Here is a 54,889-nt window from a genome sequence, read left to right as displayed (position 1 = left end):
GGCGACAAAGCCGAACCGCAACCGGTCCCCGGCAGCCGCTCGCGCAACTTCGTCGAAGTGCCGTTCGAAGACGAGAAAGCGGCCACGGCCAAAGCGACGGCTGCCCCGCTCGCTCGCAAAGCCGCACCTCCGCCTCCGCCCGAACCGAACAGCTTGCGCCGCAATCTTCGGCCGCAACCGGTCCGAAACGAGCCGGAAGGATCTTCGTTTGCCGCATTGCTGGCGAGGCTTCGCGCCGCGATCCAGCGGATGACCTGGCGCCGCTGAGCGGCTCGGTCGGAGGCGGCCGCGCTTCGCGATCGCCTCCGGATCAAGGCTCAGCCAGCGTCGGGTGTCAGCGCCACCGCGCGAATCACCGTTCACCGCCGCCCCGAACGCAAACGTCGGCGCAGGGCGCCACGAATGCGATCAGCGCGCCGTTTCGCGAACGTCCAAGCGCAGTGACCTTGTCGCCTTTGATCTGGATCGCACCGGTCTGGTTGAGGACCGTGACATCGCTCACGCCCACCATGATCGCATCGTATTACGCCGCGATTGGCATCATCCTGCTATGATCGAATTATGGGCAGCACCGTCGCGCGGCGCGGCTGACTAAGCCGTCGCGGTCGAGGCGGCTGCTCGAGCAGCCCTCATCGACTAATCGTGAGGCGCAGCTGCGCTGGCAGCCGCAAAGAGCCGAACCCTCGCTGCCAGCGTCTATCAGTCGAGCAAGGTGATCGAGATCCGGCGGTTTCTGGGATCCGCGGGATCTGCCGGGATCAGCAGCTCACGATCGGCAACGCCCTCGATGCGACGGAAGCGGCTCTCGCCGATGCCATGCGCCAAGAGCGCTTGGCGAGTCGCTTCGGCGCGCCCGGCCGACAGGGACCAATTGTTTGCCGACTGTCCGGGACGATACTTCAACGCGTCCGTATGGCCCCTGATCGTCAGCTTCGCACTATCCGGCCCGACGGCCTCGCTGATCGCGGTGAGCAATTGCGCCGCATCCGGCGTCAGCACGGTCGTGCCGAGACGGAACATCGAGAAGTTGGCATCGTCGACGAGGTCGATCCGCACCCCTTCGGTAGTGTCGACAAGGCGCACCTGGCTGGCGAGCTTGCGCAGCTGTTCGCTGGACTTGAGCTTCTCCACGATCGCCTGCTTGGCGCGAGCGGTGCGCTTGATCTTGGTGCCGCCCTCCTTGGGACCGCCGGTCGCATCGCGCGGGATCGTCATCGACTTGGTGCCGGTCTGACCCGCGGCGTGCGGGTAATTGTCGGCGTCGGTCAGCGAGGACCCGCCGAGCAGGCCCGCCGCCGAGCCCGCGCTCGCCTCGCGGTTCTTGACCAGCGTGGGGGTGAAATAGTCGGCCAGGCCCTTGCGCTGCTTCTCGGTGGTCGCACCGAGCAGCCAGAGCATCAGGAAGAAGGCCATCATCGCGGTCACGAAATCGGCGTAGGCGACCTTCCATGCACCGCCATGATGGCCGCCCTCGACGACCGTGATCTTCTTGACGATGATCGGGCGTGGCGGCGGCTCGTTCTTGCCGCGCTTGGCCGCCATCTCAGCGGCCCCGCATCGCGTCGAGCAGTTCGGACAGGCCAGGCCGGAAGGCGTGGCCGAGGCCCGAGCGGGCGCTTTCGACGACCAGCGGCTGCGGCCAGCCATGAAGGCTCGCGATCACGACCTGCTTCACCGCCTGGAAGATCTGTTCGTCCTGCTCGTTGACCTGCTTGAGGCGGCCGGCCATCGGCGCGACGATGCCGTAAGCGAGCAGCACGCCCAGGAAGGTGCCGACCAGCGCCGAACCGATCATGCCGCCCAGCACGCTCGGCGGCTTGTCGATCGAGCCCATGGTCTTCACGATGCCGAGCACGGCGGCAACGATGCCCAGCGCCGGCAGCGAATCGGCCAGGTTCTGCATCGCGTGCTGCGGCTCGTGCAGTTCGTGGAAATGGGTCTTCATCGCGTTGTCCATCACGTCCTCGACGGCGTGAACCTCGAGCGTGCCCGACGACACGACGATCAACGTCAGCGTGTCGCAGATCAGATGGACCAGTGCATCGTTGGCAAGCAGGCGCGGAAATTCGGCGAACAGCGAGGACGACTTGGGATCGTTGACATGGGCTTCCAGGGCCACCGGTCCCTCGGCCCGCAGCAGTTTCATCAACCGCGTGACGAGAATGATCGCGTCGATATGGTCCTGCTTGTTGTGCTTGGGCCCCTTGAAGACGCGCGCGAACCCGGCGCCCAGCGCCTTCAACTCGTGCATGGAATTGCCGGTCACGATGGCGCCGATCGCGGCACCGCCGATGATCAGCATCTCGTGTGGGAGAGCGTGCATCACCGGGCCGAGCGCGCCGCCCGCGATGACGAACCCGCCAAAAACCATGACGAGAAGGATGACGATGCCGACGGCCGCGAACATGACCCGAAACTACCCCCTTAAAAGACGCCCGTGGGCGCGTATCAGCGCAGCTGATTGAACAGACTGAGATTCGAAAGTTTGCTGAAGCTGGCCTGGCTCGCCTCGAGGACGACCATGGCCTGCTGCAGCCGCGTAACCGCCTCGCCGATCTCGACCGAGCCGACATCGACTTCTTCCTGCGAACGCATTTCCGACAAGTTCACGCGGCGATCGTCGACCACGTCAATCCAGGCGAGACGCGTGCCGATCACGGTTTGCCCGGTGGTGACCGCATCGAGGCCGTTGGCCAGCGTATCGAGCGCGGCCTTGGCGGCGCCGGAGGGATCCGCAGCAGCGCCTTTCAGCGCTTCGCCGAGAGTCTTCACCACCGTCATCAGATCGGTCGGATTGCCCGCGGCATCGTTGAAATTGAACACTTCGGGGCCGGTCAGCGATCGCGAAACGGACAGCCCCTCACCCAAAGGCAGATCGCCCGAGGTCGCAGTGCCGACATAGACCGCGTTGCCCGCGGCATCGCGCTGATAGGCCGCCCCGGTGCTTTCCCCGCCGAACAGGGCCTTGCCGGCCGAATCTCGGGCATTGGCCAGCGAGAAGAGGCTTTCGTTGATCGCCAGCAGTTCATCGCCGATCGCGTTGAGCTGTGCCTGCGAGAGCGTCGAGTTCGCAGCCTGCGTGGTCAGCTCCTGAGCGCGGATCAGCGCGGTCGAGATGTCGCTCAGCGTGCCGTCGGCCAGAGAGAGATCGCCGGTCGCCCGCTGCGCGTTGCGCGTATCGACTTTTGCAAGCGTGTCGGAGCGGGCCAGCGAGCGCAGCTGCGAGGCGGCGACCGGATCGTCCGATGAGCGCGCGAGACGCGCTCCGCTGCTGATCTGGGTCTGCACGCTCTCGGCTTGTCCGCGCAGGGTCTTCATGTCCTGGCGGGCGCGTTCGAAAAAGGCTCCGGTGCTCGTGGAAATGATCGGCATGCGTCAGTCTCACCTGATTCCCATGAGCGTATCGAACAGGTCCTGCGCGACCTGCATCACCCGCCCGTTGGCCTGAAATGCCTGCTGGAAGCGGACGAGATTGACCGCCTCCTGGTCCAGATCGACGCCGGATTGCGCCTCGAGTGCGACTCGCGCGGTGCTGGCGATGGAATCGAGCGCGTCCCGCGTGATCTTGCGACCCGACACCGCGCTCGAGACGTCGAACAGGAGACTGTCCATGGCCGTCGCCGGATTGGAAGTGTCGAGCGCCGTGCGCAAGGCGACGAGATTTCCCGGATCGCGGCTGTTCGCGCCCGCGCCTGCCGGCGCCGTCGCGATGCCGCGGCCGTTGGCAAGGGCGATGCCGATGTCCGCCGCGGTCGTCCCGGAAAAGATCGGCTGACCGGGATTGCCGTCGAGATCGACGCCATTGGCCTGCGTGGCGTTCACCACAGAGACGACCTCGGCGGCAATGGCATCGAGGTTGGTCTTGGTTTCGGCGAGCTTGGTCAGGACTTGCGCGTGGCCCGCGATCGAACCCGAGCTCAGCGCCACCGCGGAGCCGTCGACCGCGAAGGATACCGTGCCGTCCGCCGCCGTCGCCATCGACAGGCTGGCAGTGGCGCCGCCGACCACCAGCGCCGGACCGGTCGGATTGCCGATGGTGACGCTGGCCGTCTTGTCCGAATTGATAGTGGCGGAAATATCGACGTACTGGCTCATCTGCTCGAGCAGCGTATCGCGCTGGTCCAGCAGGCTGGACTGATCGTTCGAGGCATCGGAGGCGCGTGACAGACGCAAGTTCACGCGCGCCAGCTCGCCCGCGATGCGATTGACCTGATCGACGCCGTCCTGGGCTTCGAAGCGCAGGCCCTTGCCCGCGGTGTCGAGGCTGTTCGAGGCGATGTTCAGCGTGTTCGCCATCGTGCGCGCGCTTTCGAGCGTAGCCGCGCGAAGCGATCCGTCGGTCGGATCGGCGAGCAGCTGCTGCACCGAGCTCTCGAAAGCGACGATCGACTGATAGACCTGGGTCTGCTCGATCGCGGATTCGATGTTCTCGAGCCCCCGCACTTCGGCATTGGCCCGCGCGGAATCGGCACCGGTGCGGCGCACTTCGGACTGGCGGAATGCATCGGCGTTCCGCACCACGCCGCTTACGCGCACGCCCGATAGGTTCAGGTCGCCGAGCGCGCTGAAGCGGCTGCCCGAAGAGACCTCCTGCATCGACACCGATCGCCGGACATATCCCGCCGAAGAGGCATTGGAGATGTTCTGCGCCGTCACGTCGAGAGCGGTGCGCGCCGCGCGCGCGCCGCTCTTGGCAATGGCGAGGAGGTCAGAAGCCATGGTCTATTCCTTCGCCGCGTCGGCCGCGCTTTCGGGCGGCAGGAAGCGGGCGAGCTGCGCTTCGATCACGGTGGCGAGACCCAGCACGCCGGTTTCGGACGCGACGTCGGCGAAGTGTTCGTCCTGCATCTGGCGGAACGTGTCCATCGCCTGGCCGCCGAACATGTCGGAGCCGAAGTCGGTCTTGCGCGCGGCGGCCAGCATCTGACGCACGAAGATCGCCTCGAACTGCTTGGCTACGCCGGCCAGCTGCTCGCGATCGCTTGGCTTGGGCGCGGTGCCCAGCGAGGAAATGGCGGATGCGACGCTCGTCATATCACCACCATCTCGGCCTTGAGCGCGCCGGCCTGCTTGAGCGCCTCGAGGATCGCCACGAGGTCGCTCGGCGTGACGCCCAGCATGTTGAGCGCATCGACGATCTTGGCAAGCGAGGCACCCGGCTGGAACAGCGCGACCGAACCGCCCGCCTCGTTCACGTTGATGTCGCTGTTCTGCTCGACCGCGGTCCGGCCCCGGCTGAACGGCGCAGGCTGCACGACGGTGGGATCCTCGTCGATCCGCACGGTCAGTTTGCCGTGGCTGATCGCGGCGGGCGAGAGCCGCACCGCAGCGTTGATCACGACCGTGCCGGTGCGCGAATTGACGATCACGCGCGCGGGCGTTTCAGCGGGCGAGATGTCGATCATCTCGATCGCCGCCATCAGGCTGCCGCGCGTGTCCGGATCGCCGGGCAGGCGCAGCGCGAGTGTGACGCCGTCCTCGATCACGGCGGTGCCGGGAAGCTGGCGGTTGATCGCGTCGCGCACCCGCGATGCGGTGAGAAAGTCGGCGTTGAACAGGTTCCAGCGCAGAATGTCGGCATCGGCAAAGCCGGTGTTGACGGCCCGCTCGACCGTGGCGCCATCGGCGATGCGGCCGACGGTCGGGATGTTGATGGTGACGTTCGAGCCGTCCTTGGCGGAAACGCCCAGGCCGCCGACGGCGAGGTTGCCCTGGGCCATCGCGTAGATCTGCCCATCGGCACCGATCAGCGGCGACAGGATCAGCGCGCCGCCGCGCAGCGACTTGGCCTTGCCGATCGTCGAGACGGTAACGTCGATGCGCTGACCGGGCTTGGCGAAGGCGGGCAGATCGGCAGTGATCATCACCGCGGCCGCGTTCTTGAGCCCCGGCTGCACGCCCGGCGGCAGCTGCAGGCCCATGCGGCCCGAAACGCCGCGCATCGCCTGCGTCAGATATTCGAGGTTGTCGTCGCCCGTGCCGGGCAGGCCGACGACGATGCCGTAACCGGTCAGCTGGTTCGAGCGCACGCCCTGAAACTGGCCCAGGTCGCGCACGCGCTCGGCCTGGGCCGGCGTGGCGCCGAAACATGCGACGACGAGCGCAACTCCGACGCTCAGTCCGGTTGCGGATCGACGCATGGCGCGAAGGCCGTTCTCGATGATGGCAGGAAGGCGGATCATGGCAGCGGTCCCGTCAGAACGGCGAAATCAGATTGAAGAAGCGGCCGAGCCAGCCCTGCTTGCTCGCGCGCTGAAGCGCACCTTTGCCCGAATACTCGACATGCGCATCGGCGACGCGCGAGGAGGCAATGGTGTTCTCCTGATCGATGTCGATCAGCCGGACGATGCCGGAAAACCGGACCCATTCGTCACCCTGGCTGAGCAGCATCTGCTTTTCTCCTCTGACGAGCGCCGTCCCGTTGGGACGAAGCTCGGCAATTGTGACGGCGAGCGTGGACCGGAGCGTACTCGTTTGGCCTGCGTTCCCTTGTCCCTTGAACGACGAACTGCTCGAGGCATTAAGGTTACCGCCGCTCAGGAAGTCGAAGATACCGGTGGTCGGCGGCGAGAGACTGATGCTGCCGTCCTTGCTGCTGTTCGACCCGACCGTCTTGGCAGCGGTGGTGTTCTCGATCAGCAGGATCGTGACCGGATCGCCGACGCGGCGGGCACGATTGCCTTCGTAGAGCCCGGCATACCCGGTCGAAGCCTGGAAGATCGAACCGTTCGCGGGCGGCGCCACGGGCGGCGGCGCGGGCAGCGTCGGCTCGTAGCCGGAAAGCTTGTCCTTGCGGCGCGCCTCGGCATCGTCGACGAGGACGGCACTGATCGCGGCTGCGGCGGCAAGCGCGCCGATCGCGCGCGCGAACGGACGGGGAAGCGTGGCGAACGACATCATAGGGTCTGGTTCGCGTTACGCAGCATTTCGTCGACGGCGCTGATCATCTTGGAATTGATCTCGTAAGCGCGCTGGGTCTCGATCATGTCGACCAGTTCCTCGACGATGTTGACGTTCGAACCTTCGAGCATGCCCTGGCGGATCGAGCCGCGCCCACCCTCGCCGGCGATGCCGACCTGCGCGGCGCCCGAAGCGCCGGTCTCGAGGAGGAAGTTGTCGCCGATGGCCTGGAGGCCGCCGGGATTGGCAAAGCTGGTGATCGTGATCTGCCCAAGCTCGTTCGCTTCGGTCTGCCCGGCGACGACCGCGGAGACGATCCCGTCATCGGAAATCGAGATCGCGGTGGCCCCCTCGGGAATCGTGATCGGCGGCTGCACGACGTAACCCTGCGTCGTCACCAGCTGGCCTTCTGCGGAGCGGGTAAAGTTGCCAGCGCGGGTATAGCCCTGCTGGCCGCCCGGAAGCGCGACCTGGAAGAAGCCGTCACCATCGAGCGCGAGATCGAGCGAATTGTTCGTCGTCTGCAACGTGCCCTGGGTGTTGATCCGCGTGGTCGACTGGACGCCGACGCCGGTGCCGAGGTTGAGCCCGGTCGCATAAGCGCTTTCCGCCGAGGACTGCTGCCCGGCGACGCGCGCGTCCTGATAGGCGAGCGTGGCGAAATTGGCACGATCGCGCTTGAAGCCGGTGGTGCCGACGTTCGAGAGGTTGTTGGCGATGACGCGCATCCGCTGGTCCTGGGCTTCCAGGCCGGTGCGGGCGACGTGCAGGGCTGAACTAGGCATGGCTTATTCTATCCTCAGGACTGGAGGCGCATCAGGCGCGACGAGCCTTCGTCGAGCTCGCGGGCGGTTTCGACCAGCTTGGTTCGCATGTCGAAGAGGCGCTGGGCCTCGATCATCTCGACAAGTACCTCGCTGGGGTTGACGTTGGACTGTTCGAGAGCGCCCGGAAGGACCCGAGCATCTTCGTTAACCGGAAGCACACCGTCCCCCGGGACGCGGAACACGCCCGCGAGATCCTTCTCGATTTTCGAACCGGTCGTGCTGACCAGCTTGAGCCGATCGATCCGGGCGGCAGGCTCGGCCGGGTTGGCGGGGTCAGAGACCATGACCCCGCCATCTTCGGCGATTGTTACGATGGCTCCCTGCGGCACGGTAACCGGTCCGTTCTCGCCGAGGACCGGCAGACCTTCTCCGTTCTCGATCAGGCCCGATACCGAGACGACGAGATCGCCGCGACGCGTATAGGCCTCGCCGCCGTCGAGCGATTGCACCGCCAGCATCGCATCGCCTTGCATGGCGATGTCGAGACTGCGGCCGGTCTGCGTCAGCGAGCCTTCCTTCATGAGCGCGCCCTTCACGTCGGCCTGGCTCATCGCGCGCACCTCGAGCTGCGGGCCGTCGAGCGTCATCGGCGTGGTTTGCAGCACCTCGGCGCGAAAGCCGATCGTCTGGGCATTGGCCATGTTGCTCGCGATCATGCGCTCGCGGGTCATCGAGGCGTTCATCCCCGATAGGGCGGTGTAGATCAGGCGGTCCATGTCGGGTGGCCTATGTCAGCGATTACGAACGAAGCTGGATGATGGTCTGCGAGATCTGCGTGGCGGTATCGATGGCCTTGGCGTTGGCCTGGAAATAGCGCTGCGCGGTGATCAGGTTGACCAGTTCCTCGGCGATGTCGACGTTCGACAGTTCGAGCGCGCCGGAAATCAGCCCACCGTAGGCGCCTTCGTTGGGATAGCCGAACGTCGGCGCGCCCGAGAGGCCGCTCACTTCCCAGTTCGACGAGCCCACTTGCTTGAGGCCGGTCGGCGAGAGGAACGTCGCAAGGCCGACCTGACCGATCTTGTCGGTGGTGCCGTCGGCGTACGTCGCGCTCACGACGCCGTCTTCGCCGACGACCACACCAGCGAATTCAAAGCCGGCGGCGTTGGTCGCGGGGATCTGCGCGTCGACCGGCGTCGCCGTCGCCGGATCGTCGCCGATGGCGAAGATCTGCAGGCGGTTGTTCGAACCGTCGGTGACGAAGCCTTGATCGTCGAGCGTGAAACTGCCGTTGCGGGTGAACAAGGCATCGCCGGTGGCACCGTTCTTCATCTGGAAGAAACCGTCGCCGCTGATCGCGAGATCGAGCGCGGAGCCAGTCTGCTCGATCGGGCCGATCGCGAAGTTCTGGGTGATCGATTGGACCGTCGAACCGATGCCCTGGATGTTCCGCGGGTTGGTGAAGGCCGAACCGGCGACGATGTCGGCGAACTCGGTGCGCGAACGCTTGAAACCGGTGGTTTCGGCGTTGGCGATGTTCTGCGAGATCACGTTAAGGTCGGTCTGGGCGTTCTTGAGGCCGCTGATCGAAGTGTAGAAGGACATGGCTTACTGCTCCTGGGTGGAAGTGTCGGTTGCGGACGCCGGGCTCTGCGCGGCAATGAGAGTGTCGAGACGGGCGGAGATGCCGTCGAGCGCGGCGAGCATTTCCTTGTTGTCGCCCAGCTTCGTGGCGATCTGCTTGAGCGTCTCGCCGCTTTCGGCATTGGCCGCGAGCGAGGAGAACTGCGCCATCTGCGCGAGCATCTGGGTCTGATCCATCGGGTTGAACGGATCCTGCTGCTGCATCTGCACGGTCATCAGGCGCAGGAAGTCGGTGCTGCCGAGCGCAGCCATCCCGGTCTTGGCTGCAGGCTTGGCGCCCGCGGCTGAGGCGCCGGCGGCTGCCGAGGAAGATGTCGCGGAAGTGACGGTCATTTGAGCCTCATCGTATCGAGCATGAGCTGCTTGGCGGTGGAAAGCGCCTCGACCAGGTTCTGGTACTGACGCGAGGATTCGAGCATTTCGATCATCTCGGAGTTCTCATCGACCGGCGTCTGCCAGACGTCGCCATTGGCATCGGCCAGCGGGTGGTCGGGATTGTGCGAGCGGATCGCCTTGGCGTCTTCGCGCACGACTTGCTGAACCGAAACGGTCGCCATGCCCGAAGCCTGATCGAGGTCTTCGGCGAAGACCGCACGGATCGGGCGGTAGGTTTCGGCCTCGCTGCCCGACACCGTGCCCGCGTTGGCGAGGTTGGACGCGGCGGCGTTCATTCGCACGAGTTGCGCGGACATGCCGCGCTGCGCGATGTCGAAGATCGTGTAGGGACTGCCGGCCACCGTCACTCTCCCTTGATCGCGCGCGTCAGCGTGTCGACGCGGCCGCGAATGAAATCGAGCGTGGCCGCGTAACCGACCGCGTTCTCGGAGAAGGCGAGCTGTTCGTTCTGCAGTTCGACGGTGTTGCCGTCGAGCGAGGGCATCACCGGCACGCGGTACAGCACCGAGCGCGCGGCGGCATCCTCGACCCCGGCACCGCTTTCGCTGGCGCGCAGGGCTGCGCTGAAATCGATGTCCTTCGCCTTGTATCCGGGGGTCGCGGCGTTGGCGATGTTCGACGCGAGCACGCCCATGCGCTGCGACCGCAGCTCCAGCGCTTTGCCGTGTATTCCGAATAGGCCGTCACTCATGATCCACCTTTTCCACTTGGTTTGGACGCGCCGGACAGAGGCGCAGTGGGTTCTCGCGGAACCATGAAGCAATTCACGTGCCAAATACGTAAGCAGGGGGTTCGGGCAGCGCGCGGCATGGCCGGGCGGCAAGCCTTTGCCGAAAACCGGCAAATGTCGTCCCCCTGCTGAAACGGCCGCGCGCATGCCGTTCTCCGATTCAGAATGCGCATCATTTCTCGGAGAAACTCGCGGCCATGAATCCCGCGCAACTTATCGACCCGGCCTCGGCCGCCATCGTGGTGGGCGGCACCCTCCTCGCGACGTTCCTGCGTTGCGGGGTTGGCGACGTGCGCGCCGCGCTAAGCGCCCTTGCCGCCCTGACCCGCAACAAGTTCGATGCGCGCCATGCCAAGGCCGAACTCGCGATCCAGGTCCGCGAGATCCAGCAGGACGGCCTGGTACGCGCCGCGCCCCATCATTTCGGCGACAGCGAATTCGACGATCTGACCGATGCGATCATCGAGACGCGCCGGATCGACGCGCTCCATGCTGCTCACGCGCGCCATCGCGCGCTACGCAGCGAAGCGAGCCAGCGCGCCGTCCAGGCGCTTGCGCAAGCCGCCGAGCTGGCGCCGGTCTTCGGCTTGGCAGGAACCCTGATCTCGCTCAGCCAGCTGCGCGTCGATGGCGCGATCCCCGATCTGACCGGTGCGATCGGCATGGCCGTGCTGACGACTCTCTATGGCTTGCTGCTCGGCAATCTGTTCTTCGCGCCGCTCGCCCGGGTGGTCGAGCGTGCCGCGCAAGCCGAAGAGCGCGAGCGGCAGCAGTTGGTCGACTGGCTCGAAGCCGAACTGATGGATGAAATCCCGGGCGCGCGCAATCCGGTCCGGCGGACCGCAGCATGATCGCGCGTGCGGGAACCGGCTGGCAGGCCATGCTCGCCGATCTCTCGCTGATCCTGTTCATGGTGACCGCCGCCGTGCTGGCGAAGCGTCCCGCAGCGCCGCCTGCCCTGCCCCCTTCCCCGACCAGCGACGTCGTTCAGGCCTCCGAGCGGTCGCACCCCCTCGCCATCTGGATCGCCGGCCCCGGCGCACCGCGGCTGGGTGACTGGCTGGCGGCGCAGTCGGCCGATCCGCGCCAGCTAGTGACCGTCACCGCGCAATATGCGCCAGGAGGTCAGGCCCAGGCGATCGCCGAAGCGTCGCGTCTCGTCGCGGAGGCCGGGGAAGCGGGCATATCCGCGCGGATCGTGATCGAGCCGGGGAACGGACCACTCCAAGCGGCATTGGCCTACGATGCTCCGCCGCAAGTGGCACATAGTTTGCTTAAGGTAAGGGCGAACGCTGACCTTAAGGAACGACCATGAGCCTCGCAGCCGCACTGGCCCTTGCCGCGACCACGCCCTTCGCCGATCTCAATGCCATCGATCGCGCGGTCGCGGACTTCACCGGCTCGCCGATGGGCACGGTGGGCGGTGCGACCGTTCCCGTCGACAAGCGGCTGCGGTTGCAGCCTTGCGTCAATCCGCTGTCCCTCTCGTGGCGCACCACACGGCGCGAAAGCGTAGTGGTACAGTGCCCGGATGCGGGCGGCTGGCGCTTGTTCGTGCCGGTTCAGCAGGACTCCCTCGGCCGCGCGGCGGCCCCCGCCGTCAATCGCGGCGATGCCATTGCCGTCGCAATTCGTGGTGACGGCTTCACGGTTTCTCAACCCGGAGAGGCCATGGAGAGCGGCGCGGTGGGGGAATGGATTCGCGTACGCCTCGCCTCTGCTCCTCGCGCGAGTGCCGATGCCATGCGCGCGCAGATCGTCCGCCCCGGACTCGTGGCGTTGCCGCTGCCCTGACGGCATTTGCCGTGCGCGCGGCACAAATTTGCCGTCTCGCCACTTAAAAACCTGCCGCAACCGTCGTTCTTCCCTGTGTAGAAGGACCAAGGAGCGGCAAGATGCCACCAATCGAAGTGGGACGGACGGAGGCGATCAGGGCGATCAGCACTGCTCTGTCTCGCGCCGAAAACGGTCAGGGCCTGGCCCGTGCGGCTGAGGTCGCGTCTCCGAAAAGCGCCGTCGCGGCAGCGACGGTCGATGCCAGGGCTACGGTCGAAGCCGGGGCCGCGCTCGATCCCGGCCAGCCCCCCGTCGACGTCGATCGGGTCGCCAAGATCCGCAAAGCCGTCGAAACCGGAACTTATCCCGTCGTCCCCGCCAAGATTGCCGATGCGATGATCGCCGCCGGCATGATGCTCAGGAGCCCCAAATCATGAGCCGCAAGGATCTGCGCGACGCGCTGCGGCAGATGGTTGCCGTTCTCGAAGCCGAACGGCAGGCGCTTGCCGGCCTCGACCTCGACGCCATCGTTGCCGCGACAACCAACAAGGACATGCTCTGCAACGTGCTAGGCGTCGCGGCCAACGACGATCTCGACGAAGAGTGCCTGGGCCTGATCGATGCAGCCCGACGCCTCAACGAAATCAATCGCCAGGTCCGCAACCTCGTTGCAGCCAACGTCAGCGCGCGTTTGAACTCGCTGACCGGCGGGCAGCAGCTCTATTCGGCGGGCCCGCGCATTGCCTCGATCGGCGTCCGCGCCTGAGAAGCGGGCGGCGGAACGGCATCGCGCCGCACGCCGCCTTTTCCCCTTTGAACGCGCCACCGGCACAAACTGGCACGCCCCTTGCTGAGGTAGCTCCCGACTAAACACCAAACGGGAGCCCCCGCGTGAGCGAGGCACAGGCAACAGGAACGATACCCTCGGGGGCAGTGAACGGCGGCGGCTCACCCGTCCGCGCCGCGATCGCGCATGCCTCCCGCAAGACCGGTGTCGATTTCAATTACCTGCTGGCACAGGCCAAGATCGAATCCAGCCTCAACCCTTCGGCCAATGCCCCCACCTCGAGTGCGGCGGGGCTTTATCAGTTCACCCGCGGAACCTGGCTTGAAACGCTCGAGCGCCACGGCGCCGATCACGGCCTCGGCTGGGCCGGCAATGCCATCCAGGGTGGCCGGATCACCAATCCCGCACTGGCGTCGCAGATCATGGCGCTGCGCTATGATCCCAATGCCTCCTCGCTGATGGCTGCCGAACTGGCCGGCGACAATCGCAGCGCGCTGCAGATGGTGCTGGGCCGCGAACCCGATTCCGCCGAACTCTACCTGGGCCATTTCCTCGGCGCGCAAGGCGCGACCAGCTTCCTGACCGCGCTTGCGGCCAATCCCGATCAGAGCGCGGCGGGGCTGATGCCCGCTGCCGCCCGCGCCAATCGCTCCATCTTTTATGCCGGCAACACCCCGCGCAGCCTTGCCGGAGTGATGTCGGTGATCCGCGGCAAGGTCGACGGCGCCATGGAAGGCGGCGATGCCGCGCAGTGGGCCAGCATCGGCGGCGATTACAACATGCCGAATTTCGCAGCGATGCAGGCGCGCGCGCAAACTCAGCAGGCTCCGGAATGGGGCGGGGAGATCGCGCGAGAATATCATGCAAGCCTGCCGGCGACCCCGCAAGTCCGGACGGCATCGATGGCCGACACGCTCGCGTCGTCGTTCGGCGGCGCCGCCAGCGAAGGCACCCCCGCCAACGTGCGCAATGCCTATAGCAAGCTGGCGAGGTTCGGGCTGTGAACTTGCTCTCGCGCATTCAGAGCCCTTCGTCGCTGGCGCTTCCCGCCGGCATTCTGGTGCTCATCTGCCTGATGATCGTGCCGGTCCCCGCGATCGTGCTCGACGTCTCGTTCGTGATGAACATCGCGCTGTCGGTCGCGGTGCTGATGGCGGCGATGAACGCACAGAAGCCGCTCGACTTTTCGTCCTTCCCTTCGGTGCTGCTGTTCGCGACTTTGCTGCGCCTGGCACTCAACGTCGCCTCGACGCGCGTCGTGCTGGTGCACGGTCACGAAGGCGAGGCGGCCGCGGGCAAGGTGATCGAGGCCTTCGGCGCCTTCCTCATCGGCGGCAACTTCGCCGTCGGCATCTTCGTCTTCCTGATCCTGATGATCATCAACATGGTCGTCGTCACCAAGGGCGCGGGCCGCGTGTCCGAAGTTTCGGCGCGTTTCACCCTCGACGCCCTGCCCGGCAAACAGATGGCGATCGACGCCGATCTTGCCGCCGGCCTCCTCACGGCCGACGAAGCCAAGGCCAGGCGCCGCGAAGTCGCGACCGAGGCCGATTTCTACGGTTCGATGGATGGTGCCAGCAAGTTCGTGAAGGGCGACGCGATCGCCGCATTGCTGATCCTGGGCGTCAACATCATCGCCGGCTTCTGCCTGGGCATGATCAGCCACTCGATGAGCGCGGGCGACGCGGCCGAGGCCTACGTCACGCTCGCCATCGGCGATGCGCTGGTCGCGCAGGTGCCGTCGTTGCTGCTCTCGATCGCGGCGGCCGCGATCGTTACCCGCGTTTCCGACAGCCGCGACCTTGCCGGACAGATCGGCGGACAATTCGCTGCGCCGGGCACCTGGTTGCCGGTGGCCTTCGTGCTCGCCGCCATCGGCTGCATCCCGGCCATGCCGCAGACGATCTTCCTACCCGCTGCCGGTCTTGCCGGTTGGCTCTGGAATACCTTGCGCAAGCGCGCCGCCAAGCCGATCGAAGTGATCGAGGAAGCACCGCCCGCGCCCGATCCCTCGCGGATCGCGCTGGCCGATGTTTCGGACCATACCCTCGTCACTATCGAGCTGGGCTACGGCCTAGTGCCGTTGGTCGACGAACGCCGCGGCGCGCCGCTCGTCACGCGCATCACCGGCGTGCGCAAGCAGCTCAGCCAGACCTTCGGCTTCGTCGTCCCGCAGTTCCGGGTGCGCGACGCGCTCGACCTGCCGCCCGGCGAATACCGCATCCTGCTTGGCGGCGTGGTGCTCGGCAACGCCAGCGTGCGCGCCGACAAGATCCTCGCGATCGACGCGGGCGAGGCGCGCTCGAACCATTCGCTGCGTGGCGAAGCGACGCGCGATCCCAGCTTCGGCTGCCCGGCATTGTGGATCGAACCCAGCGCGCGCGACCATGCCATTGCCGACGGCTTCCTGACCGTCGATGCCAGCACCGTCGTCGCCACACACCTCAACCAGTTGCTCGGCGAACGCCCGCAGGACCTGCTTGGCCCGGACGAAGTCAAGGCGCTGCTCGAAGGGGTCAAGGAAAACTCCGCTGGCCTGGTCGAAACCGTTCACCCGCAGCCGCTGTCGCTGGCCGCACTCACCCGCCTGCTGCGCGCGCTGCTCGAGGACGGTATCCCGATCGCGCACCCACTGCCGATCCTCGCCAGCCTCAGCCGCGCGGTCCAGCAGACGGTCGAGCACGAGCGCCTGGTCGAGCTGCTGCGCGCCGATCTCGGCTCGCTGATCGTCGGACGCGTCTGTCCGCCGCACGAGCGCCTGCCCGTCCTCACGCTCGATGCCGGGCTGGAAAACGCGATCGTGCAGGGCATGCACGATCCGGTGACAGGGCAGCCGGTGATCGAGCCGGACCTCGCGCGAATGATCGGCGAACGTGTTTCCGAACTGACCGAGGCCCGCGGCCAAGGCGCGATCCCGCTCGCGCTGGTGGTCCAGCCCCGGGCGCGCCGCGCGCTCGCGGCCCTGCTGCGTCTCCGGGTGCCGACGTGCCTCGTGCTGTCGATCGCCGAACTGCCCGCCTCCCAGCCGATCGAGGTCATCGACGTGATCGGCTCGGTCGTCCCCCAGAACTCCGCCCCGGGCTTGCCTGCCCCCGACATGGATGAATCAGCCGAAAGCATGGCCGCATGAAACATGATTCCGCCCAGTTCGCCCGCGCCCGCGCCATCACCGGGGCCTATCAAGGCGCCGTAGGGGATCGCGTCCAGCGCTTCCTGCCGATGGTCCGTCGGCTTGCCTGGCACATCAACGGTGGCGGCCGCCCCGGTATCGAGATCGAGGATCTGATGCAGGCCGGGCTCGTGGCACTGACCGAGTGCGCCCAGAAGCACGCTGGCCCCGGCGAGGACGGGTTTGCCGCCTATGCCAAGATGCGCGTGCGCGGGGCGATGGTGGACTTACTGCGTCGCCACGTGCCGATGTCGCGCGGGGCGGTCGAGAAGCGCCGCCATCTGCGCGAAGAGGAAACCCGGCTGCGTGGGCTGCTGGGCCGCGACCCGGAACCCGGCGAACTGGCCGCGGCGCTCGGCATCAGCGCGCCCGACCTCGCTTCGCTGCGCGATGCGGCCGAACCGCTGCGCTTCGATTCGATCGACGAGGTCTATTCCGATCACGACGCCGCCTTCGCGGCGGAAACGCCCGACAGTCTCGCCCTGCTCGTGAACGAAGAGACGCGCGGCGCCGTGGTGGCCGCGATCGCCGACTTGCCGGAGCGGCTGCAGATGGTGGTCCAGCTCTATTTCGTCGAGGAGCTGAACTTGTCCGAGATCGCACAAGTGCTCTCGGTGAGCATCCCGCGTGTCCATCAATTGAAGGCGCAAGCCCTCGCCAAGCTGCGAGAAGCGCTGGATGGCGTCGCCGATATCCTGTGAAGGCAAGCGGCACCGGCTGCCGGTGCCGCTTGCGAAGGCCTAGCCGCCGAGCGTGCTGTCCGCGGCAATCACGCCGTAGATCACTTCGCCCGTCGACTTCGACAATCTGAACGGCAGGATGATGCCGCTGGTCCCGACGAACGAACCGTAGATCGTCCCGGTATAGCCGTTGGTCCCGGTGAACGTGCCGGTCTTCAGCGAGGCACCGCTGACCTCGAGAGTCGCGGTCGCGCTGGTGATTTCGGCCGACGTCGTCCGCCCCGAAATATCGATGAAGGGGCCCTTGGCCTCGGGATCGGTCAGCGCCTTGAAGGACATCGTGACAGTGGCCTTCTTGTCGCCGGCGTTGAGCGCAACGGTTCCGGTGCTGACGAGGAACAAGCGCCGCACCGAGCCGTCGCTGACGAGCCCGTCGGCCAGTGCGGGATAGGTCTTCGTGCCGGTCGTCGGGATCCCGCTCGGCGAGAGCCCTGCTCCGAAGAAGCACACCGAATTGTTGTTGACGTACGTTCCCAGCGTCACGTCCTCTGCGGGAAACCGCGCCGTCTTGACGAACTGGAGCTGCGCGGGCTCCGCGCTGATCCAGGTCAGGGCTTCGGGAAAGGCGTCGGTCAGTTCGGCGGCGTCGAACGTCGGGCCCTCCGCATTGTTGATCCTGGTCGAGAACTTGTTCTCGGCCGCATACGTGAAGATACCCGAGTTGATCTGCGATCCGGTGATATCGGTCACGCCCGAAACCTGGCCTTGCGCGTTGCGCACCGGAGTCCCGCCGCAGTTGAGCAAAGCGGGAAGGCTCGCAAGGATCTGCAATCCGGCCAGATTCGCCTCCGAAGCCGGCGTCGTCGGCGTCGGAGTGGGAGTCGGCGTGGGCGTCGGACTGGAAGTGGGAGTCGGCGTCGGGGTGGGCGTCGGATCCGAATCGTCGTCGCCGCCGCATGACGTCAGGCACAATGCGCTCACGGCGAGGCCGGCCAGAAGTCGCTTTCTCATGTGGTTCTCTATCCTGGTTAGCTACCCCGTGGCTGCCTCATGCGTCCGAAGCGCCGGGGAATCAATCGTCAATCGGCGCGCCCGGCCAGCATGCCTGGGGAGAGCACTTGCGGCAGCTGTTCCGGTTCGCCGCCGCTCGCGGGATACCAGACGTAGAGCGGAACGCCGGCCGCACCCTGTGCCGTCAGGTATCGGGTTATCTCCGGATCGCGCCGCGTCCAGTCGCCGCGCAGCACCACGACGCCGGCCTTTTCGAACGCCGCGCGGGTCTCCTCCCGCTCGATGGCCACGCGCTCGTTGACCTTGCACGTCAGACACCAATCGGCAGTCATCCACACGAACACCGGCTTGCCCGCGGCGCGCGCCGCTTTCAGCGCCGATTCGCTGAAGGGTCGCGCTGCAAGCACGGTATCTTCCGTCTGCACGGCTGGCTCGTGGCTCGTCAGTGGCGTCAGGAACGCGGCGGCCAGCAGCGCGGCCGCCAGCCCTGCGATCGCGAAGCTGCCCGCGGCCCGCCCCGAGCGCTGGCTGCGCCCGATCTGCCCCAGTAGCCAGAGCGCAACGACCACGGCGACAAGAGTGGCTGCGAGGAAGGCGAGACCGCCCGTACGCCACGCCAGCCAGGCGAGCGCCAGCGCAGTCAGGCCCATCGGCAGTGCCATCCAGCGGCGAAAGCGCACCATCCACGGGCCCGGTCGTGGCAAGCGACCGCGCAAGGCGGGAATCAGCGCCACCGCGAGGAACGGCAACGCGATGCCCAGGCCCAACGCGGCGAACATCGCCATCGCCTCGGTGACGGGGAGCAACAGCGCCGCACCCATCGCGCCAGCCATGAACGGCCCGGTGCACGGCGTCGCGACGAACGCAGCAAGCAACCCGGTGGCAAACGCGCCTTGCTTGCTGCCATCCCCCGCGAACGCCGGCACGGCGAACTCGAAAAGACCCAGGAAATTGGCCGTGAGCGCGGCCGCCAGCACCAGCAGCACCGCGACCACGCCCGGCTCCTGCAACTGGAAAGCCCAGCCCACTTCCTGACCGGCGGCGCGCAAGGCCAGCATCAACCCGCCGAGCGCAAGGCACGCGATCACCACGCCAGCGGTATAGGCGAAGCCTTCGGCGCGCGCCTTGGCCGGGCTTTCGCCCGAGCGCGCGAGGCTCAATGCCTTGAGGCTCAGGATCGGGAAAACGCAAGGCATGACGTTGAGGATGAGGCCGCCCGCCAGCGCGGCCAGCAGCAGCCAGGGCAGCGCGGGAAGATCGCGTTGCGGCTCCTCGCCCGAGAGCGGCGCGCCGCCTTCGGGCACTGGCCCCGGCTTGGCGACGATGGCGATGCCATTGCCGGTCTCGTCCAGTCGCAGGACGGCGCGCAAGCCGTCGCTCGGGATTGCACGGGGCGAATCCGCGCGCGCAATCGTGATCACCAGCATGTCGCCCACCCGCGCATAGCGCTGAGGCGCGGCATATTCGGTGAGCTTGTCCTGCTCGAGGAACAGATGCGGCTGCGAAAGCGCGAGATCGGCCGGTAGCGGCACTCCGATGCGGATCGTGTCGCCATCGACCACGTAGTGCGCCTGCGCGTCGAGCGGGGCAGGCAGTTGGGCGAGCCAGGGCCCAGGATCGGGATTGGCGGCGCGTCCGGCCGCGAGCGCATCTTCCTGGCCGGCAGCGATCGTCAGCGGCGCGCTGAACGCCCCGCGTTCGGGCACGCAGATCGTGTCGGTGCAGGCCAGCCACTCGGCCTCGAGCGCCAGCGTCGTCGCGCCAGGCACGGCATCGGCTGCGACCTTGAGCGGAACGACCACGCCGTAGCGCCCTTCGTAGACGTGGTTCATCAGGCCCGAGATCAGCAGCGTTTCGGGCACCGGGTAACGCGGTTCGCCAGGCGAGAGTCCGGCCGGCGCGGTCCATTCCAGCCGCATGCCCACGCCGGCATCCCCCGGATTGGACCAATAGCCGTGCCAGCCGGTCTGCGGAGACATCACCAGCACGACTTGCGTTTCCTCGCCGGGCACGACGACATCGGGCGCGACCAGTTGCACGGCGATGTTGGTGCTGCCCTCGGGCGCCTCCTGTGCCTGCGCGGCCGGCAGGAAGACCGCGACCGCGCTCAGCAGAAGCAGTGCGTGCAATATCACTGCAACAAGCGGATTATAGCGGCGTGTACCCATCGACCTTTCCGTTGCAGCATGTCCAAGCTTGCACCCGCGGCGCAATCTGGTCAGTGACGGCTCTGCCTTTTCACACTCGAGAATTCAAGGAATGCTCATGCGCTCCGTCCACTTGTCGTTTGTCGCCCCCCTCTCATTGGCACTGTCGCTGGGTCTTGCATTGCCGAGTGTTGCGCAGGAAGCGCCCGCCCCGGCCGTTCCCGCCGCTACGAGCACGGCGACGGATTCGCCTGCGGCGATAGCCCCGACTCAGCCGCCGCCGCTGATCGTCGCAATCTCGGTGGACCAGTTCTCGGCCGATCTGTTCGCGCAATACCGCGCGCATTTCAGCGGCGGCTTCTCGCGACTGCTGAGTGGCGCGGTATTCCCGAGCGGTTTCCAGTCGCACGCCGCGACCGAAACCTGCCCCGGCCATTCGACGATCCTCACCGGCGCCCATCCCGCGCGCACCGGCATCGTCGCCAACAACTGGTACGTTCCCGCGCTCGGCCGCGAGGAAAAGCGCGTCTATTGCGCGGAGGACGAAGCCGATCCAGACAGTTCATCGAGCAAGCCGGTGGTTTCGCCCAACCATCTCAAGGTGCCCACGCTCGGCGACTTGATGAAGCGCGCGAACCCCGCCGCGAAAAACGTCGCCGTCTCGGCGAAGGATCGCGCCGTGGTGATGATGAGCGGCCACACCGCCGATGCCGCCTACTGGTGGGAGGGGAACGGCTTCGCGAGCTATAAAGGACGCACGCTGACGCCGGCCGCGCAGGCGGAGAATGCGATCGTATCGAAGCTCGTCGCTGCGGGCGCGCCCGAATTGCCTGAACCGGGTTGGTGCAAAGCCTTCGACCGGGCGATACCAGTCAAGGACTTCACCATCGGCACGTATCGATTTCCGCTGACGGCGGGCGACATGAAGTCGTTCGGCCGCACGCCGCGCATGGATGCGGCGACCGGCGACCTCGCATTGCGCCTCGTCGACGAGCAGGGGCTCGGTCGCGACGCGGTGACCGACGTCCTTTCGGTGAGCTTTTCGGCGACCGACTACGTCGGCCACGCATACGGGCACGAAGGCGTGGAGATGTGCATCCAACTCGCCCAGCTCGACGCGACCCTCGGCAAGCTCTTTGCCGGTCTCGACGCGCGCGGGATCGATTATGTCGCGGTGCTCACCGCCGACCATGGCGGTATCGACGCGCCCGAGCGGCTGAAGCGGCAAGGCTTCCCCTCCGCCCAGCGAATCGATCCGGCGCTGACATCCGATGCGCTGTCGCAAGCGGTCTCGGCCAGCACCGGGGTCGTTCCCAAGTCAGGACCGCTGTTCTACGGCGCGGGCAGTTCGGGCGACGTCTGGATTGCCGACGGTCTGGCGAAGAAGGATCGCGCCAAGGCGCTCGATGCGCTGGTGACGCTGCTCAAGGCAAATCCCCAGATCGTCGCCGTCTACAGGAAAGACGAAGTGGCCGCGATGCCCATGCCCAAGGACGATCCGCAGGACTGGACCATCGCCGAGCGTACGCGCGCCTCGTTCGATGCCGAACGATCGGGGGATATCCTGATGATGACCGCGCGCGGCGTTGTCCCCGGCGATCCGCAACCCGGCTATACCGCCACGCACGGCAGCCCTTGGGACTACGACCGGCGCGTGCCGATCCTGTTCTGGCGCAAGGGCGTCGCCGGCTTCGAGCAGCCCGATCCGGTCGAGACGGTCGACATCGCGCCGACGCTTGCCGCGATCATCGGCCTCGACGTGCCCGATGGGACGTTCGACGGCCGGTGTCTCGACATCGACGGCACTGCGGCCGATACCTGCGGATCATGAACACGATTCCAACCACCGACACACCCGCGACGAACGACGCAAGGTCATCGAACGACAGGCGCGACCTCGTCATCCTGGGCGGGGGACTCGTCGGGATGACGCTGGCCTTGGCGGCGGCGCGCAAGGGCCTCACCAGCCATGTGGTCGAACGCGCCGATCCAGAAACCCTCACCGCCGCCGGCGCGGATGGTCGAGCCTCGGCGATCTCGACCGCAAGCTGGAACCTGTTCGGGCACATCGGCCTGGCCGAAAAGCTCGAACCGCTCGGCTGCCCGATCGAATCCATCGCGGTCTCGGACGGCATGAAGCCCGGGCGGATCGACTTCCAGCCGGGCCCCGAAGAAGGCACGCTGGGGCGCATGTTCGCCAATCGCGACCTTCGTCTCGCCTTGTTCGAAGCTGCCAAGGACGAAGCAGCGATCGCCTGGCACGTGCGCGCCGAAGTGGTGACGCGCGATCGCGGGCCGCACGGCGTCGCGGTGACGCTAGCGGACGGAACCGTGCTCGAAGGCAGCCTGCTGGTCGCCGCCGAGGGCCGGCAGTCGCCCACGCGCGACGAAGCCGGGTTCGGTCTCGCCAAGTGGGACTACAGCCACCGCGCGATCGTGTCCGCGCTGTGGCACGAAAAGCCGCACGAGGGCGTGGCCTGGGAAATCTTCTATCCCGACGGACCGTTCGCGCTGCTGCCGCTGCTCGATGAAAACGACGGCAACGGCAATCGTCATCGTAGCGCGCTGGTCTGGACCGTCGCGGAAAAGGACGCGGCGGGCATCACCAAGCTGCCCGATTCGATCTTCGTCGGCGAAGTCGCGAAAGCCATGCACAGCGTCTTCGGCAAGATCGAGCTGGCCGCGCCGCGCATGTCCTACCCGCTGCGTTTCCACCATTCGGGCAAGCTCGTGGATAACCGGCTGGTGCTGATCGGTGACGCCGCGCACGGCATGCATCCGATCGCCGGACAAGGCCTCAATCTGGGACTGCGCGATGTCGGCGCTCTGGTCGAAGTGCTTGCGGACGGCATGCGGCTCGGCCTCGAGCCGGGCGATGCGCAATTGCTCGACCGTTACGAGCGGTGGCGCAGCCTCGATACCTTCATGGTGATGTCGGTGACCGACGGCCTCAACCGCTTGTTCGGCATTCCCGGCAAGCTGCCCAGCGCCGCGCGGCGTCTGGGCATGAGCGCCGTCCAGCGCATCACTCCGGTCAAGACGTTCTTCATGAACGAGGCCCGCGGCATGTCGGGCCAGCTACCGGAACTGCTGCGCGACTGAAGCGCTAGCGCTCGCGCCAATCGCCGGGATCAGGCGCCGGGTTGCGGGGCGACCGTGCCGCCCGTCTGAGCCGCGGCATCGGGAATCGGTGCCGGCTGTGCGAGCGGGCTGTCCTGCTCCACGGAATGGCCTTCCGCATCCTGCAGCCGGCGCGGCTCCAGCATGGCGGTCGTCTCGATCAGGTCGAGCGCGCGCTGCGCCGCCTCGTAGCGTCGCGCATCGACGATCCACTTTTCGGCGGACGAGGCTCCGGGCAGCCGTTCGACTTCGTCGATCGCTTCGGGAATGCGGCGCGCCGTCAGCATCAGGCGCGCCCGCTCGATCCGGGCCTTGGGGCCCAGCACCGTCGAGCTGTCGCGGCGTAGCTTGAACAGGCCGCCGAAGTCGGAGCGCAGACGATCCCACAATGTGCCTTCGTCCTGCTGGTCGATCAGTTCGGGCGACAGCGCATCAAGCCGCGCGGACAGTTCGTCGATCGTCACCGGCTCGGCGGCGAAGTTGATGATCGTTTCGACCGCGCGTGGCTGGGCATTGGCGAAGCGGATGCGCAGCTGATCCGCCACGAACGTGAGCGGCTCGCCGCGGTCGATCATGCGGCGCGCTGCAAAGGCGATCAGCAGCCCTTCGGCCCGCGCGGCATTGCCCGAAGCGGCGTTGGCCTGGAAATCGAGCCGCGAGAGCCGGTCTTCCAGCATCGCGAGGCGCGCTTCCATGCCGCCGATGCTCGCCAGCCGCGCGACTTGCGCTTCCGGGCTCGACGCGCTGCCATCGGCCTGCGCATCGGGTGTGACTTGCGGCGACGGCTCCGACTGCTCGGTCGCGGGCGCGTTGGAGGGCAGCAGATTGTCGAGGTAGCCTTGCCATTCGAGCCAGCCGAACAGCGCCGCGCCGAACAGGAACGCCAGAAGAGTGAGCATCAACATGCCGCCTCGCGGACGGCGACGCTGCGGCGGATCGTACGCCGTGACCGAAGACCTGGTCTCGATCGGTGGGTATTCTGCGTTCATGGATTCCCGGGCGGCGTTGGGTTTCAGGCCGGGTTCTTGGCACATCTCGCCAGCCAAGGCCAGCAAAGCCGCATCGCTCGTCGTTTCGGCGACCGAGACCACAGCCCAGCCTTCGCCCGCCCGTTGCGCGACGCGCGGACCGATCGCGGCCAATCCGTGGAGGCTGCGATCGATCCCGGCTTCGTCGCACAGCTGGGCGAAATGCGCCGCGGCTTCGCCCGAATGGAGCGCCACGACGGCGGGCCGAGCCAGCAGCTCCGCCAGTTCGCGCGGCATCGGCTTGGGCTCGCTGGCATAGACCTCGCGCGCGATCAGCGTCACGCCCTCGGGCACGATCAAGTCCACATGCTCGCGCCCGGCGATGCGCAGCAAGCGGCGATGTTCGGGCGCCACCGCGTCGAGCACTTCCTGCAAGCCGCCGCTGCCCGAAGCGACGACGTCGAGCCCCGCATCGCGCGCAGCGTCTGCGGTCTTGTCACCCACGGCATAGGCCGGCATGCCGCGATAGGCGGCAAGGCCGGCTCCCGCGTGCCGCATGCCGTTGGCGCTGCCGATCAGGAGCGCATCGAATTGCTCGCGCGGTGGTGGCTCCCAGGGCAGCGGGCGCACCGCGAACAGCGAATGGACGTGCACATCGAGACCAAGCGCGCGCGCCGCGGTCGCCGTCGCTTCGGCGCCGGGTTGCGGCCGGATAACGACGAGCGGCTTCATCCGCTGCCGCCGAAGTGACACGCGATGGCGGGAACCGCACGCGCCAGGAGATCGGCGGCGAGACGAGCAGGCCCTTGCGTATCGCCGGCAGCGAACGTCGCGGTGCCGTCCACGCGCTCCGCACCGTCGGGACTGAACAAGGACACCCTCAGCGCGATCTGCTCGCCCGCCTGCCTGGTCAGCACGGCGATCGGGCTGTGGCAATTGCCGCCGAGAGCCGCCAGCAGCGCGCGTTCGGCCAGCACCGCATGGCGGCTCGGGGCGTCGTCGATCGCGCTCAGGAGTTCGAGCGTCGCGGCATCGCCCGCGCGGCATTCGACCAAGATCGCCGCCTGCCCGGGCGCGGGCAGCCATTCCTCGGCATCAAGGCGATGGCCCGTGCCGGTTTCGCCCAGGCGATTGAGCCCGGCGGCCGCCAGGAACGTCGCATCGACTTCGCCCGCCGCCAGCTTGGCCAGTCGCGTGGCGACATTGCCGCGGAAGGTGACCGCGCTGCAATCGGGTCGAGCGTGGAGCAGCTGCGCCGCACGGCGCGGCGCGCTCGTGCCGACGACCGCGCCCTGGGGCAGGTGCGCGATGCTCTCCGCCCCGATCAGCACGTCGCGCACATCCTCGCGCGGCAAAATCGCGCCGATCGCGATCTCGGGCGGACGGATCGTTTCGACGTCCTTGGCCGAATGCACGGCAAAGTCGATCCGCCCTTCGAGCAGCCAGGCGTCGAGCTCCTTGGTCCACAGCGCCTTCCCGCCGATCTCGGCCAGCGCGCGATCCTGCACGCGGTCGCCACTGGCGGTCACCGGCACGATCTCTATATGGGCGGCATCGATGCCGTGCGCGGCGGCGAGCCGGTCTCGCGCCTCTTCGGCCTGGGCCATGGCGAGCGGCGAGCGGCGAGTGCCGAGGCGAACCTGAGCTGGGAGTACGGCAGACATGGGTGAAGGTTGCTACTCCCCATTGCCGCGAAGGGAAAGGTCGGCCAGAGCAGACCGAACCAAATTGGCCGCCAATGAAAGCGCCGAAGTGTGAGTGGGATGAGGATCGTTCTCGGAATCGAAAGCTCGTGCGACGAGACGGCCGCGGCCCTGGTGCGCGAGGATCGCACGATCCTGGCGCAGCGCATCGCGTCGCAGGACGAGGCGCACCGGCCCTATGGCGGCGTGGTTCCCGAAATCGCCGCGCGCGCGCATGTCGAGCGGCTGGCGCCCCTGATCGAAGCAACGCTGGCGGATGCCGGGATGGCGCTCGATGAAGTCGATGCGATCGCCGCGACCGCAGGGCCGGGGCTGATCGGCGGAGTCATGGTCGGCCTCGTCACCGCCAAGGCACTGGCGATGGCGAGCGAAAAGCCGCTGATTGCGCTCAATCATCTCGAAGGGCACGCGCTCTCGCCGCGCCTCGCCGATGCGACGCTTGCCTATCCCTATCTTCTGCTGCTGGTGTCGGGCGGCCATTGCCAGATCCTGCTGGTCGAAGGCGTGGGCGAATACCGCCGCCTGGCGACGACGATCGATGATGCGCTGGGCGAAGCCTTCGACAAGACGGCCAAGCTGCTCGGTCTGGGCTATCCCGGCGGGCCCGCCGTCGAACGGCTGGCGGCGACCGGGGATCCGCGCGCGGTGCCACTGCCGCGTCCGCTCAGGGGCAAGCCCGAACCGCATTTCTCGTTCGCGGGGCTCAAGAGCGCCGTCCTGCGCGCCCGCGATTCGGGCGAATACGCCGACGCCGATATTGCCGCCTCGTTCCAGCAAGCCGCGATCGACTGCCTCGTCGACCGCACACGCCGCGCCCTTGCGGTGGCGGGAACGCCCACCGCGCTCGTGGTCGCGGGCGGGGTCGCGGCGAACAAAGCGATCCGCGCCGCGCTCGAAGCCCTCGCTGCCGAACACGGCCTGCCCTTCACGGCACCGCCCCTGCCGCTGTGCACCGACAACGCGGCGATGATCGCCTGGGCCGGAATCGAACGCCTCGCGCTGGGGCAGAGCGATCCGCTCGATGTCGCGGCACGACCGCGCTGGCCGCTCGACCCCGGTGCCGAGGCGGTGCGCGGGGCCGGAGTCAAGGCATGAGCGACGCGATCCCTGCAGCGCCGGTCGGCGTGATCGGTGCCGGCGCCTGGGGCACGGCCCTGGCGCAATCGCTGGCGAGCGACGGTTCGCATGTGCGGCTCTGGGCGCGAGAACCCGAACTCGTCGAAGAGATCAATGAGCGGCAAGCGAACAGCATCTACCTGCCCAGCGCGCGGCTGGCCGAGACCATTCGTGCGACTAGCGATCTTGGCACTTTCGCGGACTGTTCGGCCCTGCTGATCGTGGTGCCCGCGCAGTTCCTGAGCTCGGTCATCGCGGGGCTGCCCGCCGGGCCGCGCGATCTGGTGCTGTGCGCCAAGGGGATTGAGGCGGGCAGCGGCCGGCTGATGCTCGACGTCGCGCGCGAGGCCGCACCGAACGCCGATCTCGCGGTCCTCTCGGGGCCGACCTTCGCCCACGAAGTCGCCGCCGGGCTGCCCACCGCGGTCACGCTCGCCTGCGCGGGAGCGCGCAGCCAGTGGGATCGGCTCGCTCCGATGATCGCGCGGCCCGGACTGCGGCCCTACTATTCGCACGACGTGATCGGCGCGGAGATCGGCGGCGCGGTCAAGAACGTGCTCGCCATCGCTTGCGGCGTGGTCGAGGGGCTCAACCTCGGCCAGAACGCCCGCGCCGCGCTGATCGCGCGCGGCTATGCCGAAATGCTGCGCTTCGGCCTCGCCAAAGGCGCCGAGGCAGAGACGCTGGCCGGCTTGTGCGGGCTCGGCGATCTGGTGCTCACTTGCTCGTCGACGTCGAGCCGCAATTTCTCGCTGGGCCTGGCGCTGGGCCAGGGGATGAGCGCTCTGGAAGCGCTCGCAGGCAAGAACAGTGTAGCCGAGGGCGCGCACACTGCACCCGTGCTGGCCGAAATCGCCGCGCGCGACGGGATCGAGATGCCGATCGTCGAAGCGGTGTGCCGTCTTCTCGCAGGCGAAGCCCCCGCCGGCACGATCGTGACCGAACTGCTGGCCCGCCCCTTGCGCGACGAGCGGGAGCAGCTCGCTTGAGCGAACGGACCGCGGGCGCGGCGCCGCAAGACGATATCGCCGCACTCGCCAAGGGCGGCCGGACCAATTTCCTCGGTTTCTTCCTGCGCCTTGCCGCGCGCATCCCTTTCCTGTTCATCGCCGGTCGCGCGCCCGGCTACGGCCCCGCAGCGCTCGGCGTGTTCGCTTCGGCCCTGGTCGTCATCGAGCTGACCGCGATGCTGTGCACGCTGGGCGAAAAGCGCGGGCTGGCGCAACGACTCACCGAAACCGACGAGCACCCGGCGAACGTCGTGGCCGACGGTATGCTGGTCGCGCTGGTCGCTTCCTGCTTGCTCGCCCTGGTCTTCTGGATCTTCCCGCAGCCGCTATTCCCCGGCGGACGCTTCACCGTCGCGGACCGGCTGATGGTGCTGGCGATACCGGCGCTGGCCCTGACCGAGATCTGGCTGGCGGCGCTCGCCTATCGTTTCGATATCGCTTCCACCGTGCGCGCGCGGGCGATCGTCGAGCCCTGGACGATATCGATCGTTGCCGGGCTGATGGTGTTCGTCGCGCCCGAATACGGGCTCGCGACGGCCTATATCGCCTCGGTGCTCGCCGCCGCCCTCACGGCGTTCATCCCGTTCCTGCGCGCCTACGGTCGGCCGAAGAACTGGCGGCCGGCGCCGCGCGCGCTCGGGCGTCTCACGCTGCGCAGCTTGCCGCTGGCCACGGCCGACGCGATCGAATGGGGCACCCGACGGATCGACATCCTCATCCTCGGCATTTTTGCAGAGCCGCGCGCGGTCGGGATCTATTACGTGGCGCAACAAGTCGCGAGCCTGCCACAGAAACTCAAGACGAGCTTCGAGCCGATCCTTGGCCCGGTTATCACGCGCAAGCTCAAGGAGCGCGACTATGCCGCGATCGCACGGCAAGTCTGCCAAGTCGGGTTCTGGATCACGGCCGCGCAAGCCGGGATCGCGCTGGCGCTCGGTATTCCCGGCGAGGGCGTCATGGGCCTGATCGGGCCAGAGTTCGTCTCCGGCACCGGAGCGCTCGCCTTCCTGCTCGCCGCCGAAGTCGCCGCCGCGACCGCTGTCGTGTCCGAAGCGGCCCTCATCTACATGGCGCGCATACGCAACCTCATCGTGTCGGTCGCGACGATCGCGCTGCAGGCGCTGCTCACGGTCGGCGGCATCCTGCTCGTGCAACGGCTCGGCTATGGCGAACTGTTTCAGGCCGCTGCCGCCGCCGCAGCGCTGATGGTGGCGCTGGGCATGGCCTCGATCGTCAAATCGCGCATGCTCGCCGCGCGCCTGAACAAGCCTGTCAACAACTGGCGCTGGGCGCTGCTCGCGGCCGCCGCGCCTGCCGTGATCGTGGGTTGGGCCGCCACCCGCTACCTGCCCGAATGGGCCGAGCTCGCTTTCGGAATTCCGGCCATCCTCGCGGTGTTCTTCGCGATCCTGTGGCGCTGGGGTTTCGCCGAGGAAGACCGGGTTCTGTTCCGGAAAAGCGCACCTTCCTAACCGTTCGTCTCTCGCATGAAACGTTCAGTCGACATTCACGGCTGGAACGCTCTGCTCGTGCACAGTGGGAACCAGTGATGGAGGGAAACGCATGCGTGCGTGCATCGACCGTACTCGCCTGATCGTTGCTGCCGGCGGGTTTGCCGTACTGGCGGGTTGTGCTGCCGGCCCCAGCGACTCAGAGCAGATCGTCCTTACCGGCAGCCGGAGCGAGGTCGCCGACGCCGGCGAAGTACCGCCGCCGCCGCCGCCGCCCCCTCCACCACCACCACCTCCTCCTCCCCCGCCAGGGATCGTCACGACGGGCAAAGCGATTGCCGCGCCTGCGCCGACGGGCGCACCCCAAGTCCAATCGCAGAGCCGCTACATGGTCCCCCCGGTCATGGTCGCCCTCGATCCCGGACGCGAGAAATACGATGGCAAGGCTGTCGATCCCGTGCATCTGACTCGCGCCGAGCCCGTTTCGACCTTCTCGGTCGACGTCGACACCGGCGCTTACGCCAACACGCGCCGGTTCCTCACGCAAGGCCAACTGCCGCCGCAGGCCGCGGTGCGGACCGAGGAACTGATCAACTACTTCCGCTACGACTACACCAAGCCGGTCGGCCGCGACGTGCCCTTCACCGTCAGCACCGACGTCGCAGCGACACCCTGGAATCCTGCGACCCGTCTGCTGCGCATCGGCTTGCGCGGTTATGACTTGCCGCGCGCCGCGCGTCCGCCGGCGAATCTGGTGTTCCTGCTCGATGTCTCCGGCTCGATGAACTCGCCCGACAAGCTCCCCTTGCTCAAGACGGCGCTGACAGGGCTCGCCGGTGAGCTCGGCAAGCAGGACACGGTCTCGATCGTGGTCTACGCCGGCGCCGCCGGAATGGTGCTCGAGCCGACCAACGACACGCGTAAGATCCGCGAGGCGCTCGACCGGCTGCAGGCGGGCGGATCGACCGCGGGCGCGGCCGGGCTAAAGCTCGCTTACAACATCGCGCGCGACAACTTCATCGAGGGCGGCGTCAATCGCATCCTCATCGGCACCGACGGTGATTTCAACGTCGGCGTCGCGAACACCGATGCGCTGATCGAGATGATCGAGCAGGAGCGCGAGAACGGGATCACGCTGACCACGCTCGGCTTCGGCACGGGCAATTACAACGAAGCGATGATGGAGCAGATCGCCGATCACGGGAACGGCAACTACGCCTACATCGACAGCGCGCTCGAGGCGAAGAAGGTGCTCGGCGAGCAGATGAGCTCGACCCTTTTCACCATCGCCAAGGACGTGAAAATCCAGGTCGAATTCAATCCCGCGCACGTCAGCCAGTACCGCCTGCTCGGTTACGAAAACCGCGCGCTGCGCGAGGAGGATTTCGACAACGATCGCGTCGATGCCGGCGATATCGGCGCCGGGCATCAAGTCACCGCGATCTACGAGATCGTGCCCACGGGCGCGAAAGGCTGGATCGCTCCGCGCCGATACGAGGACAAGATCCCCCCTGCCGCTCGAAGCTCGGGCGAACTCGCTTTCGTCAAGCTGCGCTACAAGATGCCCGATGGCAAAGTCTCGAAGCTGATCGAGAGGCCGGTCCCTGCGAGCCTCCTCGCCAGTGCCGGCCAGCCGCGCGGCGACTTCGCCTTTGCGACCGCGGTCGCGGCCTTTGGCCAGGTCCTGCGCGGCGACGAACTGATGAACGGGTTCGACGGCGAAGGCATCGCCACGCTGGCGGGCCAACAGGATGATTTCTGGCGACAGGAGTTCCTGCGACTGGTCGACGTCGCGGATTCGCTGAAAGGCGGCTGATTCCCCCTTCCCCCCGGTGCGCGAGCGCGGCCGAGAGTTGTCGCGAGCGCCCGGGGCGGTTATCGCTTCCGGAGTGAATCCCTATCGCGCCGCTATCGCCCTTGCCGGGGGCCTGCTGACTCTGGGTCTGTCCGTGTATGGCGAACGTCATACCGGCCAGGCCTTCGTCGATGAATTGGCGGCCAAGGCCACCATCGCCAAGGATGCGGCGGGCGGCCAGGACGTCGGCCTGCGCTTCGAAAACGAGTTCGGCTGGCTGACCCGGCATCCGCAGCTCTCTGGCGGCGAGGCGCTTTCGCCGCAGACCCGCAGTGCCATCGCGGCGGCCGTGGTCGCGGTGCCCGGCATCGGCGGCATCACCTGGCGCAACCGCGATGGCAGCATTTCCGATACCGAACAGGCCTCGCTGCATTGTCAGGAAGATGTCGAGCGGATCCTGGAAACCCGCACGATCCGTTTTTCCGAAGCCAGCGCCCGGATCGAATCCGGCAGCGAACGCCTGCTCGACGAGGTTGCCGATTCGCTGCGCCCCTGCGTCGGCAGCATCATTGCGATCACCGGACATACCGATGGCAACGGTAATCCCGCGGCAAACGTTGCGCTGTCGCGCGCGCGCGCCGATGCGGTCCGCTATGCACTGATCGGACGCGGCATTCCTGCGGACGGCCTGCGCTCGATCGGCGTCGGCTCCAAGGAGCCGATTGCGGGGCTCGATCCGCTCGATGCCGCGAACCGCCGTATCGAATTCTCAGTGATCGTCAGCGCGCCGGTCAAACCCACGCCCATCGACACGCCGGGATCGGGGTGACTATGGCGCGCTGTTCTCAACGGGGCTGCACGCCCGCGTGCCGGAAAGGGTCGCACGATGCCGCTCTGGCTTGAAATGGCCGTGACCGCACTCTTCGCCTATGGCTTGGGGTTCGGCGCGGGCTGGATCGCGTTCAAACGCAAGAGGTGACGTCTTGGTACAGATGATCGAAGCCAACTGGCTGATCTTCATCGCGGCATTGATCATCGGGATCGTCGTCGCGTGGTGGCTTTTCGCACGCGGATCGAAAGGCGCGGTTCGCGACCGCCGGCCCGACGTTCTGGACGAAGGCGCAGCGCCCGCCCGGCGCAACCAGGCGCTGATCGATGCGCCGCCTGCGGCCTCGCTCAGTACGCCACCAGCGGCCGGAACGATGGCGGGGATCGGCGAGATCGTATCGGTCGCCGCGCAGGACAATGTCGCCGAGGCGCAAGCCAAAAAGGACTTGCGGGCGACGGTCGAGGCCCGAGAGGTCGCTGACGAAGCGGGCGAGGAACCGCTGCACCGGCCCGCTGCGGTGGAAACGCCGCAACCCGCGACGCCTCCTGCTCCTAACCCCGCGCCCGCGCCTGCTCCGGCTCCGGCCCCGGCTCCCACCGTTGCGCCTGCAGCGGAACCGGGCGCCAGCGGCCAAGCGGACGACTTGCGCCGCATCAAGGGCATAGGCCCCAAACTCGCAACGGTGCTCCAGCAGCTGGGCGTGACCAGTTATGCCCAGATCGCGAGCTGGACCGAGGCCGATCTCGATGCGCTCGATCCCAAGCTCGGCGCTTTCGCCGGTCGCCCCCGCCGCGACAACTGGGTGGAGCAGGCAAAGCTGCTGGCGAGCGGCGACACCGGTGGTTACGAAGCGAAGTTCGGCAAACTGTGACCCCGCTCCGGCTGGCCGCGCTGGCCCTGCTGGCCGCTTGCGCGCTGCCCTCCGTACCCGTTCACGCCTCCCCCGCGCACGCCTCGTCCGCGGACGACCGGCTGCGGGCGCTCTATGAAGGGTACTGGCAGTGGCAGCTCAAGGACTTGCACGAGATCGAGACCGCGCGCGGCGAAGTTCAGCCCGGCAACGCACTGCGCGCAGTCACTCCGCAAGCGCAGGAGCGGCGCCTCGCCCACTACCGCGCCTTGCTGGAAAAGCTCGATGCGATCGACCGCGCCGCATTGTCGTCGGACGAACAGATCAATGCCGCCGTGCTGCGCGCCGATCTCGAGGAGCGGATCGGCGATGCGAGGCAGCGCGAATGGGAAATGCCGTTCGATTCGGATTCCAGTTTCTGGACCTATCTCGACAGCCGCCGCGGTTTCGAGACGGTCGAGGAATATGATCGCTATCTGTCCCGCATGCGCGACGTGCCGCGCTTCATCGACGAGAACATCGCCAACGCCCGCGTCGGTCTGAAACGCGGCTTCTCGGTCCCGCGCGTGACGCTGGAAGGGCGCGATGCCTCGATCGTGCCTTACACGCGCAGCGCGGGCAATCCGTTCGCCCTCGCCTTCGAACAAATCCCTGCGCGCTTCCCCGAAGCCGAACGCCACCGGCTGCAGCGTGAGGGACAAGCGGCGATCGCTCAGGCGGTAGTCCCTGCCTATACCCGTCTGCTCCGCTTTTTCCGCGAGGAGTACTTGCCGGGTACGCGCAAGACGCTCGCTGCCGAGGCCGTGCCCGGCGGCAAGGAGTGGTATGCGCAGAACATCCGCCAGTACACGACGCTCGACCTGACGGCGGAGCAGATCCACCTAATCGGCCTCGGCGAAGTGGCGCGGATCGAGAGCGAGATGCGCAAGATCATGGCCGAAGTGGGCTTCGAAGGCACGATCGCCGAATTCAACGCCAAGCTGAAGCGCGATCCGCAGTTCATCGCCAAGACTCCGGACGAGCTCATGGGCGTTTCCGCCTACGTCGCCAAGCGCGTCGACGGGCGGCTGGAGGACATGTTCGGCTTCCTCCCGCGCAAGCCATTCACCATCCGTCCGGTGCCCGAGGCGCTGGCGCCGTTCTACACCGCCGGGCGCGGCGGCGAAGGCGCGTGCCAGATGAACACGCACGACCTGCCTTCACGCCCCTTGTACAACATCCCGGCGCTCACGCTGCACGAGTGCACGCCCGGCCACTCGTTCCAGTTCAGCTTTCAGTCCGAGCTGGCGCAGGCCCCGGCCTTTCGGCGGAACATCTACTTTTCCGGGATGGGCGAAGGCTGGGGGCTCTACACCGAGTTCCTGGGCGAGGAGATGGGGATCTACCGCACGCCTTACGAACGGTTCGGCCGGCTCTCCTACGAGATGTGGCGTGCGGTGCGCCTCGTCATCGATACCGGCATCCATCATTACGGCTGGGATCGCGAGAAAGCCGTGCGCTACCTAGCCGATCGCACTGCGCTTTCGGATCACGAAGTGCGCACCGAAGTCGATCGCTACATCTCCTGGCCGGGCCAAGCGCTGGCCTACAAGCTGGGCGAAATGACGATCCGGCGGATGCGCACCAAGGCGCAGGACGCGCTCGGCGAACGCTTCGATATCCGCAAGTTCCACGATGTGGTGCTGGCGCTGGGCTCCGTCCCGCTCCCCCTCCTCGAAGCGCGGATCGATGCTTTCATCGCGGACGGGGGCCAGGGGCTCGCAGGCGTCGTCTACGATTGAGCGAGGCGCGGCTTGCGAAGTACGGGTGGCATCTTCGCGAGCGAATCCGCAAGGCGTTTTTCAGTTGCGACGAACGATGGAACAAAGTGGGTCCGCCTTTCGTTAAGTCCATGAAAGTATCTGAAAAAGCAGGAAGGATTCACATGTTTGAGAAACTTCGCATCAAAGAGCATATGGAAGTTGCCGATTGTAACGGGCAGCACGTGGGTACAGTCGATGAGATCGATGACAACCGTATCAAGTTGACGCGTACTGACAGCAGCGACGGCGCGCATCACTATATCGCGCTCGAGCAAGTCGAGAAGATCGACGACAATCGTGTTTATCTGAAGCAGGGCACGCCCATTCCGATGGGTGCCGGCACCAACTGACACGTCTTTCAGGGACGTCTTTCCCAGACGACCTTATCGAGGCCCCGGTTCTGCGCGAATCGGGGCCTTGTCGTGTCTGGTGGGCGGCAGAAAGGTCGGCTTAGCCCAGATCGGCTTGTCGTCGTCGGCTCGTGCTTGTGGGCATGCGCAGCGGGTCGCGCCGATGAGACGCCAGCTCTCGGTCTATGGATCGCGCAAGCGACGGCGCAAGGCCCACCAGCCCAGGCCGCCGATCACCCCGACGGCCAGGAGGATCTTGCCGATCGCGCTGGCTGTGACGGTGAGGGCGCCGACGGTCACTCCCCAAAAGAGCTGTGACATGATGGCCATGAAGGTGTTCACCCGCCAATGATCGGCGTGTGCCACCCTGCGGTCAACCCGCGCGACCCATTTCGCCAAGGGCCAATTTTCGTTGACCGCCAGGCCGGCCCGGTTAACTCTGCTTAGCGCGGGATGGATCGCGCGTCTCTCAACGAGCGCGCTTGATGGACAGGAGAGTCTGCCATCAAGACGTTTGCAGCCATGGCCGCTCTCTTGTCCGGCCCCCTCTTCAGCAGCGCGATCGCGGCGCAGTCGACGCAGCCCGGTGCCGAGACGCCGGTTGCCGCGCTAGCGTTCTTCGTCGGCGAATGGGACCAAGTTGGTACGGTGCGACCCGACGCACGAAGCGATTACCTCTCGCTTTCGGGTACCGAGACTTGCAGCTGGATCGACGATCGCAGCGCCGTGGCTTGCCGCGAGGCAGTCTCGAATGGTGCCGATGATCGCTCGGATAGCGTCTCCGTCCTATCGTGGGATCAGGATGCCGGGGTCTACCGGATGCGGGGCACCGATTACGAAACCGGCAGCGTGATGACCGGCACCGGGCGTCGCCTGGGCCAGACTTGGTGGTGGGACACCGTCTTGAATTCGGGCGGTGCTCGCAGCGAACTGCGCTATATCTTCGAGGATGGAGACGGCGGAACCCGGCGCCTGACCGTCTCGTTGAAAGACGCCGACGGCGGATGGGTGATCGTACAGAACGTTACGTATACGCGCGCGGCCACCACCACCGCCGCGACGCCTGCATCCCCGGTGGCTCGCCCGTCATCGCCACGCACGCTGCCCAAGGGAACGCCGCGCATCGGCGGAAGCGCGTTATCGCCGACGCAATTCCATTCGGCCAAACCGCCGGATAGGGAAGTGCCGCCCTGGGCAAATTTGCGGATCGAAGTGCCCGAGATCCGTTCGCCCCGCGAGGCAGACAAGCCGGTGGACAAGTCCTACCCGGTGCCGCGACTGCTTCCCGAAGGCGAACGGCCGGATCAGCGCTGACCGGCAAAGCCGGCGCGCCGAACCGTTCGTGTCACTGGCAGGCGAGACACTCGTCGTAGTCGGTGGTCTCGCCAAGTTCGAACTTGGGCAATTCGGAGGTGTTGTCCGCTTCCACGCCGCCCGCGAACCCGGCGCGCTGCACCGACTTCGAACGCAGGTAATAGAGCGACTTGATGCCCTTCTCCCAGGCCTGGAAGTGCAGCATCATCAAGTCCCACTTGTCCACGTCGGCAGGGATGAACAGGTTGAGCGACTGCGCCTGATCGATATAGGGCGCGCGATCAGCCGCGAATTCGAGCAGCCAGCGCTGATCGATCTCGAAGCTGGTCTTGTAAGTCGCCTTTTCCTCGGGGCTGAGGAAATCGAGGTGCTGCACCGATCCACCGTGTTCGAGGATCGAGTTCCACACATTGGTCGAATCCTTGGACTTCGCCGCGAGCAGTTGCTGCAGGTACGGGTTCTTGACCACGAAACTGCCCGAGAGCGTCTTGTGCGTATAGATGTTCGCCGGGATAGGCTCGATGCACGCCGAGGTACCGCCGCAGATGATCGAGATCGACGCGGTCGGCGCGATCGCCATCTTGCAGCTGAAGCGCTCCATCACGCCGACGTCGGCGGCGTCGGGGCACGGCCCGCGCTCGTTCGCCAGCAGCATCGAGGCCTCGTTCGCCTTCTGGTTGATGTATTGGAACATCTTCAGGTTGAAGGCCTTGGCCATCGCGCTTTCGAAGGCGATGCCCTTTTTCTGCAGGAACGAGTGGAAGCCCATCACGCCCATGCCGACCGAGCGTTCGCGCATGGCCGAATACTTGGCCCGCGCCATCTCGTCGGGCGCGCGCTCGATGTAGTCCGACAGCACATTGTCGAGGAAGCGCAGCACGTCCTCGATGAAGCGCTTCTCGCCCTGCCACTCTTCCCAGGTTTCCAGATTGAGCGAGGAGAGGCAGCACACCGCGGTGCGATCGTTGCCGAGATGGTCGCGCCCCGTCGGCAACGTGATTTCGCTGCACAGATTCGAGGTCGAGACCTTGAGGCCGAGTTCGCGATGATGCTCCGGCATCATCCGGTTCACCGTGTCGGAGAACACGATGTAGGGCTCGCCCGTCGCCAGCCGCGTTTCCACCAGCTTCTGGAACAGCGCCCGCGCATCGACGGTGCCTCGCACCGAGCCGTCCTTCGGGCTGAGCAGATCGAACTCGGCCCCTTCGCGCACGGCCTGCATGAAAGCGTCGGTGACGAGCACGCCGTGATGCAGGTTGAGCGCCTTGCGGTTGAAATCGCCCGAGGGTTTGCGGATCTCGAGGAATTCCTCGATCTCGGGATGGTGGATGTCGATGTAGCAGGCTGCAGAGCCGCGCCGCAGCGAGCCCTGCGAAATCGCCAGCGTCAGCGAATCCATCACCCGCACGAAGGGAATGATGCCGCTGGTCTTGCCGTTGAGGCCGACCGGCTCGCCGATGCCGCGCACTTGGCCCCAATAGGTGCCGATGCCGCCGCCGCGCGAAGCGAGCCACACGTTCTCGTTCCAGGTGTTGACGATGCCCTCGAGGCTATCGTCGACCGAATTCAGATAGCACGAGATCGGCAACCCGCGCCCCGTGCCGCCGTTCGACAGCACCGGGGTCGCGGGCATGAACCACAGCTTCGAGATGTAGTCGTAGAGCCGCTGCGCGTGCTCCTGATCGTCCGCGTAGGCGGCGGCGACACGCGCGAAGATATCCTGATACTTCTCGCCGGGCAGCAGGTAGCGGTCGTCGAGCGTCTCCCGGCCGAAATCGGTCAGAAGCGCATCGCGAGATTCGTCGATCACCACGGCAAAGCGGCGATCGTAGATCGACTTGGAATCGGTTGCCTTGCCCGCAGCGAGCGCAGGCTCGGTCACGAGCTCCGCGGTGCCCTGGTCGCTCTTCTCGGTCATCGCGATTGCCGGGTCATTGCCCGCCTCCCTTGCTTCGAGAACATCCTGATCGGCTCCATCCGAGCCGGTCGTCGTGTCCACGTCTTGGCTTCCGATCTCGCTTTCAACACCGTTCCTAAAATCCATTGCCAGCCCCCATGCTCAGCCTGCTCCTTCGAGGAGCGGACCAATCCGCGTTCCATATTCGTTCGAGTCGGCCAGGCCATTGCCAAGTCCTACCAGATTTCAGCACAAAGCGTGAACAAGGTCTTCGCCCATGCGTCACGCCCTGCTGCTGAAAAGGCTGCCCAACCCCGATTTCCCTGCGTCCGACCCGAATGACGCGAGCACTTTTGGAATCTAGGTGTTGAGCTCCCCTGATCAACGAGCCACTACCTATAGTGCCGGTTTGAAATTTACGCGCAAGGGGCCGGGCTCTTGCGCCAGGTCCGGCGGAGTGGCCCCGGCGAACGCTGGGCCGCCACTGCGACGCGCCGGTTTTGCTAGGCCGCCACACAACGCAAGGGGGTGGAGGACCCCGCACACGTCATTATTTTTCCACATCAATATCGCGCCAAATGGAATCTGGCTTGCGACGAACCGAGTGCCCGTTTCACGACGTCGATCGAGGCACATCTGTCGCTCGCCTGCAACCGCTTTGCCATGTCGCAGTTGTAGGCCACGAAGGGATCTCATCACAGGAGCAACGACGACCCATGTTGAACATCATCGGCGCCATCATCAGCGGCCTCATCATCGGTATTCTCGCGCGGTTCTTCTATCCCGGCGCGGTCGATATGGGCTGGATCGCGACGATCCTGCTGGGCGTCGGCGGATCGCTGGTGGCGGGGCTGCTCACCAGCCGCGGCCAGCGCGACTTCCATCGCGCGGGCTGCCTCGCCTCGATCATCGGCGCGATCGTGCTGATCTTCCTCGGCCGGATTCTCGGGATAGGCTGATAGCGCCTGCGGCCGACTGGGCCCACACGGAATCCAGGGGCACGCCCAGCAAGGCGCACACGCCCAAATCATCGTCATGCTGAACTCGTTTCAGCATCCATTTCGCCCCCCGCTCAGGTCGCAGCGGGAGGCACGATAGATGCTGAAACAAGTTCAGCATGACGGTGGGGCCGAGGTCGGAGCGAGGTGCTAGGCCCATGGCGAAAAAGGAGCCGTGGCAGCCCCACGCACCCCGCGAGGATCAGGCCCCGACGTCCATCCTCACGGCACCAGCACCGTATCGCGGGGCTCGGCAAGCATCGCCGGATAATCGAGCGTATAGTGCAAGCCCCGGCTCTCGTGCCGTTTGAGCGCCGAGCTGACGATCAGCTCCGCGCTTTGCAGCAGGTTGCGCAGTTCGATGAGATCGGTCGCGACGCGGAAGTTGCTGTAATACTCCTCCACTTCGTGATTGAGCATGGCGATGCGGTGCTGGGCGCGTTCGAGCCGCTTGGTGGTGCGCACGATGCCCACGTAGTTCCACATGAAGCGGCGGATCTCGGTCCAGTTCTGCTTGATGACGACTTCCTCGTCCGAATCGGTGACGCGGCTTTCGTCCCAGGGATTGATCGGCGGCGGTTCGTCGAACGCATCCCAGCGATCCAGGATATCGGCCGCTGCCGCCTCGCCGAACACGAAGCATTCGAGCAACGAGTTCGAGGCCAGGCGATTGGCGCCGTGCAGCCCGCTTTCGGTGCACTCCCCGGCGGCGTAGAGGCCCGGCAAGTCGGTTCGCCCGGCAAGGTCGATCAGCACCCCGCCGCAGGTATAGTGCTGCGCCGGCACCACCGGGATCGGCTCCCTGGTCATGTCGATCCCGAGCGACAGCAGCTTCTCGTGGATCGTCGGGAAATGCTCCTTCACGAACTCGGGCGGCTGATGGCTGATATCGAGGTGGACGTAGTCGAGTCCGAAGCGCTTAATCTGATCGTCGATCGCGCGCGCGACGATGTCGCGCGGGGCCAGCTCCAGCCGCTCGTCGTATTCGGGCATGAAGCGGTTGCCGGTGACGGGATGCTTGAGCTGCCCGCCCTCGCCGCGCACCGCCTCGGTGATGAGGAAGTTCTTGACCTCGAGGTTGTAGAGGCAGGTCGGGTGGAACTGCATCATTTCCATGTTGGAGACGCGTGCGCCCGCGCGCCAGGCCATGGCGATGCCGTCGCCCGTGGCGCCGCGCGGGGCGGTGCTGAACTGATAGACGCGGCCCGCTCCGCCCGTCGCCAGCACGGTGGCGCGCGCCACGTGCGTTTCCACGCGGCCGGTCGCCTCATCGAGCGCATAGGCGCCCCAAACGCGACCCGAGCCCGAGTAGCGTTTCTCGTGCCGTCCGGTGATAAGGTCGATGCAGGCGCGGCCCGGCAGCAGCGTGATGTTGGGATTGGCTTGCGCGGCCTGCAAAAGCGCGGACTGCACCGCCCAGCCGGTGGCGTCGTCGACATGAACGATCCGCCGATGCGAATGACCGCCCTCGCGAGTCAAGTGGAGGGCCTTGTCGGCGTTCGACCCTTCGGTGTTGAACGGTACGCCCAGCGCCATCAACCGCTCGATCGCATGCGGCGCGCGTTCGATGACGTACTCGACCGTTTCACGCCGATTGAGCCCTGCCCCGGCCACCATGGTATCGCGGATGTGGTTCTCGAAGGTATCGCCCGCATCGAGAACGGCGGCGATGCCGCCTTGCGCCCACGCGGTCGATCCACCGGTGAGCGTGCCCTTCGCCAGGACCAGCACCTTGTGGTCCTGCGCCAGCGCCAGGGCCGCAGTCAGACCGGCTGCGCCGGACCCGATGACGATAACATCATGCGCGGAAGTACTGGGTTGGTTCGAATTCATAGTAATTCCATGCCCATGTCCTTGATACACTGCAAGAAATGCATTCACCGCACATTGTGCGTTGCAAAATGTTTCAATTGATACTAGGAAATACGTACTGATTCCCGCGGCATTGGGCTGTGCTGCGGTGCAGCAATCTTCGTTTTTGCATGAGCAGTTCAATCCTTTCGCGAAACGCGAAGTCTATGATTCGCCATCACAATTGCGCTCGCGGGGTGGGCGCGAAGGGTGTTGAAATGTCTATCAGCCGGGTATTTTGCCTGTTTATCGCGCACGAACCGGATCGAGCGCATGTGGAGTGGAAGAACGGCCGCTTCGTCGGGCATTGCAAGCGCTGCGGACGATCGATCTACCGCATCTCCACGCGACAATGGCGGCCGCACAAAAAAGATCCGGCGTGAACGTATCGCCGGCTTGGGCGCGCTAGGCCGCACTGCTCGTCAGCGATACGAAAACGTCTTCCAGATCCGCTTCGCGGGTCGTCACGTCGACGATCGAGAAGCCCTGTTGCTGGACCGCGGCAAGCACGCGCCCGGCATTCGACTTGTCCTTGTCGTACGTGATTTCGATCGTGCGTTCGCCCGTCTTCTCGCTCTTGAGAAAGGCGGCGTCGACCGGCAGTTGGCCGAGATCGCGGTCGAGCGTGAGAACGACGACCTTCTCGCGCGCCATCTCGACCAGTTCGCGCGTGGTCTTGTTGGCGATCACTTCGCCGTGGTTGATGATCGCGATCCGGTCGCACAGCGCCTCGGCTTCTTCGAGGTAGTGCGTCGTCAGCACGATGGTGACACCCTCGTTGTTCATTTCGGTGACGAGATCCCACAGCTGCCGGCGCAGTTCGACGTCGACGCCCGCGGTCGGCTCGTCGAGCACCAGCACCGGCGGCGCGTGGACGAGCGCCTTGGCGATCAGCAGACGCCGCTTCATCCCGCCCGAAAGCGTGCGTGCATAGGCATCGCGCTTGTCGGCGAGGTGCACCGCCTTGAGCAAGTCCTCGCTGCGCCGCAGGGCTTTCGCGACGCCGTAGAGCCCGCCCTGGATCTCGAGCACCTCGAACGGGGTGAAGAACGGATCGAACACGATCTCCTGCGGCACGATGCCGATCGATCGCTTGGCGTTGCGCATGTCGCGATCGATATCGAAGCCCCAGACGTCGATCGTGCCGGCCGTCTTCTGGACGAGGCCCGCCATGATGTTGATCAGGGTCGACTTGCCAGCCCCGTTGGGGCCGAGCAGCCCGAAGATGCCGCCTTGCGGCACATCGAAGGAAACCCCCTTCAGCGCCAATTTGGCCTCGCCGCCCGCGGGGGCATAGCGCTTGACGACGTCGCGGATCGAAATGGCAGGAGAACTGGTCATGCGGGCAAGCATGTGGCTTGTACGGTCGCATTGGTAAAGGGGCCGAGCGATGCATTCCCATCTGGAATTGCACGCGCGCCGCTGATAATGGCTGCGGGATGAGCAGCGTGCCCGAAACCGTCCACACCGAATCCCGCCGCGTCTGGTGCGACGGCGCCACCGACATTCGCGCCGGCGCCGCGCTCGGCCATCCGCGCGTCTACATGGAAATCGACCAGCGGGGCTACGTCGACTGCGGCTATTGCGACCGCCGCTTCGTGCTCAAGGGCGAACAGGAACGCGGCATCAACGAAGTCATGCCGGGCGATCTTCCGGGTGCGGGCGACGCGGTCGCCTGAGCCGTGACCTGCTGAGGCATCAGATCAGCAGGCCGATCGTGTTGCCGAAATTGTGGAGCAGGATCGGCAGCAGCAGACTGCCGGTTCGCAGCCGCAGCCAGACCGCCAGGAACGCCGGCACAGCCGTCAGCGCCATCGTGATCGGATCGAAGGCGAAGCCATCGGCACCGTAGCCGAAGGCATGCGCCAGACCGAACAGCGCGCTGGAGAACACCGCGCTCCATCCCCATTCGACACCGATCCAGCGCCAGCGGCCCGCAAACGCCCGATCGAACGCGTAGAGCAGCAGACCGCGATAGAATAGCTCCTCCTCCAGGCCGGGCATCGTCGCCTGGAACGCGATGTCTTCCGTCGTGGGCGAGCCATTGTCGAAGGCGAGGCCGATGGCGACGAAAAATCCGAGGTAGAGCAGCGAAACCGGCACGGCTGACCGCCCGCTTTCTTTCGCCTGGGACAGGGTCAGCCCCACGCGGCGCCATCCGAAGGCCGCCTGTCCCGCGATGACCAGCGATGCCGTCAGCGCCAGCGCCTTGCCCTGCCAGTTCCAGTCCGCATCGGGCCACGCGCCAGGAAGCAGTCCGTAGACGTTCGTCAGCAAGGCATCGTTGAGCAGGACGAGAAGCGCGCCGATCGCAAGCCACCCGAACGAGGTCCGCTTGCGATCGACAAGGCCAACGAAGGCTCCAGCCAGAAGCAGCATCGCGACAATCGCAGCGATGCCGATCAATCCATTCATAGCGCGCATCCATCGTTGGACTTCGCCGCTTCGGGTACGGCCTGCCTCCCGATCCGACAAGCGCCGCGAGGCGATGACTTTCGGTTTGCGATCGGCCCCCTATATTCGGAAGCATGGCAACAGCACCCGACCCCCGCTCGCTCATCTACCGCAACGGCTTTTCTCCGGAGGAAGCGCAAGCGCTCGCCGCCGAGACGCTCAAGACGTGCGACGACGGCGAACTCTACATGCAGTTCATTGCCTCGGAGAGCTTCGGCTTCGACGATGGCCGGCTGAAAACCGCCGACTATTCGCGCGATGCGGGCTTTGGCTTGCGCGGCGTGTCGGGCGAAATGACCGGTTTCGCGCATGCCAACGAGATCAGCGGCGCCGCGATCCGCCGCGCGGGCGAAACGCTGCAGCTGCTCGACCCGTCGAGCGGGATCCGCCCGGCCCCGCCGCGCCTCAGCAACCGGCATCTCTACACCGATGCCTCGCCGCTCGACGCGATCGAGTTCGGCGAGAAGGTGAAGCTGCTCGAAACCATCAACGCCGCCGCACGCGCCCGCGATCCGCGGGTCGCGCAAGTGAGCTGCTCGCTGTCGGCCTCGTGGTCGGTGGTCGAGATCGTGCGCGCCGATGGCTTCCTGGCCACCGACATCCGCCCGCTCGTCCGGCTCAACGTCGGCATCGTCGCCGAGGCGAACGGTCGCCGCGAAAGCGGCAGCTTCGGCATGGGCGGCCGCTGGCTTTACGACGATCTGTTCAAGCCCGATAACTGGAACCGCGCGATCGATGAGGCGCTGGCGCAAGCGCTGATCAATCTCGACAGCGTCGATGCCCCGGCGGGCGAGATGACCGTGCTGCTCGGCCCCGGCTGGCCCGGGGTGCTGCTCCATGAAGCGGTCGGCCACGGCCTCGAGGGCGATTTCAACCGCAAGGGCACCAGCGCCTTTTCGGGCAGGGTCGGCGAACGCGTCGGCGCGCCGGGCGTGACCGTGGTCGACGACGGCTCGATCGCCAATCGCCGCGGCTCGCTCTCGATCGACGACGAAGGCACGCCGACGCAGGAGACCGTGCTGATCGAGGACGGCATCCTCAAGGGCTACATGCAGGACCGCCTCAATGCCCGCCTCATGGGTGTCGAGGCGACCGGCAATGGCCGCCGCGAGGACTATGCCCACGCCCCGATGCCGCGCATGACCAACACTTTCATGCGCTCCGGCAACGACGATCCCGCCGAACTGCTCTCGCGGGTCAAGAACGGCATCTTCGCCAAGAGCTTCGGCGGCGGGCAAGTCGACATCGTCTCGGGCAAGTTCGTGTTCTCGTGCACCGAGGCCTACAAAGTCGAGAACGGGAAGATCGGCGCTCCGATCAAGGGCGCGACGCTGATCGGCGATGGCCCCACCGTGCTCAATCGCGTGGTTGGCATCGGCAACGACATGGCGCTCGACGAAGGCGTCGGCGTTTGCGGCAAGGGCGGACAAAGCGTGCCCGCGGGCGTCGGCCAGCCGACGCTGCTGATCGATGGATTGACCGTGGGCGGTACGGCCTGATGCAGACGATTCCGTCACCCGATTGAGCGGCCTTTCAGCATGAGTTCAGGGCCGTTGTGTTATCGAGAAGCATAAATGCTCCCTGGAGAACAGACATGAAAAGGCTCGCAACGCTCACTGCTACCGCCCTCACCGCCGCCGCACTCCTTTCAGCGCCCCCCGCACTGGCTCGCGACCGGGTGAACGGCGAGGAAAAGCTCGCAAAACTACTCGAAGGTCGCGAGGCCGGAGAGCCGGTGTCGTGCCTGCCCTTGTGGCAGACGCGCGAATCGCAAGTGATCAACAAGACCGCCATCGTCTATGGTCGCGGCAATACCATCTGGGTGAACCGTCCGACCAACGCCGATCGTCTCGACGATCGTGACATCCTCGTCACCGACTTGCGCACCAGCCAGCTCTGCAATGTCGATACCATACAGATTCGCGATCGCGGACCCGGCTTCTTCTGGCGCGGTTTCGTCGGCCTTCAGGACTTCGTGCCCTATCGCAAGGTGGCTTCGGCCAATTGATCGCTTCGGCACTGATGCGTAGCGACTGCGCCGGCGAATGAGCGCCGTGACGCCTCGCGCAGTCGTACGCGTCGTACTGGGAACCGCTTACGCCGCGGCGGGGGTGTTGCACCTCGCCTCGCCCGGCCCGTTCGTTTCGATTGTCCCCGAATGGGTGCCGGCACCTGCCACGGTGGTCGCACTGACCGGTGTAGCCGAGCTTGCCGGGGCTGTCGGCCTCGTCCAGCCATTCGTGCCGCCCTTGCGGCGGCTCGCGGGGTGGGGGCTGGCCGCTTATGCGCTGTGCGTCTGGCCGGCGAACGTGCAACACATGCTGATCGACATGGCCCAGCCCGATCACGGCCTGGGCCTCAGCTATCACATCCCGAGGCTGGCATTTCAGCCGGTGCTGATCTGGGTGGCGCTGTGGGCCAGCAGCGTGATCGACTGGCCTTTCGCTCGCAAGCGCCGCTAGAGAGCGGCCCGCGCGGCTATCGTTTGCCCTGCGAACGGGCGCGTCAGGCCGGGGCCGCTTCGGGTCGCGCCTCGCCCGCTTCCGCCCGGCGCGCTGAGCCCGACCAGAAGATCTTCCAGGCAAATCCCGCCGCGACCAGTCCGCCGATCAGGTTCGCGGCCAGTTCGCCGAAGAACACTCCGCTCTCGCCCCAGCTCGGCCGCAACAGCCAGGCGACCGGGATCATCACCAGCGCGACCCGGCCCACCGATTGCAAGAGCGCGGTGTTCGCGCGGTCGACGGCGTTGAACGCGCCGTTGGACACGATCTGGACGCCGTAGGCGGCGTAGCCCCACACCGCGATCGAAAGATACGTCGCCAGCGATTGCTTGATCGAAGCCTCGTCGGCAAAGAACGCGCCCACGGCATCGCGCGCGAAGAACAAGCCGACTGCCGCGAGCAAGCCGTAGACGAGGCAGAAGCCGCAGGACCACAGCATGGCCAGGCGCACCCGGTCGAATTGTCTGGCACCCCAGTTCTGGCCGACGATCGCGCCGATCGAGCTCGACAGGCCGAGCAGGGGCACGACCGCGAAAGTCTCGACGCGTCCGCCCGCACCGAAGCCCGCGACCGAGGCCTGCCCTTGCGTGGCAACGAGTCCGGTCAGCACGGCAAGGCCCAGCGGGTTGATCGCATTGGAGAACGCCGCCGGCCCTGCCACGCGCCCGAGCGCCACCAGCTCTCGCCGCCTGGGCGTGCGCCCCAGCCCGCGCGGGTGGAACGGCAAGTCGCTGCTCTGAAGCAGCACGAAGGCGAGAATGCCGCCGCACAACCAGCCGGTGATCGTCGCGTAGGCGGCGCCGGCGATGCCGAAGCCCCCCCAGCCAAAGGCACCGAGCACCAGCAGCGGATTGAGCGCCACGTTGACGCCGGCATAGACCAGCAGGATCGCCGCCGCGCGCCGCGCCGCGCCCTGCCCGCGCAAGGCTCCGCTGATTCCCATCAGGAACAGCAGCAGCGGAAAGGCGAAGGAGAACGGCTTCATGTACAAGTCGATCAGCGGGAGTAGCGCGCTGTTGGCCTCCATCAGGCGGAAGAGCGGGCCCCTCAGCAAGTACAGCGCCAGCCCCACGGCAAGGCCGACGATCCCCGACACGGTGATGCCCAGCGTCGCCACGTCGCGCGCGCGCTCGCCTTCGCCCGCCCCGATCGCGCGGCTGACGACCGAGCTGATCCCGGCGATGACGCCGACGCCGAGGCTCGATAGCGCCATGCTGACAGGGAAGATGAAGCTTACCGCCGCCAGTTCGCGTGCGCCGAGCCGGCCGATGAAATAGGCATCGACCAGCCCCACCGACATGATCGCGGCGACGCCGATCATCATCGGCAGCGTCTGCGCTACGAGGTGCTTGGGAATCGACCCGCTCGCGAACCGCGCAGTGGGTTCATCGTGCTGGGGGTGATCCTGCTTGGGAGTGGTGGGCATCTGCAACGGGTTCCTGGGGCAGCAACGTGTCGCGCATGGCGATGTTCCGCCGCCTCTGGCTGCCCGAAAGTCTTGGCAGGTGCGGGCGAAGCGGCCAAAGCGGGTGCGATGACTCATGACGCCAAACCACCCCGCATAGACCGCGCCTGGCTGGACGAGGCGATGCGACGCATTGCCGCCGATGCCAATCGCTCGGCCGACACGCACCTGATCCACGTGCCGCTTCGCTCGGTGGCCGGCATCGACCTCTATCTCAAGGACGAGAGCTCGCACCCGACCGGCAGCCTCAAGCACCGGTTGGCGCGTTCGCTGTTTCTCTATGCACTGGTCAACGAGCGTATCGGGCCCGACAGCTGCGTGGTCGAAGCCTCTTCGGGATCGACCGCCGTGTCCGAAGCCTACTTCGCCAAGATGCTGGGGCTGCGCTACATCGCGGTGGTGCCGGCGACGACCGCGGAAGCGAAACTCGATCTCATCCGCTTCCAGGGCGGCGAAATCCACAAGGTCAGCGATCCGCGCACGGTCTACGATGTCGCCGCAAGGCTCGCGGCCGAATGCGGCGGGCATTATCTCGACCAGTTCACCAACGCCCACCTCGCGACCGACTGGCGCGGCAACAACAACATCGCCGAATCGATCTTCGCGCAAATGGAGCGTGAGGCGCATCCGATCCCCGCGTGGATCGTGTGCGGCGCCGGCACCGGCGGCACTTCGGCGACGATCGGCCGCTTCATCCGCTATCGCGGTTTCGCGACGCGCCTGTGCGTCGCCGACCCGGTGCATTCCGTGTTCCACCGCCACTTCGAGGAGCCGTCGGTCACCGCGCTCCCCGAAGGCTGTGCTGCGCTGATCGAGGGCATCGGCCGCCCGCGCGTGGAACCGAGCTTCATCGCGGGCGTGATCGACCGGATGATCGCGGTGGACGATGCCGCGAGCCTTGGCGCGATGCGCGCGCTGTCCGATCATCTCGGCCGCCGGGTCGGCGGTTCGACCGGGACCAACCTCGTTGCCTGCGCGCAGCTCGCCCGCGAAATGGTGGCGGCGGGCGAGCACGGCGCGATCGTCACGCTGCTGTGCGACGGCGGCGAGCGCTATGCGGCCACATACTACGACGACGCCTGGCTCGGCGCCAAGGCGCTCGACTGGAAGCCGCACGCGGCGGACATGGCCGGGTTTCTGGCCTAGCTGGCCCCCGTGCGCTAAGCGGAGGCGATGTCGCCCTGCTCAGGACATGGGCGGCGCTGGCGGGGCCGGTTGATCGGGGAGCGGAATGCATTCCTCGTCGTCCGCATCGGGCAGCTTCATTCGTCCCGCTTTCCAGTCCGCCGCCGCTTGCCCGAGCCGCTCCTTCGATGAAGACACGAAGTTCCAATAGAGAAACCGCTCGCCCAGCGGCTCACCGCCCAGGACCATGACGGTCGATGCTTCCGCCGCCGTGATCCGCGAAGTGCCGCGATCCAGCACCAGCATCCGCCCCGCATCGTACCGGTCGCCATCGACCTCAAGCGCGCCGGTGGCGATATAGACCGCCCGTTCGCTATGATCGGCGGGGATTTCGGCGCTGGCCCCGGCATCCAGATCGAGATGCGCGTAGAACAGCGGCGAAAGCGTGCGGGCGCCGGCCGTCAGGCCATAGGCGGTGCCTGCGATCAGGTGTCCGCTGACGCCGCCCTCGCGCCATTGCGGAATGTCGCTCTCGCCGTGATGCGAGAACATGGGCGCCATTTCCTCATTCTCTTCCGGCAGAGCGACCCAGGCCTGGATACCGTGGATGCGATCGCCTTGCGCGCGCGCATGCTCGAAGCGCTCGCTGTGCGTGATGCCGCGCCCGGCAGTCATCCAATTGACTTCCTCGGGCCGGATCGACTGCTCGTAGCCCAGGCTGTCGCGGTGCATGATGTGGCCGGAGAACAAGTAGGTCACCGTGGAAAGCCCGATATGCGGATGCGGACGCACGTCGACTTTGCGATCGACGCCGGGCGCCAGATCGACAGGGCCGAAATGGTCGAAGAAGATGAACGGCCCCACCATCCGCCGCTTCGCGAACGGCAGCACTCGCCCGACCTCGAAATTGCCTCCGAGGTCGCGGCGGCGTTGTTCGATCACGAGTTCAACCATTCCATCCCTCCAGCATGCGCGCGCCAGGCGCTCCGCCATGAAAGCGCTTCGCTCTCACCAATTTGTGCGTTCCGCCGTGCATTGCAATTCACCAGCAGCGACTGCCGTCTTGCCCTTCGGAACCCCGCATTTTCCTCTGAGGCGTCTCCTGAATGACTAGCTCAAAATGAGCTCATTATAGTGGTAGGTGTCCAGATATTCGGTGCACCGCCACAGCTTGCCATCGCGGATGGTCAAAACGAACAGGTAATGATTGTTATAGATCGCCCCATCTGCGCGCTTCCCCGTGCTTTCGAACTCCGCACACACCTTGTCCCCTTCGGCGATCAGTTGCTTGAGATCGATCCGCATGCCGTCGACCAGCCGGGCAAGGATCGTATCTTCCGTCAGGCGGGCCAGAGCCTCCTTGCTGTAAGTGCCGGTAAGCGGCGAGTGCCCCCCGACCGTCCAGACCGCATCGTCGGCGAGCATGGTCCAGGCCTCTTCCGGCCGGTTGTCCGACACGGCCTGGAAATAGCGCCTGACGAGCGCCTTGTTCTCTTCCGCCCCCATTGAGCCTTCTCCTCTCGCTATCATGGTCACCCCCTGGTTCGCTCCTCGGGGCACCCGCACTCCCACACAGTCCAAGCAAACGAATGTCAGACGTGACGGCCAGCACCGCCCCCGATCATGATCGTCTCGCCAGTGATGAATGAACCGTCGTCCGAACACAGCAGGTTGGCGGCACCAATCAGTTCGCCCATGCGGCCTTGCCGGTGGATCAACTGGTATTCGTTGATGAAAGAACCGGCGATCTCCCCCGGAACATCCGCGAGGACAGTCGCCGAATCCATGAAGCCGGGAGCGATCGCGTTCACGCGGATATTGTCGGGCGCAAGCTCTTCCGACATCGCCATGGTGAGCCCGCGGATCGCAAGCTTGGTAACGCCGTAGGCGGTATTCACGACATAGCCGGCAACCGAGGAAAGGTTGAGGATCGCGCCGCCGCCCCGCTTACGCATCTCGACCGAAGCGAGCGTGCTGCAATTGACGACGCCCAGCACGTTGGTCTCCAGGATCATGCGCCACTTTTCGGGCGATAGGGCAGTGCACGGCTGATTGAATTCATATTGGTGGCGTGCCGCGTTGTTGACGAGAATGTCGATCCCGCCGAAACGGTCCGCTACGCACTCGATCGCTGCAGCGATCGATGCGCGGTCCGTGACATCGCAACGAACCGCTAAGGCGCTAGCGTCCGCAAAACGCCCCGCCGCCTGCTCCGCCTCGTCAACATCTATATCGGCCAGAACGACACGCGCGCCTTCCGCCGCAAATCCGCGCGCCAGCGTTTCTCCGATACCACGCGCTCCGCCAGTGACGAACGCGACCTTGCCGTCCAGCTTCATTCCTCATTCCCTGATCCATGCGCCCTTGATCGTGAGCGACGCTCAATTCCGGCGACGGCTTTGTTGCGCCAGCTTCGGTCCGCCCGATATCTGCCGAAGGCGCATTGCCAGGCACACGAACCGAAAGACTTGGTGGATGCGATCCCATCGCCTTGCAGGGCAATATTGCATGCACTTTGCCTAAGCAGCAAGTCGGGTCTTTCGCGGTTCATCGATCGCGGAACGGAGGTGCTAGGCCACCAAGTCGCGCCCTGACGTCGAAGCCAGAACGAAGGAGCCAGGGCGTCCAGGTCACAATTTTCCCGTCCTGCCAGGTCGCGTGCCTCTGACGGTCACGAACCGCAACATCGACGCAGCGCGAGCGATGGAAGGGCGATTGTTTCCCGCACTGCGCCGCTATCGGGGCGGACGGTGAGCACCGCGAGACGGGGCTGCACGACCTCCACGAAAGCGTCCCCTCGCCCGTCATCGATGACAATCGCATACGGGAAGGACGTCGGCATAGTCGGTATGGATCTGCCCATCGACTGGCCTCGACCGCTCCTGGCAGGCTTGGCCTCATCGCCACCGGTCCGGGCCGCGCCAACTCCGTTTTCCGCCCAATCGCCAAAAAACATTGCATGCAATACGCGGGATTGCTAATCGTTTCGGCCAGCAAGCATGATTTTGCATCGATCTTCGCGCCTGGCGCGCGGAGGCATGAAGGGAGATTTTTATGGCCGTCGACATGGTAGTTATTGGCTGCGGAGTTGCTGGTCTTTCCGCAGCAGTTTCTGCCGCCGAAGGCGGCGCGAAAGTTGCGGTGCTTGAGCGTGCACCCATGGCTGAACGCGGGGGTAACTCGCGCTATACCGAAGCGTGGATGCGCATGAAGACCGAAGACGAAGTCGCCGACGATCTCGTCGATCTCTTCATCGAACGCGGTCATGGCGCCATCGGCCCGGAAATGTTGAAGGAAGTTTCCAACGACTACGAAAACTGGCCGCAAAATGTCAAGGCGTTTCCTTTCAACGACCCCGAAATCGTGATGGCGCTCGCGGACAATGCGCCGGAAACGATGCAGATGCTGCGTCGTCATGGTGTGCAGTTCACGTTTCACAGCCCGATGCTGCTGCAAAAGGGGCCGGAACGCATGGGCCCGTCCGGCGGCGGCCTCGCGATCGTCGAAGCGCTCGTGGCCGCGGCCGAGAAGCTGGGAGTCGAGTTTCACTACGAAACGACGGGCCGCTCATTGCTTTTGAACGATGCGGGCGATGTGCGCGGTCTGCGCTGCTGGTCGAAGGCAAAAGGTAACTTCGCGCTGGAGGCCAAGGCGGTGGTGGTCGCTTCGGGGGGCTATCAGGGCAATCTCGAGATGATGACGCGTTACGTGGGCAATAATGCCCATCTTACACGCCCTGTTTCCCCCGGCGGCGTCTACAATAAGGGCGAGGGCATCGAGATGATGCTTGCGCTGGGTGCCGCGCCTGCGGGCCAGTTCGACATGTTCCATGGAGAGCCGGTCGATCCGCGCTCGCCCCGGCATGAAGCGCTGATTGCCGTCGTGAACTACGGCGTTCTCGTCAATGTTCACGGTAAGCGGTTCATGGACGAGGGATCGAACCGGTACGAGCTGATCTACGATGAAGTGTCGTGGACGATCATGCGCCAGAAGCTTGGCATTGCGCACCTGATTTTCGACAGCCGCCTGTTCGACATCCCCAATATCCGCACGCGCATCAAGACGGATCAAGAGCCGATCCGCGCGACGTCGGTGGCCGAAATGGCGAAGAAGATCGGTGTGCCGGAACGCGCGCTCATCGAAACGATCCGCAGCTACAATGCGGCGACCGTGGACGGCGATTACGACACCACGCGTCTTGATGATCTCTCCACCGAAGGGCTGGCATTGCCCAAGTCGAACTGGGCGCGTCCGATCGACGAGACCGATCTCTATGCCTATCCGATCATGTGCGCGAACACCTTTACCTGCGGCGGGGTGAAGATCACCAAGGATGCCGAAGTGGTGAATCGCGATGGCGCGCCGATCCCTGGTCTTTATGCCGCGGGCGAGACGGTCGGCCTCTACTACAATCTCTATGTCGGTGCGACGTCGGTGCTGCGCGGTCTCGTCTTCGGTCGTCAGGCGGGGCGGCATGTTTGCAGCACGCTCGGCCTGTCCGCGCCGGATTCGCAATCGGCGGCCGCCTAATCCTCAGGTGAGAGAGAGGCCGAGGCCGGCGTCAATGCCGCCCGGCATGGGAGAGAATTGATGGGTTTGCTGCACGACAAGGTTGCCGTGATTACGGGCGCCGCACGCGGTCAGGGCGAGGCGGAAGCCCGCCTGTTCCACGCCGAGGGGGCCAGCGTCATCCTCACGGACATTACGGACTCCGGCGCCAGGATCGCGGAGGAGCTAGGCGATCGCGCCGTCTTCTGTCGCCATGACGTGTCTTCCGTCACGGATTGGCAGCAGGTGGCGCAAGTGGCACGCGACAACTTCGGGCGGGTCGATATTCTCGTCAACAACGCCGGCGTCACGGGATACGAGCCCGTGGACGCGATCGATCCGGCCGCGATGCAGCGCTATCTGGATATTCACCTGTTTGCCGCCCTCCACGGAATCCAGGCGATGGTCCCGCTGATGACCGCAGGCGGCTCGATCATCAACGTTGCGTCCACCGCAGCGCTGCGCGGCTACCCGCATTATGTCGGTTACGGCGTCAGCAAATGGGCGTTGCGCGGCCTCACCCGCTATGCCTCGCACGATCTTGTGGGGCGCAACATCCGCATCAACACAATTCTGCCGGGCGGCGTGGAAACGCCGATGCTGCTGCGCGACGACGATGGCGACCTCATCGACGCCGCGCGCGCGGCCGTGCCGATGAAGCGCTTCGGCACGGCTGAGGAACTGGCGCAAACGGCGCTGTTTCTGGCCTCCGACCGCTCTTCCTACACTACAGGCGCCGAATTCGTGGTCGACGGTGGTCTCAACGCATGACGTCCCAAGGGTCGGGTAGCCGACCAGGGCGCTTGAAGGCGGTTGCCGGTGGTGCGGCCGGGAATTTTATCGAATGGTTCGACTGGTTCCTGTTCGTATCCTTCTCGCTCTACTTCGCGCCCATTTTCTTTCCTCCGGGCGATCGAACCGTGCAACTGCTGCAGTCGGCGACCGTACTTGCGATCGGCTTCGTCGTGCGTCCGCTGGGCGCTCTGGCGTTCGGGCTCCTTGCCGACAGGCGCGGCCGACGTCTGGCGCTGGCGCTGTCGGTCGCGCTGATGTGCTTTGGCTCGCTGCTGATCGCGGTCACGCCGGGTTATGCCGAAATCGGGATTGCCGCGCCCGCGCTGCTGCTGATTGCGCGATTGGCACAGGGGTTCAGTGTCGGCGGCGAATATGGCTCGAGCGCGACCTATATCAGCGAGATGGCGGGGCGGCGGTATCGCGGCTTGTGGTCCAGCTTTCAATGCGTCACGCTCGTTCTGGGGCAACTGGCGGCGTTAGCGCTGCTGCTTCTGCTTCAGGCGGTGCTCAGCGTTGATCAAATGAGTGCCTGGGGTTGGCGGGTCGCGTTTCTCGTCGGCGCAGCGCTGGCTGTCGCCGTATTCTATCTTCGCCGCGAACTGCCCGAGACCCAGGCTTTTCGCGAGCAGCGCAAGGCCGCGCCGCCCAAAGTGCCGGCGCTGAAGCTTTTGAGTGAGCATCGCCGCGAGACTTTGCTGGTGTTCTGGCTGACGGCGGCAGGCAGCATCGGCTTCTATATCTTCATCGGTTACATGCAGAAGTACCTGACGCTCAGCGCGGGCTTTTCGCCGGCTACCGCGAGCGCGATCACCGCGGCGGCTGAGAACGGCGGTGCAAAATTAGACCACGGTAGCGGCGGCGAAGTGCTGCTGCGGGCGGCGTAAAAGTCGTCCACTTTTTCCCTTTCGCGATGGCGGCGAGGGGGATGAGGGATTTACAC

57 protein-coding genes (1 of these 57 cut by a window edge) are annotated in these 54,889 nt (G+C 66.0%); 30 read left to right on the top strand and 27 right to left on the bottom strand.

All coding sequences use genetic code 11. The features are described 5' to 3' along the window. On the top strand, positions 1-267 hold the final stretch of the coding sequence (locus tag GQO94_RS16180; protein ID WP_156842470.1) for a hypothetical protein. Its footprint begins 570 nt before the window's first position; 267 of the gene's 837 nt are visible here — the last part of the coding sequence; the start codon falls outside the window, past its left edge; the stop codon is at positions 265-267. A gap of 85 nt (positions 268-352) precedes the next feature. Here the strand turns inward: GQO94_RS16180 and GQO94_RS16175 are convergent, their stop codons facing one another. From GQO94_RS16175 to flgB, 14 genes are all read right to left on the bottom strand, one after another. Next, positions 353-502 (bottom strand): hypothetical protein, encoded by a 150-nt coding sequence (locus GQO94_RS16175; protein WP_156842469.1) that lies wholly within the window; start codon positions 500-502, stop codon positions 353-355. Between the two features lie 197 nt (positions 503-699). Next, positions 700-1,542: a flagellar motor protein MotB gene (locus GQO94_RS16170; RefSeq protein WP_156842468.1), complete on the bottom strand. Its 843-nt coding sequence runs from the start codon at positions 1,540-1,542 to the stop codon at positions 700-702. A 1-nt stretch (position 1,543) separates the two neighbouring features. Beyond that, complete coding sequence (motA, locus tag GQO94_RS16165; protein ID WP_156842467.1) at positions 1,544-2,407, bottom strand: flagellar motor stator protein MotA; 864 nt, start codon at positions 2,405-2,407, stop codon at positions 1,544-1,546. A 41-nt stretch (positions 2,408-2,448) separates the two neighbouring features. Next, positions 2,449-3,372 (bottom strand): flagellin N-terminal helical domain-containing protein, encoded by a 924-nt coding sequence (locus GQO94_RS16160; protein WP_156842466.1) that lies wholly within the window; start codon positions 3,370-3,372, stop codon positions 2,449-2,451. Positions 3,373-3,381: 9 nt separating this feature from the next. Then, positions 3,382-4,719 carry a flagellar hook-associated protein FlgK gene (gene flgK / locus GQO94_RS16155; RefSeq protein WP_156842465.1) on the bottom strand — a complete coding sequence of 446 codons (1,338 nt, stop codon included), beginning with the start codon at positions 4,717-4,719 and terminating at the stop codon, positions 3,382-3,384. Positions 4,720-4,722: 3 nt separating this feature from the next. Next, positions 4,723-5,034: a rod-binding protein gene (locus GQO94_RS16150; RefSeq protein WP_156842464.1), complete on the bottom strand. Its 312-nt coding sequence runs from the start codon at positions 5,032-5,034 to the stop codon at positions 4,723-4,725. Next, positions 5,031-6,140, bottom strand: coding sequence for a flagellar basal body P-ring protein FlgI (locus GQO94_RS16145; RefSeq protein WP_198046001.1), 1,110 nt, complete (start codon positions 6,138-6,140; stop codon positions 5,031-5,033). Before GQO94_RS16145 ends, GQO94_RS16150 begins: the two co-directional genes overlap by 4 nt. Positions 6,141-6,195: 55 nt before the next feature. Then, positions 6,196-6,897 carry a flagellar basal body L-ring protein FlgH gene (locus GQO94_RS16140; RefSeq protein ID WP_156842496.1) on the bottom strand — a complete coding sequence of 234 codons (702 nt, stop codon included), beginning with the start codon at positions 6,895-6,897 and terminating at the stop codon, positions 6,196-6,198. After that, positions 6,897-7,685 (bottom strand): flagellar basal-body rod protein FlgG, encoded by a 789-nt coding sequence (gene flgG, locus GQO94_RS16135; RefSeq protein WP_156842462.1) that lies wholly within the window; start codon positions 7,683-7,685, stop codon positions 6,897-6,899. The genes GQO94_RS16140 and flgG overlap by 1 nt, the downstream gene beginning before the upstream one ends. A gap of 14 nt (positions 7,686-7,699) precedes the next feature. Next, positions 7,700-8,443 carry a flagellar basal body rod protein FlgF gene (locus GQO94_RS16130; protein WP_156842461.1) on the bottom strand — a complete coding sequence of 248 codons (744 nt, stop codon included), beginning with the start codon at positions 8,441-8,443 and terminating at the stop codon, positions 7,700-7,702. Positions 8,444-8,465: 22 nt separating this feature from the next. Further along, complete coding sequence (locus tag GQO94_RS16125; RefSeq protein ID WP_156842460.1) at positions 8,466-9,272, bottom strand: flagellar hook-basal body complex protein; 807 nt, start codon at positions 9,270-9,272, stop codon at positions 8,466-8,468. A gap of 3 nt (positions 9,273-9,275) precedes the next feature. Beyond that, the gene (locus GQO94_RS16120) at positions 9,276-9,644 is read right to left on the bottom strand and encodes a flagellar hook capping FlgD N-terminal domain-containing protein (protein ID WP_156842459.1); all 369 of its coding nucleotides are present in this window, start codon (positions 9,642-9,644) and stop codon (positions 9,276-9,278) included. Next, complete coding sequence (gene flgC / locus GQO94_RS16115) at positions 9,641-10,048, bottom strand: flagellar basal body rod protein FlgC (RefSeq protein ID WP_156842458.1); 408 nt, start codon at positions 10,046-10,048, stop codon at positions 9,641-9,643. The genes GQO94_RS16120 and flgC overlap by 4 nt, the downstream gene beginning before the upstream one ends. A gap of 2 nt (positions 10,049-10,050) precedes the next feature. Continuing rightward, a complete protein-coding gene (gene flgB, locus GQO94_RS16110; RefSeq protein WP_156842457.1) occupies positions 10,051-10,398 on the bottom strand; it encodes a flagellar basal body rod protein FlgB in 348 nt (115 codons plus the stop codon). Positions 10,399-10,634: 236 nt separating this feature from the next. On the opposite strand from flgB, the gene GQO94_RS16105 reads away from it, so the two are divergent. The 8 genes from GQO94_RS16105 (at position 10,635) to GQO94_RS16070 (ending at position 16,870) form a co-directional block, all read left to right on the top strand. After that, a complete protein-coding gene (locus GQO94_RS16105; protein WP_156842456.1) occupies positions 10,635-11,288 on the top strand; it encodes a MotA/TolQ/ExbB proton channel family protein in 654 nt (217 codons plus the stop codon). Beyond that, positions 11,285-11,752, top strand: a complete 468-nt coding sequence (locus tag GQO94_RS16100) for a hypothetical protein (protein ID WP_156842455.1) — start codon at positions 11,285-11,287, stop codon at positions 11,750-11,752. Before GQO94_RS16105 ends, GQO94_RS16100 begins: the two co-directional genes overlap by 4 nt. Then, on the top strand, positions 11,749-12,231 hold the full coding sequence (locus GQO94_RS16095) for a flagella basal body P-ring formation protein FlgA (protein WP_156842454.1): 483 nt from the start codon (positions 11,749-11,751) through the stop codon (positions 12,229-12,231). The genes GQO94_RS16100 and GQO94_RS16095 overlap by 4 nt, the downstream gene beginning before the upstream one ends. Before the next feature lie 101 nt (positions 12,232-12,332). After that, positions 12,333-12,650, top strand: coding sequence for a flagellar biosynthesis anti-sigma factor FlgM (flgM, locus tag GQO94_RS16090; protein ID WP_198045997.1), 318 nt, complete (start codon positions 12,333-12,335; stop codon positions 12,648-12,650). After that, complete coding sequence (locus GQO94_RS16085) at positions 12,647-12,979, top strand: flagellar protein FlgN (protein ID WP_232332970.1); 333 nt, start codon at positions 12,647-12,649, stop codon at positions 12,977-12,979. The genes flgM and GQO94_RS16085 overlap by 4 nt, the downstream gene beginning before the upstream one ends. A 125-nt stretch (positions 12,980-13,104) precedes the next feature. Further along, positions 13,105-14,004, top strand: coding sequence for a transglycosylase SLT domain-containing protein (locus GQO94_RS16080; RefSeq protein WP_232332969.1), 900 nt, complete (start codon positions 13,105-13,107; stop codon positions 14,002-14,004). A gap of 71 nt (positions 14,005-14,075) precedes the next feature. Continuing rightward, positions 14,076-16,130, top strand: coding sequence for a flagellar biosynthesis protein FlhA (locus tag GQO94_RS16075; RefSeq protein WP_408636643.1), 2,055 nt, complete (start codon positions 14,076-14,078; stop codon positions 16,128-16,130). Next, on the top strand, positions 16,127-16,870 hold the full coding sequence (locus GQO94_RS16070; protein ID WP_156842452.1) for a sigma-70 family RNA polymerase sigma factor: 744 nt from the start codon (positions 16,127-16,129) through the stop codon (positions 16,868-16,870). The genes GQO94_RS16075 and GQO94_RS16070 overlap by 4 nt, the downstream gene beginning before the upstream one ends. 39 nt (positions 16,871-16,909) lie before the next feature. On the opposite strand, the gene GQO94_RS16065 is transcribed toward GQO94_RS16070, so the two are convergent. Next, positions 16,910-17,860, bottom strand: a complete 951-nt coding sequence (locus tag GQO94_RS16065) for a hypothetical protein (protein ID WP_156842451.1) — start codon at positions 17,858-17,860, stop codon at positions 16,910-16,912. Between the two features lie 68 nt (positions 17,861-17,928). Beyond that, positions 17,929-20,028, bottom strand: coding sequence for a protein-disulfide reductase DsbD family protein (locus tag GQO94_RS16060; protein ID WP_156842450.1), 2,100 nt, complete (start codon positions 20,026-20,028; stop codon positions 17,929-17,931). Between the two features lie 91 nt (positions 20,029-20,119). Here GQO94_RS16060 and GQO94_RS16055 point away from each other — a divergent pair, with 91 nt between their 5' ends. Beyond that, complete coding sequence (locus GQO94_RS16055; protein WP_232332968.1) at positions 20,120-21,838, top strand: alkaline phosphatase family protein; 1,719 nt, start codon at positions 20,120-20,122, stop codon at positions 21,836-21,838. Beyond that, complete coding sequence (locus GQO94_RS16050) at positions 21,835-23,109, top strand: UbiH/UbiF/VisC/COQ6 family ubiquinone biosynthesis hydroxylase (RefSeq protein WP_156842448.1); 1,275 nt, start codon at positions 21,835-21,837, stop codon at positions 23,107-23,109. Before GQO94_RS16055 ends, GQO94_RS16050 begins: the two co-directional genes overlap by 4 nt. 29 nt (positions 23,110-23,138) lie before the next feature. On the opposite strand, the gene GQO94_RS21060 is transcribed toward GQO94_RS16050, so the two are convergent. Beyond that, positions 23,139-24,827 carry a uroporphyrinogen-III synthase gene (locus GQO94_RS21060; protein WP_232332967.1) on the bottom strand — a complete coding sequence of 563 codons (1,689 nt, stop codon included), beginning with the start codon at positions 24,825-24,827 and terminating at the stop codon, positions 23,139-23,141. After that, complete coding sequence (gene hemC, locus GQO94_RS16035) at positions 24,824-25,759, bottom strand: hydroxymethylbilane synthase (protein ID WP_156842447.1); 936 nt, start codon at positions 25,757-25,759, stop codon at positions 24,824-24,826. Before hemC ends, GQO94_RS21060 begins: the two co-directional genes overlap by 4 nt. 99 nt (positions 25,760-25,858) lie before the next feature. On the opposite strand from hemC, the gene tsaD reads away from it, so the two are divergent. The 8 genes from tsaD to GQO94_RS21415 all read left to right on the top strand — a co-directional run bounded on the left by tsaD (position 25,859) and on the right by GQO94_RS21415 (position 35,001). After that, positions 25,859-26,893 (top strand): tRNA (adenosine(37)-N6)-threonylcarbamoyltransferase complex transferase subunit TsaD, encoded by a 1,035-nt coding sequence (gene tsaD, locus GQO94_RS16030; RefSeq protein WP_156842491.1) that lies wholly within the window; start codon positions 25,859-25,861, stop codon positions 26,891-26,893. Beyond that, a complete protein-coding gene (locus tag GQO94_RS16025) occupies positions 26,890-27,903 on the top strand; it encodes an NAD(P)H-dependent glycerol-3-phosphate dehydrogenase (protein ID WP_156842446.1) in 1,014 nt (337 codons plus the stop codon). The genes tsaD and GQO94_RS16025 overlap by 4 nt, the downstream gene beginning before the upstream one ends. Beyond that, positions 27,900-29,396: a lipopolysaccharide biosynthesis protein gene (locus GQO94_RS16020; RefSeq protein WP_232332966.1), complete on the top strand. Its 1,497-nt coding sequence runs from the start codon at positions 27,900-27,902 to the stop codon at positions 29,394-29,396. The genes GQO94_RS16025 and GQO94_RS16020 overlap by 4 nt, the downstream gene beginning before the upstream one ends. Before the next feature lie 91 nt (positions 29,397-29,487). Further along, a complete protein-coding gene (locus GQO94_RS16015; RefSeq protein WP_156842445.1) occupies positions 29,488-31,191 on the top strand; it encodes a vWA domain-containing protein in 1,704 nt (567 codons plus the stop codon). Positions 31,192-31,264: 73 nt separating this feature from the next. Next, positions 31,265-31,999 (top strand): OmpA family protein, encoded by a 735-nt coding sequence (locus GQO94_RS16010; protein ID WP_156842444.1) that lies wholly within the window; start codon positions 31,265-31,267, stop codon positions 31,997-31,999. A gap of 163 nt (positions 32,000-32,162) precedes the next feature. After that, complete coding sequence (locus GQO94_RS16005) at positions 32,163-32,870, top strand: hypothetical protein (protein ID WP_156842489.1); 708 nt, start codon at positions 32,163-32,165, stop codon at positions 32,868-32,870. Continuing rightward, the gene (locus GQO94_RS16000; protein WP_156842443.1) at positions 32,867-34,630 is read left to right on the top strand and encodes a DUF885 domain-containing protein; all 1,764 of its coding nucleotides are present in this window, start codon (positions 32,867-32,869) and stop codon (positions 34,628-34,630) included. Before GQO94_RS16005 ends, GQO94_RS16000 begins: the two co-directional genes overlap by 4 nt. Next, entirely contained in the window at positions 34,627-35,001 is a 375-nt protein-coding gene (locus GQO94_RS21415) for a DUF2171 domain-containing protein (protein WP_408636642.1), read from the top strand. Before GQO94_RS16000 ends, GQO94_RS21415 begins: the two co-directional genes overlap by 4 nt. A gap of 183 nt (positions 35,002-35,184) precedes the next feature. On the opposite strand, the gene GQO94_RS15990 is transcribed toward GQO94_RS21415, so the two are convergent. Next, entirely contained in the window at positions 35,185-35,331 is a 147-nt protein-coding gene (locus GQO94_RS15990; protein WP_198046002.1) for a hypothetical protein, read from the bottom strand. A gap of 192 nt (positions 35,332-35,523) precedes the next feature. On the opposite strand from GQO94_RS15990, the gene GQO94_RS15985 reads away from it, so the two are divergent. Next, positions 35,524-36,315, top strand: a complete 792-nt coding sequence (locus tag GQO94_RS15985) for a hypothetical protein (protein ID WP_156842441.1) — start codon at positions 35,524-35,526, stop codon at positions 36,313-36,315. Between the two features lie 31 nt (positions 36,316-36,346). On the opposite strand, the gene GQO94_RS15980 is transcribed toward GQO94_RS15985, so the two are convergent. Continuing rightward, positions 36,347-38,359: a ribonucleoside-diphosphate reductase subunit alpha gene (locus GQO94_RS15980; protein ID WP_156842440.1), complete on the bottom strand. Its 2,013-nt coding sequence runs from the start codon at positions 38,357-38,359 to the stop codon at positions 36,347-36,349. 569 nt (positions 38,360-38,928) lie between these two features. Between GQO94_RS15980 and GQO94_RS15975 the strand changes: the two genes are divergently transcribed. Continuing rightward, positions 38,929-39,171 carry a GlsB/YeaQ/YmgE family stress response membrane protein gene (locus GQO94_RS15975; protein WP_156842439.1) on the top strand — a complete coding sequence of 81 codons (243 nt, stop codon included), beginning with the start codon at positions 38,929-38,931 and terminating at the stop codon, positions 39,169-39,171. Between the two features lie 261 nt (positions 39,172-39,432). On the opposite strand, the gene nadB is transcribed toward GQO94_RS15975, so the two are convergent. Next, positions 39,433-41,043: an L-aspartate oxidase gene (gene nadB, locus GQO94_RS15970; protein ID WP_156842438.1), complete on the bottom strand. Its 1,611-nt coding sequence runs from the start codon at positions 41,041-41,043 to the stop codon at positions 39,433-39,435. A 185-nt stretch (positions 41,044-41,228) separates the two neighbouring features. Between nadB and GQO94_RS15965 the strand changes: the two genes are divergently transcribed. Then, complete coding sequence (locus GQO94_RS15965; RefSeq protein ID WP_156842437.1) at positions 41,229-41,444, top strand: hypothetical protein; 216 nt, start codon at positions 41,229-41,231, stop codon at positions 41,442-41,444. Between the two features lie 22 nt (positions 41,445-41,466). Here the strand turns inward: GQO94_RS15965 and GQO94_RS15960 are convergent, their stop codons facing one another. After that, a complete protein-coding gene (locus GQO94_RS15960) occupies positions 41,467-42,402 on the bottom strand; it encodes an ABC transporter ATP-binding protein (protein WP_156842436.1) in 936 nt (311 codons plus the stop codon). Positions 42,403-42,500: 98 nt separating this feature from the next. Here GQO94_RS15960 and GQO94_RS15955 point away from each other — a divergent pair, with 98 nt between their 5' ends. After that, positions 42,501-42,740, top strand: a complete 240-nt coding sequence (locus GQO94_RS15955; RefSeq protein ID WP_156842435.1) for a zinc-finger domain-containing protein — start codon at positions 42,501-42,503, stop codon at positions 42,738-42,740. A gap of 19 nt (positions 42,741-42,759) precedes the next feature. Here the strand turns inward: GQO94_RS15955 and GQO94_RS15950 are convergent, their stop codons facing one another. Continuing rightward, positions 42,760-43,476, bottom strand: a complete 717-nt coding sequence (locus GQO94_RS15950; protein ID WP_156842434.1) for a CPBP family intramembrane glutamic endopeptidase, BDIM_20840 family — start codon at positions 43,474-43,476, stop codon at positions 42,760-42,762. 113 nt (positions 43,477-43,589) lie between these two features. On the opposite strand from GQO94_RS15950, the gene tldD reads away from it, so the two are divergent. The 3 genes from tldD to GQO94_RS15935 all read left to right on the top strand — a co-directional run bounded on the left by tldD (position 43,590) and on the right by GQO94_RS15935 (position 45,977). Then, positions 43,590-45,014, top strand: a complete 1,425-nt coding sequence (gene tldD / locus GQO94_RS15945) for a metalloprotease TldD (RefSeq protein ID WP_156842433.1) — start codon at positions 43,590-43,592, stop codon at positions 45,012-45,014. A 95-nt stretch (positions 45,015-45,109) separates the two neighbouring features. Next, the gene (locus tag GQO94_RS15940) at positions 45,110-45,523 is read left to right on the top strand and encodes a hypothetical protein (protein ID WP_156842432.1); all 414 of its coding nucleotides are present in this window, start codon (positions 45,110-45,112) and stop codon (positions 45,521-45,523) included. A gap of 37 nt (positions 45,524-45,560) precedes the next feature. Next, on the top strand, positions 45,561-45,977 hold the full coding sequence (locus tag GQO94_RS15935) for a DoxX family protein (RefSeq protein ID WP_156842431.1): 417 nt from the start codon (positions 45,561-45,563) through the stop codon (positions 45,975-45,977). A 43-nt stretch (positions 45,978-46,020) separates the two neighbouring features. Here GQO94_RS15935 and GQO94_RS15930 read toward each other — a convergent pair whose 3' ends face one another. Continuing rightward, the gene (locus GQO94_RS15930; protein WP_156842430.1) at positions 46,021-47,442 is read right to left on the bottom strand and encodes an MATE family efflux transporter; all 1,422 of its coding nucleotides are present in this window, start codon (positions 47,440-47,442) and stop codon (positions 46,021-46,023) included. A gap of 108 nt (positions 47,443-47,550) precedes the next feature. Here GQO94_RS15930 and GQO94_RS15925 point away from each other — a divergent pair, with 108 nt between their 5' ends. Further along, positions 47,551-48,627 (top strand): PLP-dependent cysteine synthase family protein, encoded by a 1,077-nt coding sequence (locus tag GQO94_RS15925; protein WP_156842429.1) that lies wholly within the window; start codon positions 47,551-47,553, stop codon positions 48,625-48,627. A gap of 39 nt (positions 48,628-48,666) precedes the next feature. On the opposite strand, the gene GQO94_RS15920 is transcribed toward GQO94_RS15925, so the two are convergent. The 3 genes from GQO94_RS15920 to GQO94_RS15910 all read right to left on the bottom strand — a co-directional run bounded on the left by GQO94_RS15920 (position 48,667) and on the right by GQO94_RS15910 (position 50,945). Next, positions 48,667-49,560: a pirin family protein gene (locus GQO94_RS15920; protein WP_156842428.1), complete on the bottom strand. Its 894-nt coding sequence runs from the start codon at positions 49,558-49,560 to the stop codon at positions 48,667-48,669. 156 nt (positions 49,561-49,716) lie between these two features. Beyond that, on the bottom strand, positions 49,717-50,112 hold the full coding sequence (locus GQO94_RS15915; RefSeq protein ID WP_198045996.1) for a nuclear transport factor 2 family protein: 396 nt from the start codon (positions 50,110-50,112) through the stop codon (positions 49,717-49,719). Between the two features lie 86 nt (positions 50,113-50,198). Continuing rightward, the gene (locus GQO94_RS15910) at positions 50,199-50,945 is read right to left on the bottom strand and encodes an SDR family NAD(P)-dependent oxidoreductase (RefSeq protein WP_156842426.1); all 747 of its coding nucleotides are present in this window, start codon (positions 50,943-50,945) and stop codon (positions 50,199-50,201) included. Between the two features lie 715 nt (positions 50,946-51,660). Between GQO94_RS15910 and GQO94_RS15905 the strand changes: the two genes are divergently transcribed. Genes GQO94_RS15905 through GQO94_RS15895 form a run of 3 tightly spaced genes read left to right on the top strand, consistent with a single transcriptional unit; the run spans position 51,661 to position 54,833 of the window. After that, positions 51,661-53,136 carry an FAD-dependent oxidoreductase gene (locus GQO94_RS15905; RefSeq protein ID WP_156842425.1) on the top strand — a complete coding sequence of 492 codons (1,476 nt, stop codon included), beginning with the start codon at positions 51,661-51,663 and terminating at the stop codon, positions 53,134-53,136. Positions 53,137-53,196: 60 nt separating this feature from the next. Continuing rightward, entirely contained in the window at positions 53,197-53,925 is a 729-nt protein-coding gene (locus tag GQO94_RS15900; protein ID WP_156842424.1) for an SDR family NAD(P)-dependent oxidoreductase, read from the top strand. A 32-nt stretch (positions 53,926-53,957) separates the two neighbouring features. Beyond that, complete coding sequence (locus GQO94_RS15895; RefSeq protein ID WP_198045995.1) at positions 53,958-54,833, top strand: MFS transporter; 876 nt, start codon at positions 53,958-53,960, stop codon at positions 54,831-54,833. The last annotated feature ends 56 nt before the right edge of the window (positions 54,834-54,889 follow it).

Origin of the sequence: Novosphingobium aquimarinum (genome assembly GCF_009746585.1) — a bacterium.
Lineage (GTDB): Bacteria > Pseudomonadota > Alphaproteobacteria > Sphingomonadales > Sphingomonadaceae > Novosphingobium > Novosphingobium aquimarinum.
Note: the sequence above shows the minus strand (reverse complement) of the source record. Positions and strands in the feature narration are given on the sequence as shown.

What these genes read in the sequence shown, in the direction of transcription:
- motA (WP_156842467.1), bottom strand. Translation starts at nt 2,407, where the DNA reads ATGTTCGCGGCCGTCGGCATCGTCATCCTTCTCGTCATGGTTTTTGGC.
- GQO94_RS16095 (WP_156842454.1), top strand. Translation starts at nt 11,749, where the DNA reads ATGAGCCTCGCAGCCGCACTGGCCCTTGCCGCGACCACGCCCTTCGCC.
- nadB (WP_156842438.1), bottom strand. Translation starts at nt 41,043, where the DNA reads ATGAATTCGAACCAACCCAGTACTTCCGCGCATGATGTTATCGTCATC.
- GQO94_RS16140 (WP_156842496.1), bottom strand. Translation starts at nt 6,897, where the DNA reads ATGTCGTTCGCCACGCTTCCCCGTCCGTTCGCGCGCGCGATCGGCGCG.
- GQO94_RS16105 (WP_156842456.1), top strand. Translation starts at nt 10,635, where the DNA reads ATGAATCCCGCGCAACTTATCGACCCGGCCTCGGCCGCCATCGTGGTG.
- GQO94_RS16085 (WP_232332970.1), top strand. Translation starts at nt 12,647, where the DNA reads ATGAGCCGCAAGGATCTGCGCGACGCGCTGCGGCAGATGGTTGCCGTT.
- GQO94_RS21060 (WP_232332967.1), bottom strand. Translation starts at nt 24,827, where the DNA reads ATGAAGCCGCTCGTCGTTATCCGGCCGCAACCCGGCGCCGAAGCGACG.
- GQO94_RS15920 (WP_156842428.1), bottom strand. Translation starts at nt 49,560, where the DNA reads ATGGTTGAACTCGTGATCGAACAACGCCGCCGCGACCTCGGAGGCAAT.
- GQO94_RS16100 (WP_156842455.1), top strand. Translation starts at nt 11,285, where the DNA reads ATGATCGCGCGTGCGGGAACCGGCTGGCAGGCCATGCTCGCCGATCTC.
- hemC (WP_156842447.1), bottom strand. Translation starts at nt 25,759, where the DNA reads ATGTCTGCCGTACTCCCAGCTCAGGTTCGCCTCGGCACTCGCCGCTCG.
- GQO94_RS15940 (WP_156842432.1), top strand. Translation starts at nt 45,110, where the DNA reads ATGAAAAGGCTCGCAACGCTCACTGCTACCGCCCTCACCGCCGCCGCA.
- flgM (WP_198045997.1), top strand. Translation starts at nt 12,333, where the DNA reads ATGCCACCAATCGAAGTGGGACGGACGGAGGCGATCAGGGCGATCAGC.
- GQO94_RS16150 (WP_156842464.1), bottom strand. Translation starts at nt 5,034, where the DNA reads ATGACGAGCGTCGCATCCGCCATTTCCTCGCTGGGCACCGCGCCCAAG.
- GQO94_RS15930 (WP_156842430.1), bottom strand. Translation starts at nt 47,442, where the DNA reads ATGCCCACCACTCCCAAGCAGGATCACCCCCAGCACGATGAACCCACT.
- GQO94_RS15925 (WP_156842429.1), top strand. Translation starts at nt 47,551, where the DNA reads ATGACTCATGACGCCAAACCACCCCGCATAGACCGCGCCTGGCTGGAC.
- tldD (WP_156842433.1), top strand. Translation starts at nt 43,590, where the DNA reads ATGGCAACAGCACCCGACCCCCGCTCGCTCATCTACCGCAACGGCTTT.
- GQO94_RS15965 (WP_156842437.1), top strand. Translation starts at nt 41,229, where the DNA reads ATGATTCGCCATCACAATTGCGCTCGCGGGGTGGGCGCGAAGGGTGTT.
- GQO94_RS16025 (WP_156842446.1), top strand. Translation starts at nt 26,890, where the DNA reads ATGAGCGACGCGATCCCTGCAGCGCCGGTCGGCGTGATCGGTGCCGGC.
- GQO94_RS16065 (WP_156842451.1), bottom strand. Translation starts at nt 17,860, where the DNA reads ATGAGAAAGCGACTTCTGGCCGGCCTCGCCGTGAGCGCATTGTGCCTG.
- GQO94_RS15960 (WP_156842436.1), bottom strand. Translation starts at nt 42,402, where the DNA reads ATGACCAGTTCTCCTGCCATTTCGATCCGCGACGTCGTCAAGCGCTAT.
- GQO94_RS15935 (WP_156842431.1), top strand. Translation starts at nt 45,561, where the DNA reads ATGAGCGCCGTGACGCCTCGCGCAGTCGTACGCGTCGTACTGGGAACC.
- GQO94_RS16125 (WP_156842460.1), bottom strand. Translation starts at nt 9,272, where the DNA reads ATGTCCTTCTACACTTCGATCAGCGGCCTCAAGAACGCCCAGACCGAC.
- GQO94_RS15990 (WP_198046002.1), bottom strand. Translation starts at nt 35,331, where the DNA reads ATGGCCATCATGTCACAGCTCTTTTGGGGAGTGACCGTCGGCGCCCTC.
- flgK (WP_156842465.1), bottom strand. Translation starts at nt 4,719, where the DNA reads ATGGCTTCTGACCTCCTCGCCATTGCCAAGAGCGGCGCGCGCGCGGCG.
- GQO94_RS16130 (WP_156842461.1), bottom strand. Translation starts at nt 8,443, where the DNA reads ATGGACCGCCTGATCTACACCGCCCTATCGGGGATGAACGCCTCGATG.
- GQO94_RS15985 (WP_156842441.1), top strand. Translation starts at nt 35,524, where the DNA reads ATGGCCGCTCTCTTGTCCGGCCCCCTCTTCAGCAGCGCGATCGCGGCG.
- GQO94_RS15975 (WP_156842439.1), top strand. Translation starts at nt 38,929, where the DNA reads ATGTTGAACATCATCGGCGCCATCATCAGCGGCCTCATCATCGGTATT.
- GQO94_RS16160 (WP_156842466.1), bottom strand. Translation starts at nt 3,372, where the DNA reads ATGCCGATCATTTCCACGAGCACCGGAGCCTTTTTCGAACGCGCCCGC.
- GQO94_RS16060 (WP_156842450.1), bottom strand. Translation starts at nt 20,028, where the DNA reads ATGGGTACACGCCGCTATAATCCGCTTGTTGCAGTGATATTGCACGCA.
- flgB (WP_156842457.1), bottom strand. Translation starts at nt 10,398, where the DNA reads ATGAGTGACGGCCTATTCGGAATACACGGCAAAGCGCTGGAGCTGCGG.
- GQO94_RS15950 (WP_156842434.1), bottom strand. Translation starts at nt 43,476, where the DNA reads ATGAATGGATTGATCGGCATCGCTGCGATTGTCGCGATGCTGCTTCTG.
- tsaD (WP_156842491.1), top strand. Translation starts at nt 25,859, where the DNA reads ATGAGGATCGTTCTCGGAATCGAAAGCTCGTGCGACGAGACGGCCGCG.
- GQO94_RS15980 (WP_156842440.1), bottom strand. Translation starts at nt 38,359, where the DNA reads ATGGATTTTAGGAACGGTGTTGAAAGCGAGATCGGAAGCCAAGACGTG.
- GQO94_RS16050 (WP_156842448.1), top strand. Translation starts at nt 21,835, where the DNA reads ATGAACACGATTCCAACCACCGACACACCCGCGACGAACGACGCAAGG.
- GQO94_RS16120 (WP_156842459.1), bottom strand. Translation starts at nt 9,644, where the DNA reads ATGACCGTCACTTCCGCGACATCTTCCTCGGCAGCCGCCGGCGCCTCA.
- GQO94_RS16055 (WP_232332968.1), top strand. Translation starts at nt 20,120, where the DNA reads ATGCTCATGCGCTCCGTCCACTTGTCGTTTGTCGCCCCCCTCTCATTG.
- GQO94_RS16015 (WP_156842445.1), top strand. Translation starts at nt 29,488, where the DNA reads ATGCGTGCGTGCATCGACCGTACTCGCCTGATCGTTGCTGCCGGCGGG.
- GQO94_RS16005 (WP_156842489.1), top strand. Translation starts at nt 32,163, where the DNA reads ATGATCGAAGCCAACTGGCTGATCTTCATCGCGGCATTGATCATCGGG.
- flgG (WP_156842462.1), bottom strand. Translation starts at nt 7,685, where the DNA reads ATGCCTAGTTCAGCCCTGCACGTCGCCCGCACCGGCCTGGAAGCCCAG.
- GQO94_RS15900 (WP_156842424.1), top strand. Translation starts at nt 53,197, where the DNA reads ATGGGTTTGCTGCACGACAAGGTTGCCGTGATTACGGGCGCCGCACGC.
- GQO94_RS15910 (WP_156842426.1), bottom strand. Translation starts at nt 50,945, where the DNA reads ATGAAGCTGGACGGCAAGGTCGCGTTCGTCACTGGCGGAGCGCGTGGT.
- GQO94_RS15915 (WP_198045996.1), bottom strand. Translation starts at nt 50,112, where the DNA reads ATGGGGGCGGAAGAGAACAAGGCGCTCGTCAGGCGCTATTTCCAGGCC.
- GQO94_RS15905 (WP_156842425.1), top strand. Translation starts at nt 51,661, where the DNA reads ATGGCCGTCGACATGGTAGTTATTGGCTGCGGAGTTGCTGGTCTTTCC.
- GQO94_RS16170 (WP_156842468.1), bottom strand. Translation starts at nt 1,542, where the DNA reads ATGGCGGCCAAGCGCGGCAAGAACGAGCCGCCGCCACGCCCGATCATC.
- GQO94_RS16145 (WP_198046001.1), bottom strand. Translation starts at nt 6,140, where the DNA reads ATGCGTCGATCCGCAACCGGACTGAGCGTCGGAGTTGCGCTCGTCGTC.
- GQO94_RS15955 (WP_156842435.1), top strand. Translation starts at nt 42,501, where the DNA reads ATGAGCAGCGTGCCCGAAACCGTCCACACCGAATCCCGCCGCGTCTGG.
- GQO94_RS16070 (WP_156842452.1), top strand. Translation starts at nt 16,127, where the DNA reads ATGAAACATGATTCCGCCCAGTTCGCCCGCGCCCGCGCCATCACCGGG.
- GQO94_RS16075 (WP_408636643.1), top strand. Translation starts at nt 14,076, where the DNA reads ATGATCGTGCCGGTCCCCGCGATCGTGCTCGACGTCTCGTTCGTGATG.